At 62.4% G+C, this 49453-nt stretch carries 35 protein-coding genes and 1 pseudogene; 16 read left to right on the plus strand and 20 right to left on the minus strand.

The window, feature by feature from the left end; translation table 11 throughout:
* Positions 1 to 93 precede the first annotated feature (93 nt).
* Positions 94 to 537, minus strand: a complete 444-nt coding sequence (gene aroQ, locus AC1RMY_RS25660) for a type II 3-dehydroquinate dehydratase (protein WP_492869441.1) — start codon at positions 535 to 537, stop codon at positions 94 to 96.
* Between the two features lie 219 nt (positions 538 to 756).
* On the opposite strand from aroQ, the gene AC1RMY_RS25665 reads away from it, so the two are divergent.
* The 5 genes from AC1RMY_RS25665 (at position 757) to AC1RMY_RS25685 (ending at position 6789) form a co-directional block, all read left to right on the plus strand.
* Complete coding sequence (locus tag AC1RMY_RS25665; protein ID WP_492869502.1) at positions 757 to 1434, plus strand: GntR family transcriptional regulator; 678 nt, start codon at positions 757 to 759, stop codon at positions 1432 to 1434.
* Between the two features lie 562 nt (positions 1435 to 1996).
* Complete coding sequence (locus AC1RMY_RS25670; protein ID WP_492869443.1) at positions 1997 to 2986, plus strand: LysR substrate-binding domain-containing protein; 990 nt, start codon at positions 1997 to 1999, stop codon at positions 2984 to 2986.
* A 655-nt stretch (positions 2987 to 3641) separates the two neighbouring features.
* Positions 3642 to 4859, plus strand: a complete 1218-nt coding sequence (locus AC1RMY_RS25675; RefSeq protein WP_492869445.1) for a 3-keto-5-aminohexanoate cleavage protein — start codon at positions 3642 to 3644, stop codon at positions 4857 to 4859.
* Positions 4860 to 4960: 101 nt separating this feature from the next.
* A complete protein-coding gene (locus tag AC1RMY_RS25680) occupies positions 4961 to 5881 on the plus strand; it encodes an AEC family transporter (protein ID WP_492869447.1) in 921 nt (306 codons plus the stop codon).
* A gap of 50 nt (positions 5882 to 5931) precedes the next feature.
* Positions 5932 to 6789, plus strand: a complete 858-nt coding sequence (locus AC1RMY_RS25685; protein ID WP_492869449.1) for an NAD(P)-dependent oxidoreductase — start codon at positions 5932 to 5934, stop codon at positions 6787 to 6789.
* A gap of 386 nt (positions 6790 to 7175) precedes the next feature.
* Here the strand turns inward: AC1RMY_RS25685 and AC1RMY_RS25690 are convergent, their stop codons facing one another.
* Both AC1RMY_RS25690 and AC1RMY_RS25695 read right to left on the minus strand, forming a co-directional pair.
* Entirely contained in the window at positions 7176 to 9236 is a 2061-nt protein-coding gene (locus AC1RMY_RS25690) for a methyl-accepting chemotaxis protein (protein ID WP_492869451.1), read from the minus strand.
* A 653-nt stretch (positions 9237 to 9889) separates the two neighbouring features.
* Positions 9890 to 10786, minus strand: a complete 897-nt coding sequence (locus tag AC1RMY_RS25695; protein ID WP_492869453.1) for a LysR substrate-binding domain-containing protein — start codon at positions 10784 to 10786, stop codon at positions 9890 to 9892.
* 313 nt (positions 10787 to 11099) lie between these two features.
* On the opposite strand from AC1RMY_RS25695, the gene AC1RMY_RS25700 reads away from it, so the two are divergent.
* The 8 genes from AC1RMY_RS25700 to AC1RMY_RS25735 all read left to right on the plus strand — a co-directional run bounded on the left by AC1RMY_RS25700 (position 11100) and on the right by AC1RMY_RS25735 (position 20942).
* Entirely contained in the window at positions 11100 to 12290 is a 1191-nt protein-coding gene (locus AC1RMY_RS25700) for a DUF3734 domain-containing protein (RefSeq protein WP_492869504.1), read from the plus strand.
* Positions 12291 to 12322: 32 nt separating this feature from the next.
* Positions 12323 to 13120 (plus strand): acetoacetate decarboxylase, encoded by a 798-nt coding sequence (locus AC1RMY_RS25705; protein WP_492869455.1) that lies wholly within the window; start codon positions 12323 to 12325, stop codon positions 13118 to 13120.
* Positions 13110 to 13928 carry a 3-hydroxybutyrate dehydrogenase gene (locus AC1RMY_RS25710; protein ID WP_492869506.1) on the plus strand — a complete coding sequence of 273 codons (819 nt, stop codon included), beginning with the start codon at positions 13110 to 13112 and terminating at the stop codon, positions 13926 to 13928. Before AC1RMY_RS25705 ends, AC1RMY_RS25710 begins: the two co-directional genes overlap by 11 nt.
* A 349-nt stretch (positions 13929 to 14277) precedes the next feature.
* The gene (locus AC1RMY_RS25715; RefSeq protein WP_492869457.1) at positions 14278 to 15330 is read left to right on the plus strand and encodes an efflux RND transporter periplasmic adaptor subunit; all 1053 of its coding nucleotides are present in this window, start codon (positions 14278 to 14280) and stop codon (positions 15328 to 15330) included.
* Positions 15327 to 16406, plus strand: a complete 1080-nt coding sequence (locus tag AC1RMY_RS25720; RefSeq protein WP_492869458.1) for an efflux RND transporter periplasmic adaptor subunit — start codon at positions 15327 to 15329, stop codon at positions 16404 to 16406. The genes AC1RMY_RS25715 and AC1RMY_RS25720 overlap by 4 nt, the downstream gene beginning before the upstream one ends.
* Positions 16403 to 19492 carry an efflux RND transporter permease subunit gene (locus AC1RMY_RS25725; RefSeq protein WP_492869460.1) on the plus strand — a complete coding sequence of 1030 codons (3090 nt, stop codon included), beginning with the start codon at positions 16403 to 16405 and terminating at the stop codon, positions 19490 to 19492. The genes AC1RMY_RS25720 and AC1RMY_RS25725 overlap by 4 nt, the downstream gene beginning before the upstream one ends.
* 141 nt (positions 19493 to 19633) lie before the next feature.
* Positions 19634 to 20314 carry a TetR/AcrR family transcriptional regulator gene (locus tag AC1RMY_RS25730; protein WP_492869462.1) on the plus strand — a complete coding sequence of 227 codons (681 nt, stop codon included), beginning with the start codon at positions 19634 to 19636 and terminating at the stop codon, positions 20312 to 20314.
* A gap of 181 nt (positions 20315 to 20495) precedes the next feature.
* Positions 20496 to 20942: a hypothetical protein gene (locus AC1RMY_RS25735; protein ID WP_492869464.1), complete on the plus strand. Its 447-nt coding sequence runs from the start codon at positions 20496 to 20498 to the stop codon at positions 20940 to 20942.
* 437 nt (positions 20943 to 21379) lie between these two features.
* Here AC1RMY_RS25735 and AC1RMY_RS25740 read toward each other — a convergent pair whose 3' ends face one another.
* The 17 genes and pseudogenes from AC1RMY_RS25740 to AC1RMY_RS25820 all read right to left on the minus strand — a co-directional run bounded on the left by AC1RMY_RS25740 (position 21380) and on the right by AC1RMY_RS25820 (position 46175).
* The gene (locus AC1RMY_RS25740) at positions 21380 to 22552 is read right to left on the minus strand and encodes an alpha/beta hydrolase (protein WP_492869466.1); all 1173 of its coding nucleotides are present in this window, start codon (positions 22550 to 22552) and stop codon (positions 21380 to 21382) included.
* 579 nt (positions 22553 to 23131) lie between these two features.
* On the minus strand, positions 23132 to 23869 hold the full coding sequence (locus AC1RMY_RS25745) for an ABC transporter ATP-binding protein (protein ID WP_492869467.1): 738 nt from the start codon (positions 23867 to 23869) through the stop codon (positions 23132 to 23134).
* Entirely contained in the window at positions 23866 to 24912 is a 1047-nt protein-coding gene (locus tag AC1RMY_RS25750) for a FecCD family ABC transporter permease (protein ID WP_492869469.1), read from the minus strand. Before AC1RMY_RS25750 ends, AC1RMY_RS25745 begins: the two co-directional genes overlap by 4 nt.
* Positions 24909 to 25988: an ABC transporter substrate-binding protein gene (locus AC1RMY_RS25755; RefSeq protein ID WP_492869471.1), complete on the minus strand. Its 1080-nt coding sequence runs from the start codon at positions 25986 to 25988 to the stop codon at positions 24909 to 24911. Before AC1RMY_RS25755 ends, AC1RMY_RS25750 begins: the two co-directional genes overlap by 4 nt.
* The gene (locus AC1RMY_RS25760; RefSeq protein ID WP_492869473.1) at positions 25988 to 28117 is read right to left on the minus strand and encodes a TonB-dependent siderophore receptor; all 2130 of its coding nucleotides are present in this window, start codon (positions 28115 to 28117) and stop codon (positions 25988 to 25990) included. Before AC1RMY_RS25760 ends, AC1RMY_RS25755 begins: the two co-directional genes overlap by 1 nt.
* Positions 28118 to 28345: 228 nt before the next feature.
* Positions 28346 to 28567: a hypothetical protein gene (locus AC1RMY_RS25765; RefSeq protein ID WP_492869475.1), complete on the minus strand. Its 222-nt coding sequence runs from the start codon at positions 28565 to 28567 to the stop codon at positions 28346 to 28348.
* Positions 28568 to 28806: 239 nt separating this feature from the next.
* Entirely contained in the window at positions 28807 to 30546 is a 1740-nt protein-coding gene (locus AC1RMY_RS25770; protein WP_492869477.1) for an ABC transporter substrate-binding protein, read from the minus strand.
* A gap of 90 nt (positions 30547 to 30636) precedes the next feature.
* A complete protein-coding gene (locus AC1RMY_RS25775; protein WP_492869479.1) occupies positions 30637 to 30933 on the minus strand; it encodes a DUF2160 domain-containing protein in 297 nt (98 codons plus the stop codon).
* The gene (locus AC1RMY_RS25780; protein ID WP_492869481.1) at positions 30933 to 31808 is read right to left on the minus strand and encodes a carbohydrate ABC transporter permease; all 876 of its coding nucleotides are present in this window, start codon (positions 31806 to 31808) and stop codon (positions 30933 to 30935) included. The genes AC1RMY_RS25775 and AC1RMY_RS25780 overlap by 1 nt, the downstream gene beginning before the upstream one ends.
* A gap of 8 nt (positions 31809 to 31816) precedes the next feature.
* Positions 31817 to 32719: a carbohydrate ABC transporter permease gene (locus AC1RMY_RS25785; RefSeq protein WP_492869483.1), complete on the minus strand. Its 903-nt coding sequence runs from the start codon at positions 32717 to 32719 to the stop codon at positions 31817 to 31819.
* The gene (locus AC1RMY_RS25790; protein WP_492869484.1) at positions 32719 to 33798 is read right to left on the minus strand and encodes an ABC transporter ATP-binding protein; all 1080 of its coding nucleotides are present in this window, start codon (positions 33796 to 33798) and stop codon (positions 32719 to 32721) included. Before AC1RMY_RS25790 ends, AC1RMY_RS25785 begins: the two co-directional genes overlap by 1 nt.
* Before the next feature lie 11 nt (positions 33799 to 33809).
* A complete protein-coding gene (locus AC1RMY_RS25795; RefSeq protein WP_492869486.1) occupies positions 33810 to 34910 on the minus strand; it encodes an ABC transporter ATP-binding protein in 1101 nt (366 codons plus the stop codon).
* A gap of 499 nt (positions 34911 to 35409) precedes the next feature.
* Positions 35410 to 35636, minus strand: a pseudogene (locus AC1RMY_RS25800) (3'-5' exonuclease); the annotation flags it as partial.
* Between the two features lie 302 nt (positions 35637 to 35938).
* Positions 35939 to 37255, minus strand: a complete 1317-nt coding sequence (locus AC1RMY_RS25805) for an HlyD family type I secretion periplasmic adaptor subunit (protein WP_492869488.1) — start codon at positions 37253 to 37255, stop codon at positions 35939 to 35941.
* On the minus strand, positions 37252 to 38991 hold the full coding sequence (locus tag AC1RMY_RS25810) for a type I secretion system permease/ATPase (protein ID WP_492869490.1): 1740 nt from the start codon (positions 38989 to 38991) through the stop codon (positions 37252 to 37254). The genes AC1RMY_RS25805 and AC1RMY_RS25810 overlap by 4 nt, the downstream gene beginning before the upstream one ends.
* 87 nt (positions 38992 to 39078) lie before the next feature.
* Positions 39079 to 45411, minus strand: a complete 6333-nt coding sequence (locus AC1RMY_RS25815; RefSeq protein WP_492869492.1) for a calcium-binding protein — start codon at positions 45409 to 45411, stop codon at positions 39079 to 39081.
* A 2-nt stretch (positions 45412 to 45413) separates the two neighbouring features.
* Positions 45414 to 46175, minus strand: coding sequence for a hypothetical protein (locus AC1RMY_RS25820; protein ID WP_492869494.1), 762 nt, complete (start codon positions 46173 to 46175; stop codon positions 45414 to 45416).
* A gap of 600 nt (positions 46176 to 46775) precedes the next feature.
* Between AC1RMY_RS25820 and AC1RMY_RS25825 the strand changes: the two genes are divergently transcribed.
* From AC1RMY_RS25825 to AC1RMY_RS25835, 3 genes are all read left to right on the plus strand, one after another.
* Positions 46776 to 47753 (plus strand): IS630 family transposase, encoded by a 978-nt coding sequence (locus tag AC1RMY_RS25825; protein ID WP_492869496.1) that lies wholly within the window; start codon positions 46776 to 46778, stop codon positions 47751 to 47753.
* Positions 47754 to 47960: 207 nt separating this feature from the next.
* Entirely contained in the window at positions 47961 to 48725 is a 765-nt protein-coding gene (locus AC1RMY_RS25830) for a hypothetical protein (protein ID WP_492869498.1), read from the plus strand.
* 282 nt (positions 48726 to 49007) lie between these two features.
* The gene (locus AC1RMY_RS25835; protein ID WP_492869500.1) at positions 49008 to 49238 is read left to right on the plus strand and encodes a helix-turn-helix transcriptional regulator; all 231 of its coding nucleotides are present in this window, start codon (positions 49008 to 49010) and stop codon (positions 49236 to 49238) included.
* The last annotated feature ends 215 nt before the right edge of the window (positions 49239 to 49453 follow it).

The raw sequence follows: 49453 nt of genomic DNA on the forward strand, positions 1-49453 counted from the left end.
ATGGCCGCGCCCGATGCGCGCAAGCGGCGCCGCCAGAGCGCCCTCGACACCGTCCTTCGCATGCTCTGCCGCTGACCGCATGTCGTTGCGGGCTCAACCGGGCCCGACCATGCCGGCCATGGCCTGGATCGCGAGTTCGTAGCCGGCCGCGCCGAAGCCGATCAGGATGCCCGTGGCGGTCCGGGAGATCAGCGAGTTGTGGTAGATGCTCTCGCGGGCATGCACGTTGGAGATGTGCAGCTCGATCTTGGGTCCATCGAACATCTTCAGCGAGTCGAGCAGCGCGACCGAGGTGAAGGTGTAGCCGGCCGGGTTGATGATGATCCCGCAAGCCTCGCTCCGGGCGTGATGCACGCTTTCGATCAGCTCGCCTTCGAAGTTCGTCTGACGGAAATCGACCTTAAAGCCCAGCTCTGTCGCCTTGGCCTCGCAACGTTCCTGAATCTGGGCAAGCGTTATGGTGCCATAGATCGCAGGCTCCCGCTGGCCCAGCAGATTCAAATTCGGTCCGTTCAGGACAAAGATGCGCTTGCTCATGCCGGCGTTCCCTCAAATGCGCGCTCTCTGCCCGGCCGCCTCGCATCATCGGGACCGGTTCGGTGGAGCGCTGACGCGAGCGTATCGCCGAAGAAGTCAAAATCAACTGATATTTTAGAAATCATACGATCATATTAAATTCGTTCGACGCGCATCCTCGCGCTGGAATTGTGAATGACGTTCTCCTACGATCGCGCCATGGCAGAAGCGGCAACGAGCATGGCAGGCGACGATTCCGCGCCTGTTTCGACGGGCGAACAGGCCTATGAGCGCATTCGTACGGACATCGTTTTCGGGCAGTTGCGACCAGGGCAACGCCTCAAACTCGAGCAGCTTCGGCTGGCTTATGCCGTCGGCATCGGCACATTGCGCGAAATCTTGAGCCGGTTGGCGCCGGAAGGGCTGGTGATTGCCGAGGGGCAGCGCGGCTTTCAGGTCGCGCCGTGCTCGGCCGACGACCTGAGGGAGATCGCGGCGCTACGCCTGCTGATGGAAAACCACGCGCTGGCTCAATCTTTCCAGGCCGGGGACATGGAGTGGGAAGGGCGCGTGGTTGCGGCCCATTACAAGCTGGCCCGGATGGAGGCTGGTCTGCTGGCGGGTGACACGTCGCAAACGCAGCAGTGGAAGCGTTACGATTGGGAGTTTCATCAGGCCTTGGTCTCGGCCTGTGGTTCCAAGGCGCTGCTGGAATTGCATTCGCGGCTCTATGACCGCTATCTCCGCTACCAGATGGTTTTCGGGATTTTTCGCGGCGCGATTGCAGCCGACGAGCACAAATTGTTGCTGGCCTGCGCGCTGAAGCGTGATGTTGCCGAGGCACAAAGCGTCCTGGGCCGGCACATTCAGGGTTGCGTCGACTTCGCGTTGGAGAACCAGTTGCTGCGCGCGCCGTGATCAATCCGGACTGGAGTTCCGCGGGCCTCCAACTGCGGCGGTGCAGTATCCGCTACGCCGAGCGCTGGCCGAGGCCGGCAGCGACATCCATCGACGTCCGTGGCGACCATCCGAAGCCGGGGCGTTCGCGACGCCGATCCGGGTCGACCGTTCAACAATCGTCGGCTGCTGAAACCCATACGCAACATCCCGCCGGCCGAAGGCGAGGAACGGACGACGCTCCGCCCGACCAGCGGCGAATGGCAGCGTGACTTAAGCCCGATGGCCTCCGGACAAGCCGTGGACGGTCCAGTGTCCACGAAACCGGCTGCACGCCAAAACACCCTGCGCAAAGCAGTGAAGCCCTCACGAGCATCCAAAATGGCCCGCATCTTGGTCAAGAGACCGATCACAATTTCCGCAAACTGAATAAATAATATTCAAAGCGCCACGCACGAATCTAGATTTGAACAATCAAACTCTGCAAAGTATCCAAAAAAATTAGATAGACTACTCACGCTGCCGGATAAATATATATATATTCGCGAAGTTGGCGGCAAACGCGAAATGATGGATCGGTTTCATGCTCGACGTTCGTTGGCTCCAGGACCTGATCGTCATCGCGGAAACACGCAATTTCACCCGCGCATCGCAGATTCGCCATGTCACCCAATCAGGCCTCAGCCGGCGCATTCAGTCGCTTGAGCACTGGGTCGGAAGCCCGGTCATCGACCGCAGCAAATCCCCGCTGGACCTCACCGAAGCCGGCCGCACCCTGCTCGAAGCGGCGCAGGGCGTTCTTGCCCAACTGAACAGCGCTCGCCGTACCGTTCAGGAGAATCGCGACGCGAAATTGCGATCGATCAGCTTTGCCGCGCCGCATATCCTGTCGGTGACGTTTTTTCCCGAATGGCTGCAGCACGTGCAATCGATGCTGGGGCCGACGCGCCTGTCCATCACGTCGGATAATTTGCCGGGCTGCTGCGCCGCCCTGGATGATGGGCGCGTCGATCTGGTGATCTGTCTGATGGATGCCGAGGGAGGCATCCTGGCAGGCGCCAACCGCCGCCTCGCCATCGACGGCAAGGCATCGATCGTCGTGGGCCGCGAACGCCTGATACCGCTCAGCGCACCAGGCCCGGGCGGAAAGCCGCTGCACGATCTCCGATCGCCTGCGCATGCATCCGTCTCCTATCTCGAATACAGTCGGGAGTGTTCGCTTGGCTGGGCCGTCGACCGGAAATTGGCGGGGCGTGCGGGGCTGCCGCGCCTGACCAACCTCTATGAGAATTCGCTGGCCGACGGCCTGCGAAGCATGGCGCTCTCCGGTCTCGGCGTCGCCTGGCTGCCGCTGACGGTGACCCATAACGACATCCTGCGCGGGCGGCTCGTCAGGGCCGGTGGCGAGGATCTGATCATCGATCTCGATGTCAGGCTCTACCGGCCGGCCCGCGAACTCGATCGCAAGGCAGAAGAGTTGTGGACAAGGCTGAGTGCCGGCCCGAGCGGCGAGCGCGACCTTCCCGACCTATCGACCACATTGCGCTCTCTCCGTGAAGGAGCCGGGGACTGAGCGAAGCCTTCGCCTGTCCAAGGCATGACCGTCAGAGTCGCCGCTTCCGCACAGGGCCGCACCGTGAAACAGCGCAGTCCGGGACGCCCGGCAATCGATGCGCAACGCCCATAGGCTGCTCGCGCCCTGAAAAGCGGGCGGGCCGTCCGCCGTCCTCCGATGCCGCTCGGCACAATCGACGAAGAGACGCTGCGGCGCGGTCTTCGTTGCGGCCTGACGGGGGCGCCGTCGCCTCCCCGAGCGACCGAGGTTCTCGCCATCTTTCTGGAATTACAAGTGAAAGCCGCCCCTTGGCGCTCTCATCGCCGATCCGATGCCGTGATGCGCAATCCGCATGACGAAATCCCGGATCGGAATTGGACGGCCCATTTTGCGCCGCAATAATTAACATCTTCGCAGCCGCAGCAAAGGGGCCGGGGATGGTGAATCGGCGGGGCTTCCTGCGCTCTGATGGAACGGTCAACCGCCTGCCCTTTGTCGGCTTGGACTCGCCCTAGGACGCCGCCGGCGTCGCGAGCCGCCTGAACAGCGCTGCTGGACAGATTGACATTCGTTGAAGGTAACAGCGGGTGCGCAGTAGATCTGCGCAGCGATTCATTGTGTCAAAATAACAAGAAAAGGTATTCGCAAACTGAACATCAACTGGAGATGGGGCATGACAAAGAGCATAATACTCGGGTGCTGCTCGACGGGGGCAAAATATACGCCACTTAATCATAAAAAAACAGGAAATGCGATCATAGACCGTATCTGCAATGGCGATGATATCGCGATTACAACAGAGGACATTGCTCGCGAAGTCGAGCAGCTCACTGCGATCGGCTGCCGTTATTATCACTACCACGGCCGAGATCCGCTGACGCGTGAACAGACGACGGACAACGAGATTTATCGCGAAATCAGCCGGCTCGTCCAAAGCCAGTCGCCCCAAATGCTGATCAGCTTCGGCGCCAGCCGGAACGGGCGGCAGGTCATGAATCGCATCGGCACCTATGGCGAATGGGAACGGGTCAGCCATGCCGCCCTTCCGCTCGAATGCGGCGGCGCGCATTTCATCACGCTCCAGGCCGCCATCGAATTGCAGATCATCTGCGACCTGGAAAACAAGCTCGGCGTAGCGCTGACGCGGGATTTCATCGACAGCGACGCCTTCCTTGAGGCGGTTGACGGATACCACCCGTCTTCTCTGCTGGAAGATGTGAAGATGGAGACGAATTCGACGGCGAACGGCAACAATTACGGCCGCTCTTCGCCCGCGATTCAGCTGGATGTCTACGGCCAGTCGATCGCCGCCCGCAGGAAGCTGCATCTGCTCGACGAGGTCGAATGGGTTCAGCTGATCCGCAGCTATGCGATGACCCGGATGGCCATTCGCCACAGCGATCTCTGCCTGGCCGGCTCCGATCAGCTCAACATCACGCTCTTGTTCGGCTTTTCCCCCAAATTGCCGTTTCCCGAAAGTTACGCGGAGTTCCGCTCCGTCGTCTCGATGGCGAAGTCCCTCGAACGCGACAGCCCCAACGGCCCCCGCCGGCGACGCGTCTCGATTACGGTCGGCGCGGCGGTGCTTCCACAGCATGCGGCCCGCGAGGTCCGCCCGCTCGATGTCGGGCCCGATGCGGGCATCCCGGTCGACGCCATGCGGCGTCTCGTCGCCTATGCCGCGCAGGAAGACAGCGAGGTCGATGTGGTCCGCGTGGGGATGGAAGACACGCCATACCTTCCCGACGACAGCGGAAACGTCCGCCCGACCAACAATGTCGAACTGTGCCAGGTAGCGTCGGATGTCCTCGGTCGAAACGGCGCCCTGCTGCTGGCGGATCCATCCTCCATGACCGAACGGCACCTTCCCTTCCTGCAAACCGCAGCCTGATTTGCGCCGGATGCTTCTCCTGTCCGCCCCTTCGATTGCCGAGACCGGCTCTCGGCATCGTCGGCGGCCAGGCGAAGTCTTCTTGAGGAATTGAGGCCTTCGTGTCGTCGACGCTGTCCATTCTCGCTCCCATTTTCGGTCTCCTTGCGGTCGGCTTTGCCGCCGCAAGGGCAGACCTGCTGAGTCCGGAGGGGGTCAAGGGCATCGTCAAACTCGTATCCTGCATCGAAATCCCCGCCCTGCTGTTTCGCGCCCTGGCAACCAATGGCGGCGGCGCGGGCGAGCGCCTCGACATTGCCGTCGTCTATTTCGTCGCTTGCGCCGTCCTGCTGGCTGCCGGATTCCTCCTGGCCCGCCTTGCGCTCCGATTGGATGTGGCGGAGTGTGGTGTCTTCGGCATGGGGGCCGTCTACTCGAACTCATCCCTGCTCGGCATACCGATCGCCCAAGCCCTGCTGGGGCATCAGGGCATCGTGCTTTTGACGAAGATCATCGCATTTCATTCGCTGATCCTCATTCCGGCCTCGACCTTGCTCGTCGCATTTGGTGTCGGCGCGAATCGCGATCGGGCCTGGCGCATATTCGCCACCGCCCTGGGGAATCCGATGGTGCTTGGCCTGATCGCCGGTGTGCTCTGGATGCAGACGGGCCTCGCCTTGCCAGCGATCCTGGACCGGATGACCGGCACCCTGTCCGATGCGGCGTCGCCGACCGCCCTGATCGCCCTGGGCGCGACGGCCGCACGCGTCACGCTACCGCGGACATTCGGCGCGCCTCTGCTGTCGGCAGGCCTCAAGCTCGTCATCCATCCCCTTCTCGTCTGGCTGGTCGCCCATTCTCTGGATCTGCCGCGCGAGGCCACTCTGATCGCCACGGTCACCGCAGCCCTGCCCCCGGGCGTCAATGTCTATCTGATGGCGACGCATTTCGACCGCTACGCCGACGACACGGCCCGGGCCTTCGCGCTGGCGACGGCCTTGTCGGCCTTCAGCATCACCTTCGTCATTCAAGTGCTCAACTAGCCCGCTGCAGCCGGGCGCATGACAGCCGGAAACGGAAGCAGGAACGACAGATGAAACCGACAATTGCGATCATTGCGGCAGGTGCAATGGGAAGCGCCATCGCCCAACGGCTATCCCGGCACGGCGTCACCGTCCTGACCTCGCTCGCGGGACGCAGCCCTGCAAGCCGGGCGCGCGCGGAAGCTGCGGGCATGCGGCATGCCGAAGACGAAGAGATCGTCGGACAGGCGAGGCTCATCCTGTCGATCGTTCCGCCGGCGGAGGCCAAGGCCCTGGCGGAGCGCTTCGCGAGGTTGCTCGGCGAAACGGATCACCGCCCCGTTTTCGTCGATTGCAATGCGGTCGGCGTCACCACCGTCACGGATATCGGCCAGACGATCGAAGCTGCCGGGGGCCAATGCGTCGATGGCGCCATCATCGGCTTTCCCCCCAAGGGGGACGACCCGGGCCCGACCTTCTATTTCTCCGGCGCCGCCGCCGGAGAACTGGCGGAACTGGGGGATTACGGCCTTCACGTCCAGATCATCGACGGGCCTGTGGGCGCGGCGTCGGCGCTGAAACTTTCCTATGCCGGTATCACCAAGGGACTGGTCGCGATCGCGGCCGCCATGGTGCTGGCAGCGGAACGCGCCGGCGCCGGGCCGGCGTTGAAGGCGGAGCTCGCCGCCAGCCAGCCCCAACTCCTGGCGCGCTTCACCAAGACCCTGCCGGACATGTATCCAAAGGCCTATCGCTGGGTGGAGGAGATGCACGCCATCTCCGACTTCATCGGCGCGACCTATCCGGAAGCCAAGTTCTTCGAGGGCGCGGCCGGGCTTTACGCGCGTCTTGCCGCTGATGTCGCGGGCGCCAAGACGGAGTGCGGACAGATCGACGCGTTCTTCGGATCGAGCTCCCCGGCCTCTTAGATCATCGGCCCGAAAATCGCATTCCACTTTTCGGGCCGATGCTCTAGCCGCAGGAAGAACGCCCGAGCGAAAGGCCCATTCCGATCCTGCATTGAACGGGACGGCGTCGCCGAGCCGCATGCCGCCAAGCCGCTTGCCGCCGAGCCGCTTGCCGCCGAGCCGCTTGCCGCCGAGCCGACACAGAACAGCCCGAGCCAAGCGGCTCGGGCTGTTCTGGCAGCGGAAGCCCCGCGGCCATCCAAACCCCGCCTCGTCCTGTCAGCGTTCAGGCGAGCAACGAAGCGCTCTGTCCATGCGCTGTCATGCGGGAAACGGTCAAAACGCCGCGGACGCGGCAGACGAGACTACCACGACACCTGCGGGAGGCCTTCCAGTTCTGGTCGCACTCAAAACTCCGCCCAACCGCCCGCGCCATTGGCCGCCTTCCGCGGCGCATGCAGAGACGGCGCAGGCGCTGCGGGGCTAGCGCCGCGATCCGCGAAAGCTGCGGCCGCTAGCGTCTGGAGGAGTCTCGGCTCGTGAACGGACGCAGCCGCGAGTTGATGCTGTACGCCGGCGCCAGCCCGGGTTCGGAACGTGGCCACGAGGCTGTTGAGCTTCTGAATCTGGCCGTTGAGGGCCGTTGCGGAGGCGGCGCTTTCTTCGGAAAGCGCGGCGTTCTGCTGGGTCATCTCGTCCATATGCGCGACGGCCTGGCTCATTTCGTCGATGCCATTGGCCTGCTCGGAGGCGGCTGTCGCAACCTCGGAGATGGTGCTCGAGACCCGCTGGGAGGCGATCATGATCTTCTCGAGCACCTCGCCGGCCGAGCGCACCAGCTTGACGCCCTGCGTGACTTCGTTTCCGGACGCATGGATCAGCGTGGAAATGTCCTTCGCGGCGTCCGAGGAGCGCTGCGCCAGGGTGCGCACCTCGGAGGCCACCACCGCGAAACCCTTGCCGGCGTCGCCGGCGCGGGCCGCCTCGACCGCGGCGTTCAGCGCGAGCAGGTTGGTCTGGAAAGCAATCTCGTCGATCACCGAGATGATCGCCGAGATCTTGCCCGAGGCCTGATCGATCCGCTCCATGGCTTCGATCGCGTTCTTGACAATGCTGCCTCCGGTTTCGGCAACCTCCTTGGCTTCGTCAGCCAGCATGACCGACTGACGCGAGGATTGCGCGCTGGCCTTCACCGAGGCTGCGAGCTCTTCGGTCGTCGCGGCCGTTTCCTCCAGCGAGGAGGCCTGGTTCTCGGTACGCTGCGACAGATCATTGGCGCCGGCATTGATCTCCTGTGCCGAGTGCGCGACCTCCTTGGCGGTCGTCTGGATCGTGGTGACCGTCTCGGCGAGCCTGGCGATCGTCTCGTTGATGGCGTTCTTCAGCTCGCCCAAGCGGCCCGCATAGTCATTGGCGACGCTCAGTGTCAGATCGCCTTCGGCAAGGGCGCTGAGCACTGACGAGAATTCTGTCGTGGCGTTGTCGATACCGGCGTTGATCTCGTTGATGCCGGCCACCAGCTTCTGCATCTCGGGATCGCTTGCCTGCGCCTTGATGCGGACCGAGAAATCTCCCAGCAATGTCGCCTGGACGACGCTCCCGACCTCCTCGACGACCGCCGTCATGGCGTCGGCCCGGCGCTGTTTCTCGGCCAGGTTGGAGCGCTCCTCCGCCTCCAGCGCCTGCACGCGCAAGGCGTTGTCCTTGAACACCTGCACGGCCGCCGCCATGGCTCCGATCTCGTCGCGGTTGGCGGTGTGGGGCACCTGCGCCGCGAGATTGCCGCTCGCGAGCGCACCCATCGCCGTCGTGATATTGTTCAGCGGTCGCGATACGCGACGATTGACGAGCACGCAGGAGCCAATGCCGATCAGCAGAGCAATACCGCCGAGGATAAACGCGAGAACTCGTGCTTGCAGCAGTGTATTTTCGACTTCAACTGCGCTATTCTTGGCGCTGTTGTTATGATGCTCTACGCTTTGATCGAGCGTTTTGATCATGTCGTTATAGACTGTTACAGCTGAAGAAAAGAACTGCGTAACGATCTCGTTGCTATTTTTGCTATCGGCCTGAGCAACAAGTTTCGATTGTGAATCGTTATATGTATTCCATAGCTCAAGAAATTTCTTGAATAGATCGTTATTCCCATCTGAGATCGGCAATTCCCTGTATTTCGCCAAGGTTGCGTTGATCAAAGCCAGCTGGTCCGCTGCGAGCTTGTCGACGTTCTTGCGTTGCTCCGGGTTCGTCGTCAAAATCTGACGGATGCCGATCAGCCGATAACGCGACATCGCGAATTTGATGTCGGCGATGACTTTCATGGACGGCATCTCGACCTCAGCGAGCTTGCGTTCCGCGGCGGCTATCGAACTCAGATTGAGCAGACCGGTGGAGCCCTGAACGGCGATGCAGGCGACAAGCACCAGAAAAATGCCGAGAAGAAGTGTCTTAAGATTCAGTTTCGACATGGAACTGTCCTTGATTGGCGAGGTCGAAGCAGTGAAATGCGATGGAAACAGGTGTCCGCAGGGTCCGGCCATTGACGTCCGTACCCAAAGCCCGAGCGGCCGTCGTCCTATGATGTCGGCGGCCTCCCGCCCGACCTCGCCTGCAGGGGCCTGATCTCAGAAGCGCCGACAGCCAGGCTGGTGCTTGCTTGGTCGGGGGCTGCGATCTGAACGGTCGCGCTCGGTGCCTGGGACATCCTCGGCGACAGGGCCCGCTGGCCGGAGAAACAGGGCAGCAAGAGGCAAACACCCCCAATCACAATATCCTTGAGAAAGATCGTCATGCGGTCTTCCAACTGTGCAAGCTGATACGGAGATCGAATGTTCGCCGCTGAACCGAAGCGGGAAATGCCTGGGTCGCTGCAATGCACAATTGTCTTCTGCGGCGCATTGAAATGTGGTTAACGCAAGCGAATTTCGTTTAATTTTTCGGACGTCACGGCGCCGCGCCCTTCGCCCATGGCGAGCGGCTTCGAAGCCGGGCATGGCGAGGCCGTCCGACGTCACGCGGATCTCGATGCGATCTGTCGAGAACCGATGATGGCGACGCGGTGGTGGTAGGGCTCACGCAGGCCGTCGGCTCGCACCTGCCGCGGTAGGGTCCTCTTCGGGCCTCATCGCTGATCGACACGCACCATCTGCAGGAAATTGACGACGGCGGGGTCGTCCGCGTCGCGGCGGTAAACGACCTCGGTACCGATCTGGATCGTATTGCCCGAGATGGGCCGGTAGACCACGTGTTCGCCGACGCTGATCGAACTGACCGACGATGGCACGATGGCCACGCCCAGTCCGGCGCCGACCAGGCTGATGAGAGAAAATCCGCTGCGCGCCTCATGTGCGACGCGCGGTGCAAAGCCGAGCGTCAGCTGGACCAATGAGCGATCCTGCTCGACGTCCGACCCGACATAGAGGATGAAGGGTTCGTCGGCGAGCGCCTCGCGCGGAATCCGGCTGCGCCGCGCCAGGGGATGGTCAACCGGGAGCGCGACCCGCAGCGGCCATTCCATCAGGCGGATCGCATCGAGTTCCCCGGGCAGCTTCCAGGCAGCGCTTCCGATAAAGCTGGCGAGGAAGCCGATCTGGATTCGGCCCTCCAGCAACTGGGCGATCTGGGTGCTCGGATGCAGCTCGTGCAGGCCGAGCTCGACGTCTGGAATCCGCCGCCGGTACTCCCGCAGGGTTTTTGACAGCACCCCAGAATAGGAAACGTCGGCGGAGTAGCCGATTTCAATGCGGCCGATCTCGCCGCGCCCCGCCCGGCGGGCCACGATGGCGGCATGCTGCGCCTGTTCGAGCGTGCGGCGGGCCTCCTTGAGGAACAGCCGGCCAGCCTCCGTCAGGGTCACCACCCGGTTCGTCCGGTTGAGGAGTTGGACCCCCAACGTCTCCTCCAGCGCCTTGATCTGAATGCTGAGGGCCGGCTGCGCGATGTGGAGGCGCTCGGCGGCCCGACCAAAGTGCAATTCTTCGGCCGTTGCGACGAAGTACCGGAGATGGCGCAGGTCCATTGATCTAATCCTCAGATCATATCCTTGAAGTCACCCTTCTCCCCTCCGCAATGGCAGACGATCGCGACCAATGCGGTTGGGCGCCGGGCGTTATCAGATATCGAGATTGATATCATTCTTCAATCGTATCTTCTGCAATAATATATTGGAGCAGGATTTATCGCTCATCTATCAGCGCTTCCGAGATGGCGGGTCGGATGGACGATCAATCGATTGATGGCGTCGACCACGTTCAACCGGACTGCGAAACGCGCGCCTGTTTTCGCAATGTCTGCCGCATTTTCACGTGGAGACGATGATGGAAGATGAAACAATGACCCGCACGCCAGCCGATTTGCATCGGCCGATCGTAGCGTCGCGGCGAAACACTTCTCGGCCTCCTTTCGATTGCATCGCTCTACTCCTTCAGGGCGGCGGGGCGCTCGGATCCTACCAGGCGGGCGTCTACGAGGCGCTGTCGGGGGCCGGGCTCCATCCCGACTGGGTCGCGGGCATTTCGATCGGCGCCATCAACGCCGCGATCATCGCGGGCAATGCGCCCGACGAACGCGTCACGCAACTCAGGGCCTTCTGGGAGGGGATCAGTGCCAATCCGCTCCTCGATTGGACGCTGTCCCATGACGCGTTCATCCCGAGGGGCGATGTGGCGCGCGGCCTTTTCAATCAGCTCAGCGCAAACCTGGCGCTCTTTGGCGGTGCGGCCGGATTCTTCGGGCCTCGGCTACACATTCCCTGGCTGCAGCCGGCCGGCACGGCGGCGGCAACCAGTTACTATGACACGAAATTCCTCAAATCGACGCTGGAGCAGACCGTCGATTTCGAGCGCATCAACTCCGGCGAGATGCGTTTCAGCGTCGGCGCGGTCAATGTGCGCACTGGCAACTTCGTCTATTTCGACAACACGACCCATGTCATCCGGCCTGAGCACGTGATGGCGAGCGGCGCCCTGCCGCCCGGCTTCGCGCCCGTCGAGATCGATGGCGAGTTCTACTGGGACGGCGGTCTCATCTCAAACACCCCGCTGCAATGGGTCGTCGAGAGCGTTCCGCGCCAAGACATGCTCGCCTTCCAGGTAGACTTGTGGAATGCGCAAGGTGATCTCCCGCGCAACCTAGCCGAGGTCGCTACACGGCAAAAGGAGATTCAATACTCCAGCCGGACCCGCGACAACACCAACCAGTTCAAACGCCAGCAGCACCTGCGTTCGGCGCTGGGAAGCCTTCTGTCGAAGTTGCCTCGTGATCTTCGCGAGACCGACGAAGTCAAGCTTCTGAGCGGAGAGGCCGATCAGAAGGTCTATAATCTCGTGCACCTGATCTATCGCGCGCAGGGCTATGAGGGGCACTCCAAGGATTACGAGTTCTCACGCCTCACCATGAGGGACCACTGGCGCGCCGGCCATCAGGACGCGACCAGAACATTGCGCCATCCCGAAGTGCTGGAGCGGCCGACGACGCCCGACGGCGTGTCGACCTTCGATCTCGCCCAGCACGGGCGCGAGTAATCGCTTCTCCTCGCACAGGAAAGAACAAGACCATGAGAGAGTACGAGGTGCGCGAGCGCGCCTTCTCGATGCCGTTGACGAGTCCGGCCTTCGCGCCCGGCCCCTACCGTTTCGTGAACCGCGAATATCTCATCATCACCTACCGAACCGACCCGGCCCGGCTCAGAGCCCTTGTTCCGGAACCGCTTGAAATCGACGAGCGCCGGCCGCTGGTCAAATACGAGTTCATCCGCATGCCGGATTCGACCGGCTTCGGCGACTATACGGAATCGGGCCAGGTCATCCCCGTCACTTTCCGGGGACGCGCGGGCGCCTATTCGCATTGCATGTTCCTGAACGACGGGCCGCCCGTCGCCGGCGGACGCGAGCTCTGGGGCTTTCCGAAGAAGCTCGCGAGCCCCTCGTTGCGAACCGAGGTCGACACGCTGGTCGGCACGCTCGACTACGGCCCCATCCGTATCGCCACCGGCAGCATGGGCTACAAGCACAGACCAGCGGATCGCGCCGCCGTCCTTGCTTCGCTGCAGGAGCCGAATTTTCTCCTCAAGATCATTCCTCATGTCGATGGCACGCCGCGGATCTGCGAACTCGTCGAGTATCGCCTTGAGGATGTCGGCCTGAAAGGCGCCTGGACAGGCCCGGCTGCGCTCGACCTCACCTCACATGCGCTGGCGCCGCTCGCGGAACTGCCGGTGCTGGAGGTCGTCTCAGCCGTTCACCTCGTCGCGGACCTGACGCTGGGCCTCGGCAAGGTCGTGCATGACTATCTCGCAACGCCGCAGCGTCAGACCGTGAAAGGAAAGGCCTATGAATACGCCCATGCAAAATGACGCTCTAAACCGTCACCTTCGCCGTCACCTCCCTCTCGAAAACAAGGTGGCCGTGATCACCGGGGCCGCGAGCGGCATCGGAAAGGAGATCGCGATCAGCTTCGCCCGCGAGGGCGCCAGGGTGGTTATCGCCGATCTTGACCGCGACGCGGCCGAGGCTACGGCCCGCGACATCGATCCTCGTGCAAGACGCGCCCTTGGGGTCGCCATGGATGTCAGCAGCGAGGAGCAGGTCGAGGCAGGCATGTCGCGCGTGATCGAGCATTTCGGACGCGTCGACGTGCTGCTCAGCAATGCCGGCATTCAGATCGTCGCGCCCCTCGTCGACTTCGAATTTGCCAAGTGGAAAAAGCTGATGAGCGTCCATCTGGACGGAGCCTTTCTGACGACGCGCGCCGCCCTACGGCAGATGTACCGACAGAGCAGCGGCAGCATCATCTACATCGGCTCGGTGCACTCCAAGGAGGCCTCTCCGCTGAAGGCGCCCTACGTCACCGCGAAGCACGGCCTCATCGGCCTCGCCAAGGTCGTGGCCAGGGAGGGGGGCGCGCATGGCGTCCGTTCCAATGTGATCTGCCCCGGCTTCGTGCGCACGCCGCTGGTCGAGAAGCAGATCCCGGAGCAGGCGCGCGCACTCGGCATCTCCGAGGAGGAGGTCGTCCGGACGCTCATGCTGAAGGAGACGGTCGACGGCGAGTTCACGACGGTCGCTGACGTGGCCGAGACCGCCGTGTTCCTCGCCGCCTTCCCGTCGAACGCCCTCACCGGCCAGTCGATCGTCGTCAGCCACGGCTGGTCCATGCAGTAGTCGTTCGCTGCCGGATCCAAGCGGCCGGGTCCGAGAGGTCCCGGCTGCTTTGCCATGTCTGCCCCAGGAAGAACCGGCGGAGCCGTGTCGGCGGAGACCATCCGCATTGCTGGGACCGCTTCAGCAATGCGCGCGAGTGCCGGCGGCAACGCCGGACGAAGCCGGTCGTCTGGCGACCGACGCTGTCTTGATGATTGATATTTTCTAGCAATCATAACGCTAATAACAATATATTGGACCGCATCGAACTCCACGACTATTCCACCCCATCAGCTTAGGCTCGCGACAGGAAAAGGGGCGTGCGATGGGATACAGTCGTCGATGGCGGAAATCGGTCTGCTGCACGGCAATGCTTGCCGTGTCGGGCCTCACCGCCTGCCAGGAACAGACCGGCGGCCCGGAGAACCCGCCGACCGCCGTGCAGGTCGAAGCGGCGGCGCTGGCCGACTACGCGCCGGCCATTCGGCTGACCGGTGAGATCCGGGCGCGGGTCGAGAGCGACCTGTCCTTTCGAGTCGCCGGCCGCATCGCCGAGCGCCTGGTCAATGTCGGCGACCGCGTGGCGGCCGACCAGGTCCTGGCCAGGCTCGATCCGCAGCAGCAGCGCGCGACGGTCACTGCCGCTGAGGCCGCCGTCGCATCCGCCGAGGCTGTGCTGCGCCAGGCAACCTCCAGCTATGAGCGCCAGAAGGCGTTGCTCGCCCGAGGCTTCACGACCCAGCGCGAACACGATCAGGCCCAGGAAGGCTACCGCACGGCCGACGCCGCCCTCGTTGACGCAAGAGCTCTGCTCGGCACGACCCGCGACCGGCTGTCCGACACGGTGCTGCGAGCGGGGGTTGCCGGCGTGATCACGGCGCGCCATGCCGAGACCGGGCAGGTCGTGCAGGCGGCGCAGACCGTGTTCTCGATCGCGCAGGACGGGCCGCGCGATGCGGTGTTCAATCTCAACGAGTCGATCTTCAGTCGCGAACTCGCTGATCCCGCCATCGCGCTGACGCTGGTGTCCGACCCGGCCGTGAAGGCAGCGGGTACCGTGCGCGAGGTCTCGCCGACCGTGGACAAGGCCACGGGAACGGTCAGGGCCAAGGTCGGCCTGGCGCAGTCGCCGGCGGCGATGACGCTCGGTGCCTCCGTCATCGGCGAGGGCCGGCTCGAGCCCCGCAAGTTCGTGGTGGTGCCTTGGAGCGCGCTGTCCAGCAGAAGCGGTCAACCGGCCGTCTGGGCTGTCGATCCCCGGACGAAGGCTGTGTCGCTGAAGCCGATCACCATCGAAGGTTACGAGAGCGGGAAGGTTTTCGTGCGGGAGGGGCTCCAGCCCGGCGAGATGGTCGCGGCCGGCGGGGCGCAGTTCCTGCGGCCCAACCAGGTTGTGGCGGTCGCCAAGGGAGCAGCCCAATGAAACCCATCCTGATATCCCTGACCGTCCTGGGGGCAGGCGCTCTGTTCGCGAGCTGCAAGGAAGGGGAGCACGCCAAGACGCCGTCCCCCCGGCCCGTTCTCTCCGTGGTCGCGACCTCCCAGTCGGCGCGTAGCCTGGGCTTCGCCGGAACCATCGAGCCTCGCTACACCTCCGACATCGGCTTCCAGGTGCTTGGGCGCATCGTCAGCCGCGACGTCGATGTCGGCGACGTCGTCAAGAAGGGTGATCGCCTGGCCAGGCTCGACCCCGTCACCTATGAGCTGGCCGTGCGGTCGGCCCAGGCTGACCTGGCCAGCGCCACCGCCCGTCTCGAAAACGCCGCCGCGACAGAAGCTCGGCAGCGCAAGCTGCTCCTGCAGGACATCTCAAATCAGGCACAGTTCGACGCCGCTACGCAGGTGCACGAGTCTGCAATGGCCGGCGTCACCCGCGCCAAGGCGGAGCTCGAAAAGGCCGAGGAGCAGCTCAGCTACACGGAGTTGCGGGCTGACTTCGACGGCGTCGTCACCATTGTTGCGGCGGAACTCGGACAGGTGGTCCAGCCGGGCCAGAGCGTCGTCTCCGTGGCCCGCCCCGAGATCCGCGAGGCGGTGATCGACCTGCCCGAGAGCATCGGGCGGGACCTCAAGCCGCAAACCCGCTTTGACATCGCCCTGCAAGTCGACCCGTCGGTTCAAGCTGCCGGATCGGTGCGAGAGATCGCCCCGCAAGCAGATCCCGCCACCCGCACGCGGCGGGTCCGGATCACGCTCGACACCCCGGCGAACAGCTTTCGCTTGGGCACGACGATCACCGCAACGATGACGACGCAGGTCCCCCCGGACATCGAGCTCCCGGCCACCGCCCTGTTGGAGCGGAACGGCAAGACCATGGTCTGGGTCGTCGATCCGGCCACCTGGACGGTGTCGACCCGGGATGTGACGATTGCCGCGGGAGAGCGATCCTTTGTTCGGGTCCTCGACGGACTCGCCGCCGGCTCGCGCGTCGTCGTCGCCGGCGTGAACAGCCTGACCCCTGGCCAATCAGTCAAACTCCCAGACGGGGTATTCCAATGACCAACCGCTTCAACCTATCCGATTGGGCGCTCGAACATCGTTCGCTCGTCTGGTACTTCATGATCGTCTCGGCCATCGCAGGCATCCTCGCCTATGTCAGTCTGGGGCGTGAGGAAGATCCGTCGTTCACCATCAAGACGATGGTGATCGCCGCCCAATGGCCTGGCGCTACGGTCGAGGACACCGCCCGTCAGGTCAGCGACCGCATCGAGAAGAAGCTCGAAGAGCTCGACTCGCTCGACTACACCCGCAGCCAGACCACGGCTGGCCAGAGCGTCATCTATGTCAACCTGAAGGACACGGTCAAAAGCCGCGATGTGCCGGGCGTCTGGGTGAAAGTCCGCAATCTGGTCAACGACATCAAGCGGGAGCTGCCGCAGGGTGTCGTGGGTCCCGTCTTCAACGACGATTTCGGCGACGTCTTCGGCAATGTCTACGCGTTCACGGCGGACGGCCTGACGCAGCGGCAGCTGCGCGACTATGTCGAGGACGTGCGGGCCAAGGTTCTCACGGTCCCTAATGTCGGCAAGGTCAACCTGATCGGCGCCCAGGACGAGGTGATCTTCCTCGAGTTCTCGACGCGCGAAATGGCGGCCCTCGGTGTCAGCCAGCAGGAGGTCGTCCAGACGCTCCGGGCCCAGAACGCGATCGCGCCATCTGGTGTCATCGAGGCCGGCCCTGAGCGCATCAGTGTCCGGGTGACCGGGCAGTTCACGTCGGAGGAGAGCCTGCGCGGCCTCAATCTGCGCGTGAACGACCGCTTCTTCCGCCTCAGCGACATTGCCACCATCAGCCGTGGCCATGTCGACCCGCCGCAGGCGCTGTTCCGGTTCAAGGGCGAGCCGGCGATCGGGCTTGCCATCGGCATGAAGACCGGCGCCAACCTGCTTGCGTTCGGCGAGGCGTTGCACGAGCAGATGCGCAAGATCACCGGCGAGTTGCCGATCGGCGTCGGCGTGCATCTCGTGGCCGATCAGCCCGTCGTGGTCGAGGAGGCGGTCGGCGGCTTCACCAAGGCGCTGTTCGAGGCCGTGGCGATCGTGCTGGTGGTCAGTTTCATCAGCCTCGGCATGCGGGCCGGCCTGGTGGTCGCGCTCTCCATCCCGCTCGTGCTCGCCATGACCTTCGTGGTGATGCAGTACACCGGAATCTCGCTCCAGCGCATCTCGCTCGGCGCCCTGATCATCGCGCTTGGCCTGCTGGTCGACGACGCCATGATCGCCGTCGAGATGATGGTGGCGCGCCTCGAGGCCGGCGACACGCTGAAGAAGGCTGCGACCGCCGTCTACACCTCCACCGCGTTCCCGATGCTCACCGGCACGCTCGTCACCGTCGCGAGCTTCATCCCGGTCGGCCTCAACAGCAGCAATGCGGGCGAGTACACCTTCACGCTGTTCGTGGTGATCGCAGCCTCGCTGTTGCTGTCCTGGATCGTCGCTGTGCTGTTCGCGCCCCTGCTCGGCGTGACGCTGCTGCCGAAGACGATGAAGAAGCATCACGACAAGCCGAGCCGCCTCATGACGGCGTTCTCGCACCTCCTCGTCGGTGTCATGCGCTGGCGCTGGCTGACCATTGGCGTGACGGTGGCGATGTTCGGCGTCTCGCTCTACGGCATGAAGTTCGTCGAGCAGCAGTTCTTCCCGTCCTCGGACCGCAACGAGGTTCTCGTCGACTTCACCCTGCCGCAGAACGCCTCGATCACCGAGACGAAGGCGCAGATGGACCGCTTCGAGGCCAAGCTCGCGGGCGATCCCGATGTCGATCACTGGTCGTCCTATGTCGGCCAGGGCGCCGTGCGCTTCATCCTGTCCTTCGACCCGCAGCCGTCGAATCCCAATTACGGCCAGATGGTCATCGTGACCAAGAGCATCGCGGCCCGCGAGCGCCTCAGGGGCAAGATCAAGACCTGGAGCCGGGAGGAGTTTGCCGGCGTCGATGTCTACACCGACCTGCTGGCGCTGGGGCCGCCGGCCGGGCGCCCGGTCCAGTACCGGCTCAGCGGGCCCGACATCCAAAAGGTCAGGGAATTGGCCCAGCAACTCGCTGCCATCGTCGGCGAGCATCCCCGGGTCAGAGATCTCGGGTTCAACTGGAACGAGCCCGCGCGGGTGGTGAAGGTCGACGTGCTCCAGGACAAGGCCCGCCAGCTCGGTGTGACCTCGCAGGATATCGCCGGCGCGCTCAACGGCGTGGTGGGCGGCACGAGCATCACCCAGGTGCGCGACGCGATCTATCTCGTCGATGTGCTGAGCCGGGCCGGCGCCGCCGAGCGGGGAGCGATCGAGACGCTGCAGAACCTGCAATTGCCGGGCAAGAACGGCCAGTCCGTGCCGTTGGCGGCGGTCGCGACCTTCCGCTACGAGCTCGAACAGCCGGTGATCTGGCGCCGCAGCCGCCAGCCGACCATCACGGTCCGGGGCAGCATCGTCGATGCCACCCAGCCGGCGACGATCGCCCAGCAGCTCGAACCCAAGGTGCAGGAGTTCGTTCGGGCGCTTCCGGCCGGGTACGGGGTCGTCGTGGCGGGCCCCGTGGAGGAGAGCGCCAAATCCCAGGGGCCGATCGCGGCCGTGGTTCCGCTCATGCTGTTCCTGATGGCGACCATCCTGATGATCCAGATGCAAAGCTTCTCGCGGCTGTTCCTGGTGGTCGCCGCGGCCCCGCTCGGGCTGATCGGCGTCGTGGCGGCCATGCTCCCGGGCGGGGCTCCCATGGGCTTCGTGGCCATCCTGGGCGTGTTGGCGCTTGTCGGCATCCTCATCCGCAACTCGGTGATCCTGGTCGTGCAGATCGAGGACCTCCGGCGCGAGGGCTGGGGCGCGTGGGAGGCCGTGGTCGAGGCCACGATGCACCGGACGCGGCCGATCCTGCTGACGGCGGCCGCGGCGAGTCTGGCGCTGATCCCGATCGCGTTCGAAGTCTTCTGGGGACCCATGGCCTTCGCCATGATGGGCGGCATCATCGTCGGCACGCTGCTGACCCTGCTGTTCCTGCCGGCGCTCTATGTGGCCTGGTTCCGCATCGAGGCGCCCTCGCAGCCTGCGCCGGAACCGCTGCTCGCCGAGCCGATGCATGAACCGGCGTAGAGCGCGGCCGCAGCGATTGCTTGGCGCGCAGGCTCGGAACCTTGGCTGCATCCGATCCTGTCATGCCGAGCATCGCCCCGGCCGCGGTGCCCCCCTGCGGCCGGGGCCCATTCCTTGGCCTCCGAAAAGGACAAAATGCCCATGCCTAACGACAACGAGCGCCGCCATGATCTCAGGAATTCGCTCACGAGACGGCACATTGTGGAGGCCGCGCGCCAGGTGTTTCTCCTGAATGGCTTCAGGGGCACCAGCATCGAACAGATTGCGGCGGAAGCCACCGTCTCGAAGCGGTCGCTCCACCACCATTTCGGCAGCAAGGAAGCCCTGTTCAGATCGCTGGTAACGGAGGAAGCACAGAGGATCGCGGCGGCCTTGCCATCGCTCGATTGGGACGAGCCAGACCCCTGTTCGGCCATGCGACAAATCGGGGGCGCCGTGCTCGAAACCCTGAACCATCCGACCACCGTCACCACCCTCCGTCTGATCATCGGTGCACTCGGCAGCTTTCCACGATTGGGCGAGGAGTTCCTGCGGGCCAGCCTCGGCCCGACCATGGAACAGATGGCGAGCTATCTCGATCTCCATGCGGCGTCCGGCACCGTCCGGATCGACAACAGCCGTGCCGCGGCAGAGGAGTTTGCGCGGCAGTGCCTTGCGCATGTCATCGAACGCCTTCTGGTGCCCGGACAGGCGTTCCTGACGGACGCGGATTGCACGGCCGTGGTCGGGGATATTCTCCGCAACTGCAGCGTCCGCTGGCAGCACGACCTCACCCGACAGGGCATGGCCGGTCCGATCCGCCCCGACGAGCGGCAAGCGTGATGATCACCTCGCTGCTGCACGCCATGACCATCCTGATCGCAGGCTGCACGGCCTGCCTCACCTTCGCACGCAAGCCGGACGCGCCATTTCGGACGAGTGGCTTGCCGACGCGCCCTTATTCTGGACAACCATCATGGACTTCAACCCGCAGTGGATCACCCTGGTCGTGGCCTGCACGGCGATGATCGCCTCGATCGCCGGTCCCTTCGTCAACACGCGGATCGCCACGTTCCGGTTCAAGGCCGACGTGCTGTCGGTCAACCGCCAGAAATGGATCGAGACGATGCGCGACCTGGTGGCGAGCCTGAACTCGCAGTTCCTGACCGTGGCAGCGATCCGCCAGACCGTGGAGGAACCGACCAGCATCGTCATCGCCCGGGATCCCGAGCTGTTCAGGCGCGTGGAGAGCCTGCTGCGGACGGTGTCCAAGATCGAACTCATGCTCAACCCGCTGGAACAGGACCATCAGCAGCTCAATGCCCTGATGAGGGAGGGGGTCGACCGGCTTCGCGCCCCGCCGCCGGAACTGGATATCGAGGACCGCATCGAGGTCATCAGCCGCGACATCACCCAGGCCACGCAAGCGATCCTCAAGCGGGAATGGCTCCGGGTCAAACGCGGCGAATGAAGGCCGGTGACGGCGATAAGCGAATGTCGCCGTCCCTAACGGTGCCGTATTGGCGCTCGGATCATGGAATCGGCGCAGCGTTGACCAGCGACACGATCCAATCTCGTCTGCTCAAGACATTCTATTGAGACTTGCCGGCCACGCAGGGCGCGATCGCCCTCTCGCCTTCGGCCGCTTCGAGCCAGCGTTTTAAACCATGAAGCTCGGCTTCGTCCTTCCGATGCCTTCTCGACAAGCTCACGTCGCTGGAACTGCGTAAGGCGGCGCCGGATCTCCGCTTCACGGGGCAGGTTAAATCGGACGGCGCTCAGGTAGCGCTTTGCCAGCAGTACCTGCGGCCTTTCGCTTCGGCGGCGACGCGAGGGTCGTGGCCGCGCCGGCGCAGGTGGAAGGGTGGTACTGGGCTTTGATCAGGTCCAGTTCCGAAGGATAAGCCGTCATCGGAAATTGACGAGGCTCGCGGCGCCTTTGACCGATTGGGCCGCCCCTGCCGCGACGATCCCGATCTGGTCGCCGGTGCCGATCTTGCCGTCTGCGATCACCTGCCCGGCCACGAGCCGCTCGCCGAGCAGCCGCACGACCTCGGGGCGCTCCGCGAACTTGCCGTGGTTGAGAGGATCGCCGCTCTTGAGCGCCGTCAGATCCAGGACTGTCACGCCGGCCTTTTCAAGCTCGGACCTGTACGGCTCGGCGGCCGGATTGATCTGGCCGAGCCGGTCGACAGCGCCGCCGATGAGGCGCGAGATATCGAGGGCCTTGTCGTCCTGCGATACGAACAATGTGAGCTGTGGACGCTGCGACCCGAGTTCCAGCCACTGCTTGCGGAAAACCTGAACATCGATATCCGGCGACGCCAGAATGACGTTCCTGATCGACGGCGCGACACGACCGTCGCGCATCGCCATTTGGCGCAGTGCCTCGACAACGAGCCAGCTTCCCATCGAGTGGGCCATGATCGTGACTTCGCCGACGAGGGGGTCCCGCGCGGCTTGCCGCAGAACCTCCTCGAGCTGCGTCCGGGAATAGTTCGTGCTTTCCCTGTCATAGGCGTAATCGAGGACATTGCCCCGAGAAGGCCAGGTGAACAGGATCGGTGCGACGTCGGTGCGGGAATCGTGCACGATCTGGGCGAAACGATAGACCGCATCCTCGTAGCGATTGTTGAACCCGTGCACGAAGATCAGGACGCGGCGGCTGCGCGGCAGATGCTGCTTCACCCATCCGCGGATCTCGCCGGGACTGGACAAGGCCTTGACCCTCGTTGTCGCGAAGTCAGTCGCGGGATTCGGAGGCAATTGCTTCGGCCACTGGACCTGTCCGACCTGACGGTTTTCCGGAGGGGGAATCGAAACCGTGAGCTCGGTGGACTGCAACGTCTCCCCGCGCTCTCCTGAAAACAGGACCGCCCGATCTGGGCTTGGCGCCCGCGTGGTCGCGACGAGAAGATTGACCCGCGACGTATGTGGAACCGTTACCTCGACCGGCGTCAGGACGCCTTTGGGCAGGCCCGCACACCCCATCAAACCCACGCAGAGTGGAAGAACGGCGATGAGAAGTAGCGGTTGGGGCAGGATGTGACGTCGTCTCAACCCGCTGGAAACCTTGGTCATGGCTCTTCACTTGCCTGCTTCGAGCGATCCGACAACGCAACCGTTGCGAACCGCAGGGCGCTCAGGATGCGCAGGTCCTGACGGACATTCGGACGGCAAAAGAACGCTCGTCGAAAAGGCCTCTCAGGTCCAATATATTGTTTTGTATCTAGTGATATTGGAGCCATATCAATAGACACAGTCGACGCTGCGCTCAGGGCGTAGCGCCCGGTACCGGCTTTTCCTCCAGGCATGTTCGGCGGAAGCGGCCCAGCTGACCGTGGGCGTCCACGATATCGAGACCCGGCAGCGAGTTTGCGCGCGACTGAGCTGCACCGGCAACGTCTTTGTGCAGGACCAAGGCAAGCGCGCCAGAGCCGCGTGATGATGTCGGTTCTGGCGCATAGGGCATCAGCCGATGCCAGACAAAGCCACCGTCCGAGGCAGATTCCCAGTTTGAGGTTGGCACGGCCCTCGAAACGCGACCGGATTTCCACACCCGTTGCGAGATAGGTCGAGCCTTCCGGACTCAACGGGATGTATTTGAACGGTTCCGTCCAACGAGCCGTCCGCCTGGCTGACCAGAGTTCACAACAGCCTCTAGAGCAGCGAGATGATCGTCTCCACGGCACCATGCCCCTCGATTAGGACGCTTCGGCGTCGAATCGGTGTGCCGTAGAGCGCCGTGAGGTTGTCCTCGCTCATCACCGTTTCGGCCGGTCCCTGGCGCTGGTCCTCCGGCCCCATCAGCAGCAGGGCCTCGTCGGCGATCTCCAGTGCGTGTGTCGGCAGATGCGTGCTGAACAGGATCGCGTGCTGCCCGGCATTGCGCAGCTGCCGCAGCACCGCGACGAGGCGGCTCTGATTGGCGAGGTCCAGCGCCGATGCCGGCTCGTCGAGCACGAGGGCAGGCGAGCCGGTGGCCAGCGCGCGCGCCAGCAGCACGAGCTGGCGCTCGCCGCCCGAGAGCCTGTCGAGCCGCTGCTCGGCGAAGGCCCCGGCGCCGATCCGCTCCAGCGCCTCCTGGGCGATATCGTAGTCGGCACGGCGTGGCGTCCCGAACAGGCCGAGATCGCGGGCGCGGCCCATCACGACGATGTCGAGGGCGCGATAGGGCAGCGGCGCGATGACCTGCGGCACATAGGCGACCAGAGGCGGCGCGGAGCGGTGGCCTTCATGCAGTGCCTCGAGCCCCGTCACCGCCTTGATCAGGGTGGTCTTGCCGCGGCCGTTGGGCCCGAGCACGGCGAGGCAGCGCCCGGCGGCGAGCGAGAGGTCGAGCCCGCGGAAGATCCAGCGCTTCCCGCGCCTGATGCCGGCTCCGCGCAGCGCGATCAAGCCGACAACTCCTGCCGTTGGCGATGGCGCAGCAGCAGCGCGAAGACCGGGGCGCCGACGATGGCGGTCAGGACGCCGAGCGGAATCTCCGCCGTGCTCATCGTGCGCGCGATCGTGTCGACGAGCAGCAGATAGGAACCGCCGAGCAGGGCCGAGGCCGGGATCAGCAGGCGATGGTCCTCGCCCGACACCATCCGCGCCGCATGCGGCACGACGAGCCCGACCCAGCCGATGACGCCGGCGAACGCCACGACCGTTGCCTCCATCAGAGCGACGGTGAGAAAGACGAGCCAGCGATCGCGCTCGACCGGCAGGCCGAGCGCGCGCGCATCATCCTCGCCCAACGACAGCACGTTGATGCGGAAGCGCAGCGCGATCAGCAGGGCGAGCCCCGCCGCCAGCGTCGGAGCCGCGGCGGCGACGTGCCGCCAGGTCGATGCGGCGAAGCTGCCCATCAGCCAGAACACGATCGCCGGCAGGGAGGAATCCGGTTCCGCGACGAACTGCACGAGGCTGACGAGCGCGCTGAACAGGGCGGCGACGATCACGCCGGTCAGCACCACCGTGACCGTGCCCGAACGGCCGTCGACGCGGGCGATGACGCCGACCATCAGCAGGGCGGCGCAGCCGGCCAGGAAAGCTGAGCCGATCAGGACCGCGCCCGAGAGGCCGAGCAGGATCGCGACCGCGCCACCGAAGGAGGCACCGGATGAAACGCCGAGGATATGGGGGGAGACGAGCGGATTGCGCAGCACGCCTTGCAGCGCCGCTCCGGCTGCCGCGAGCGCGGCCCCGCACATTGCGGCCAGCAGCACGCGCGGCAGGCGCACCAGCAGGACGATGCGCTCCTGAAGCTCGCTCCAGGATGGCTCGACCGGCAGGATCCGCGACGCAACAATGCCGAGAGCGGTGCCAGGCGGGATGGCGAGCCGGCCGGCACAGAGCGAGGCCAGCATGGCAAGCGCGAGCAGCCCCGCAAGCGCCGCAAGGACGAGTGCTGCCTCGCGATGGCGCGGCCGTGATAAGGCGACCGCCGAGGTCATGGCCGGGCGAGGCGCTCATAGCTGCGGGACGCGCCATTCACGCCGATCCGCAAGACCTGGTCGAGATCGGCTTCGCTGGCCTCGAAGCCGTAGAGGTCGCGCAGTCCGCTGCGCAGCTCGGCACGCAGGTCGATGCGGGGATCGGCATCGTGGATGAGCGTTGCCAGCCAGAGCCAGAGAAACGGGTTCTCCTGGGTTGCCGGCTCCCAGCGATAGGCGCCGGTCGGGATCTTGTAGACCCGCTTGTCCTTCGCTGCCTTGGTCCCGGAGAGGATAGGGTCGTTGAAGATCGTTTGCGGCGTCAGGTCGGGCACGGCGCTGTTGAGCACGATGACGTCGGGATCCCAGATCATCATCTGTTCGGCCGAGGCTGTCTTGGAGCCGGTCAGCCCTTCGGCGGCGCTGCGTCCGCCGGCGAGCGCGATCGCGTGGCCCACGATGCTGTCCTCGCCGGTGGCAACGAAGCGGCCGGCCGATCGCGAGAGGAACAGCACGCGCGGCGCGCGCGTCTTGGCGGCCGTCTGGCGCAGCGGCGCGAGGCGCTCCGCCACCGCGCTGCGCCAGTCGAGGATCGCCTTGGCGCGCTCGTCCCTTGCGATCGCCGCGCCCAGCATGGCGATGTTGCGGCGGCTGACTTCTTCGTCGCCATAGATGATCAGCGCGGTGGTGAGGCCGGCATTGAGCAGGGGCCCGATGATATCGGCGCCGCGCTCGCCGCGCTGCAGGACGAGATCTGGCTTTGCCGCAGCTATCGCCTCGACATTCGGCATGAAGGCGGCGCCGCCCGAGAGCATGAATCCCGTGTCGACATGCTCGACGCCGGGAAAGATGCGCGCGAGCAGGCTCTCTCTCGCGATCGTGCGGACGATCGGATGCATGCCGATGAGCCGGCCTGGCGAGCGGTCGAGCGCCATCAGCGTCGGCGCGGCCGGGATCGGCAGCGAGACGATGCGCGCCGCTGGCGCCGGCAGCGCGACCTGGCGGCCGGCGAGATCCGCGAAGGTAACGGCATCGGCAGCCGCCGGTTGCGCCGCCGCCAGGACGGCCAGAAGCGCGCCTGAGAAAACGCCGCGCATCAAAAGCCCAGCCGCGCTGTGACGAGCGCCTGGAAGGGTTCACCGACGGCGACGTTGAGATTGTTGACCGCCGACGGATAGTAGACCTTGTCGAACAGGTTCTTGACGTTGAGCTGCAGGCTCAGCGGATTGCCGTCGAGCTTCGTATCATAGGCGACAAAGAGATCGGCGACCGCATATTCCGGCAGGTAGAACGAATTGGCGGCATCGCCGGGGCGTTCGCCGACATAGCGGACGCCGCCGCCGGCGCGCAGCTTACCGGGTCCGAACTGGCCGAAATCATAGCTCACGAACAGAGCTCCGCTGTTGCGCGCGACATTGGGCAGGCTCGATCCGGGCGCCAGCGTCGGATCGTCGGAGACCTTGAGGTCCGTATAGGCGTAGTTGGCGATGACGCTGAGCTGCGAGGTAAGGTTGCCGGCGACCTCGATCTCGGCGCCGCGCGAGCGCACCCGCCCGGCGGTGCGGGCTATGGTCGTGCCGCCGACCGTCTCGGTATAGAGCACGTTGCGCTTGTCGATGTCGAAGACCGCCGCCGTCGCGGTCAGGCCGAAGGGCAGCTCGGCCTTGGCGCCGACCTCGTAGGATTTGCCCTCCTCCGGCGGCAGCGCGCCGATCGCCTGCGCGATCTGGGAGTTCGGCTTGAATGACTCGGTATAGCTCGCATAGATCGAAATCGCCGGCGTGAGCTTGTAGAGAATGCCCGCGCGCGGGATGACCTTGTTGCCGCTGATGTCGGTGTTGGCCGAGAAGGGGCGTCCGCGCCCGGCGAACTGGTCGAAGGCCTGGAGGCGGGCGCCGCCGACGAAGCTCAGGCGGTCGGTGAGCCAGAGCGTGTCCTGCACATAGACGGAGGCCGTCTCGAGCCGCTCGGTCTGGTCGCTGTCCGTGGCGATGACATTGTAGCTGCGCGGCAGCAGGCCGTGCACCGGCCGGTAGATGTTGAAGCTGGTCGAGGTCGGGCCGCGGATCAGATCGGTTCGGATCACCTTGCTGTAGTCATAGGACGCGCCGATCAGGAACTCGTTGGTCAAGCCGAATAGGTTGTGCCGGCCAGTCAGGTCGACGCGCAGCGCGTGGACGTCGAGGTTGGAATCCTGGGTCGCGTCGGCGCGCCGGGTCAGCGCGCCGGTCGTGCGGTTATAGGCGGTGACACGCGCCTGATTGTCGCCATACCAATTGTGGCTGTAGGCGTAATGGGCCTTCAGCGACCAATCGGCATTGAAGCGGTGGTCGATCTCGATTCCGGCGATCTGGTTCTCGCCCTCGGTGACGTTGTAACGCTCGTCGAAGCGCCGCTTCGCGGGAACGCGAACGGCGCGTCCGGTCGCCGGGTCGAAGATCGTGCCGCGATCGAACGGGACCTTGTACTGCGAATAGAGCGCATAGGCGCGGATCGTCGTGTCGGGGCCGAAATAGCTCAGCGACGGCGCGATCATGCGCGTCCGGTTGATGCCGTATTCACGCCAGTAATCGGCGGTCTGCAGATCGCCGATCAGGCGATAGGCGAAGCCGCTCTGACCGATCGGACCGGTGACGTCGATCGTCGTGCCGCCGCCGTTCTTGCCGCCGCCATAGCTGCTGGCGCGCGTCTCGATCGAGCCCTTCTGGGTGAACTCCGGCTTCTTGGTGACGACATTGACCAAGCCGCCCGGATCGAGGATGCCGAAGAGCAGCGTCGCTGGGCCTTTCAGCACCTCGACACGCTCGGCTGTGGCGTCGAAGGCCCGGGGCAGGGCGACGCGCAGGCCGTCGCGCATGATCGAGCCGTCCCGGTTGTCGCCGAAACCGCGCTTGACGAAGGCGTCCTGCGTGCCGCCGAGCGTGTTGGTCTGGATGACGCCGGCGACATTGCTGAGCGCATCGTCCAGGCTGCGCGCCGCCTGGTCGCGCAACACCTGCTGTGGCACCACACTGACCGATTGCGGGATGTCGATCAGCGGCTTGTCGGCTCCGCCCGCGATCGACGAGCGCAGGGGCTGGTAACCGCGGGTCGCACCGTCGCCCTGTACGCTGATCTCGTCGAGCACGATGGCGTCCGGCGTTGCCGGAGCTTGCGCTGCTGCGGTCAGCGGCCAAGCCCAGGCAAGCGAGACCATAGCGCAAAGCGGGTGGCGAAGGATGGGCATCGAAATTCTCGTGGAATTGGAAACGGCGATCAGCCGGCGGCGGAATCGAGTTAACGAAATTTCTGATGCAGCGCAATATTGGTTGGGTTTATTTTAATTATAGTTACTCTAATGTGCAATAATTATGCGTGCCGAGTTAAAGTAATAATGCATATATAAATAGATTTATTATACTTAAGGTCATCTGGTCTCAATACCTGCTTTCGATACGGCAGATTCATCCAGATTTCAGATCGCGAGGACAGCTGGCGCTTTGCCGAACAGTTGCAGGGCAATGGCCTCCCGATCAACGCCGCGCGTAAGCTGGGAGCCCGTATCGCGACATTCACGGCCGCGCTCGTCCGCGTCAGCTGATCCGGGATCGTCGCCATTGCTGCTGTAGATGGTGCGAGAGACGCGGACGTCTCGGCAGAGCAGCGGCAGATTGTGACCGAGCGATTTGAAGGGCATCGCCAACCCCGCCCCATTCAGCTGGGCGAGGGGGGAGGCTTGGCCGGGGAGCCAGGAAGTCGGGCTCATCTGGGGTTCGCCTCAGCCGTTGAGCCGGCGATGCCGCGCTGACGGCTGTGTCGGCAACGACTCATTGGGCTGCGCGTGTCGACGTCGGACCGATGCACGGGATGACATCGGGCTGCCGAATGGAACGCGGGCGGCTCGCATTGTCCGCCCGCATCCCTGGAGCTTCTGTTTCAATTCTTCTTGGGCGGTGTCGCAGGCCAGGACTTGATCAGCGTATCGTAGTCTATCGTCTCGCCTTTGGGCTTCTCGTTGGCGAGCTTGGGCTGCGGCGCGATGTTGCCATCCGCCTTCGATTTTGCGAACCAGGCTTCCGCGGTCTGCTTCGGGTTCAGCTTCGGGCCGCAATCGCCCTGCACGCCGGAGCGTTCGAGCCGTTCGAGCACCGAATCCTGCGCCGCCGCGAGCGAATCCATGGCTGCTTGTGCGGTCTTGGCGCCCGAGGAGGCGTCGCCGATATTCTGCCACCAGAGCTGAGCGAGGCGCGGGTAGTCAGGAACGTTGCTGCCGGTGGGCGTCCACTGCACGCGCGCCGGCGAACGGTAGAACTCGATCAGGCCGCCGAGCTTCGGTGCCCGCTCGGTGAAGCTCTTGTCCCAGATGTCGCTCTCGCGGATGAAGGTCAGGCCGACATGGCTCTTCTTCAGGCTGACCGACTTGGAGACGATGAACTGCATGTAAAGCCAGGCTGCCTTGCGCTTCTCCAGCGGGGTCGAGTTGAGCAGGGTCAGCGAGCCTGCATCCTGGTAGCCGAGCTTCATGCCGTCCTTCCAGTAGGAGCCCTTGGGTGATGGTGCCATGCGCCATTTCGGGGTGCCGTCGGCATTCACGACCGGCAGGCCGGGCTTGACCATGTCGGCGGTGAAGGCGGTGTACCAGAACATCTGCTGGGCGATGGCGCCCTGTGCCGGCACCGGCCCGGACTCGGAGAAAGTCATGCCACGCGCCTGTGGCGGCGCGTATTTGTTGAGCCAATCGACATATTTCTGCACCGCGTAGACCGAGGCGGGGCCATTGGTGTCGCCACCGCGCTCGACCGAGGAGCCGACCGGCCGGCAGCCCTCCATGCGGATGCCCCATTCATCGACGGGCTTGCCGTTCGGGATACCCTTGTCGCCATTGCCGGCCATCGAGAGCCAGGCATCGGTGAAACGCCAGCCGAGCGAGGGATCCTTCTTGCCGTAGTCCATATGACCATAGACCCGGACGCCATCGATCTCCTTGATGTCGTTTGAGAAGAATTCGGCGATATCCTCATAGGCCGACCAGTTGACCGGCACGCCAAGCTCGTAGCCGTACTTGGCCTTGAATTTCTCCTTGAGGTCCGGGCGCGTGAACCAGTCGTAGCGGAACCAGTAAAGGTTCGCGAATTGCTGGTCGGGCAGCTGGTAGAGCTTGCCGTCCGGTGCGGTGCCGAAGGATTTGCCAATGAAGTCGTCGACGTCGAGCGTCGGGTTGGTGACATCCTTGCCTGGTCCCGCCATCCAGTCGGTCAGGTTCACCGTCTGCTTGTAGCGAAAATGCGTGCCGATCAGGTCGGAATCGTTGATCCAGCCATCATAGACATTGCGGCCCGATTGCATCTGCGTCTGCAGCTTCTCGACCACGTCGCCTTCCTGGATCAGGTCGTGCTTGAGCTTGATGCCGGTGATCTCGCTGAAGGCCCTGGCCAGCGTGCGGGCTTCGTATTCATGCGTGGTGATGGTCTCGGAGACGATATTGACCTCCATGCCGGCAAATGGTTTCGCGGCATTGATGAACCACTCCATTTCCTTGAGTTGCGCATCCTTGGCCAGCGTCGAAGGCTGGAATTCATTGTCGATCCAGCGTCGCGCCGCGTCGATGTCGGCGAGGGCGGGCACGGCGCTTAGCAATGAGCTGAGCGCGGTAGCGGCTAGCATCTGCTTTCTCATCGTTTCCTCCACTGGATGATTGTTCTTGCGAGCCTTGTCGGCTTCTTGTTGCGAAGGCGGTGGTCGTCCGAGAGCAGCCTCCGTGGGTGGTTAGACGAAGCGGAAAACCGCCGCGGCATAGAGAAGCGAAAGGCCGGACGCCCACCAAAGATCAGCCGCCGTGAGGCCGAGCCAGGCAAGGTGGATGAAGGCCGAGCCGAGCAGGCTCAGGAAGAGCCGGTCGCCGCGCGTCGTCGGGATACCGAGCACGCCGACGCGTTCGAGTTCGGGCCGCCAGACCGCCAGCGCCGTCATCAGGGCGAGCAGGCCGAAGAGTCCGGCGAAGAACAGTCCAGTTTGCGGTGTCCAGGCCATCCATGCCAGATCGATCGAGGCAAAGTCGGGCATCAAACCCTCCCCAGGGCAAAGCCCTTGGCGATGTAGTTGCGGACGAACCAGATCACGAGCGCTCCGGGGATCAGCGTCAGCACCCCGGCCGCGGCGAGCAATCCCCAGTCCATGCCTGCGGCCGAGACCGTGCGCGTCATCGTGGCGGCGATCGGCTTGGCGTTGACCGTGGTCAGGGTGCGCGCAAGCAAGAGCTCGACCCAGGAAAACATGAAGCAGAAGAAGGCGGTGACGCCGATGCCGTTGGCGATGATCGGGGTGAAGATCTTCACGAAGAAGCGCGGGAAGGAATAGCCGTCGAGATAGGCGGTCTCGTCGATCTCGCGCGGCACGCCGGACATGAAGCCTTCGAGGATCCAGACCGCGAGCGGCACATTGAACAGGCAATGGGCCAACGCAACCGCAAGTGGCGTATCGAACAGGCCGATCGCCGAATAGAGGTTGAAGAAGGGCAGGGCGAAGATCGCCGGAGGCGCCATCCGGTTCGAGAGCAGCCAGAAGAACAGGTGCTTGTCGCCGAGGAAGCGGTAGCGCGAGAAGGCATAGGCTGCCGGCAGCGCCAGCGTGATCGAGATCACCGTGTTCATGACCACATAGGTCAGCGAGTTGATGTAGCCGGAGTACCAGGACGGATCGGTGAAGATCGTCCGGTAGTTCTCGAACGTGATCTCGCGCGGCCAGAGCGTCATGCCGGAATTGATCTCGGCATTGGTCTTCAGGCTCATCACGATGAGCCAATAGATCGGCAGGGTCAGGAAGATCAGGTAAAGGCCGAGCGTCAGCGCGCCGCCATTGAAGCGGAAAGCCGAACGCGCCTTTGGCGTCGCCTTGGCGGCGGCGAGCGCGGCGGTCGAACCGAGGCTGTCCGTTGTCATCGCCGCCCTCACGCATCCGCCGGCGGGCGCCGACGCTCGACATCGAGATTGGTCATCACCGTGTAGAAGACCCAGCACACGGCGAGGATGATCAGGTTGTAGACGATCGACATCGCCGCGGCCTTGCCGAGATCGAACTGGCCGAGCGCGAGCTTCACCAATTCGATCGAGAGGAAGGTCGTCGAATTGCCCGGTCCGCCGCCGGTGACGACGAAGGGCTCGGTGTAGATCATGAACGAGTCCATGAAGCGCAGCAGCACGGCGATGATCAGCACGCGCCGCATCTTCGGGAGCTGGATGTAGCGGAACACCGCCCAGCGGCTGGCGCCATCGATACGCGCGGCCTGGTAGTAGGCGTCCGGGATCGATTTCAAGCCGGCATAGCAGAGCAGCGCCACCAGCGAGGTCCAGTGCCAGACATCCATCACGATGATGGTGATCCAGGCGGCAAGCGGATCGGCGACATAGTTGTAGTCGATGCCGAGCCGGTTGACCGTGTAGCCGAGCAGCCCGATATCGCCGCGCGCGAAGACCTGCCAGATCGTGCCGACCACGTTCCATGGCACGAGCAGTGGCATCGCCATCAGCACCAGCGTCGCGGCCACCTTCCAGCCCTCGCGCGGCATGGCGAGAGCGACCGCAATGCCCAGCGGCACCTCGATCGCGAGGATGATCGCGGAGAACAGGAGGTTGCGCCAAAAGGAATCGCGCACGCGACCGCCAAGATCGCTCGACGGGTCGAGCAACTCCTTGAACCAGCCGGTGCCGTTCCAGAAGAACTGGTTGTTGCCGAACGTGTCCTGCACCGAATAGTTCACCACCGTCATCAGCGGGATCACCGCCGAGAAGGCGACGATGGCAAGCACCGGCAGGACAAGGAACCAGGCGCGATTGTCATAGGGCTTGTCCATCACGCTTTTCCCTCCAGCCGTTCGCCATCGGCATAGACATGGATATGATCGGGCTGAAGGATGAGCCCCGCGGTCTCGCCGATGTCGCCGAGCCCGTCGGGCACACCGGCGGCAACCGCATGTTCTCGCAGGCGCAGGCGCGCCAGCCGGGAGCGGCCGAGATCGTCGATACGCTCGACCGTGACAGGCACCCCCTCGCCGGGGCGAGCGAGCGTCGCGAATTCGGGCCTGATCCCGATCTCGATCCGCTTGCCTGATGGAACGTCGTAGCTCTGTGGCAACTCGATCATCGCTCCTGCGACATGAGCGCGGTTGCCCGCGACAGAGGCGGGAATCACGTTCATGCCCGGTGAGCCGATAAAATAGCCGACGAAGGTATGGGCCGGCTTCTCGAACAATTCGTCCGGCCGCCCGGCCTGCACGACCCTGCCATCATGCATCACAACCACGGTGTCGGCGAAGGTCAGCGCCTCGGTCTGGTCATGCGTCACATAGATCATGGTGACGTCGAGCGCTCTGTGAAGCGCCTTGAGCTTGGAACGCAGCTCCCACTTCAGTTGCGGGTCGATGACGGTCAAGGGCTCGTCGAAGAGGATGGCTGCAACATCGGGGCGCACGAGGCCGCGGCCGAGCGAGATCTTCTGCTTGGCGTCGGCCGTTAGACCTCTCGCCTTGCGGTTGAGCTCGCCGGTCAGTTCCAGAAGCGTTGCGATCTCGCGCACGCGGCCATCGACGGCTCCGGCGTCCATGCCGCGATTGCGCAGTGGGAAGGCGAGATTCTCGTAGACGGTCATCGTGTCGTAGACGACCGGGAATTGAAACACTTGGGCGATGTTGCGTTCTTCCGTTGGCAGATGCGCGACATCCCGGCCATCGAACAGCACGCGGCCATGCGATGGGACGAGAAGACCCGAGATGATGTTGAGCAACGTCGTCTTGCCGCAGCCCGAGGGGCCCAGCAAGGCGTAGGCGCCGCCCTGACGCCATGTCAGCGTCATCGGCTTCAGAGCGAAGTCGGCGGGCGCCGAAGCGCCCCGCTTGTAGGAATGGGCGAGATCGGAAAGCTCGATGCGCGCCATCTCGTGTCTCCTCAAGCGGCCGAGAGGAAGGCCGGGGCGTAAGCGAGCCCCCCATCGGGGTCGAAGACGAAGACCGTGGCCGGCTCGACATGGACAGTGATCGACGCGCCCGGCTCCAGCTCGTGCACGCCGGGGGCGAGCGCCACCCAGCGCAAACCATTGCACTCGACATGGACGAAGCTTTCCGAGCCGGTGATCTCGGCCACCGTCACCATGCCTTCGAAGCGCAGGCTCGATCCGGTTCCAGCTTGCAGCGCCAGATGATGTGCGCGGAAGCCGAGTTGATAATCGCCATCCGCCAGACCGGTGAGCGCTCCGGTCGCGGCGGCGCTGTCGCCGCCGGGCAGGAGGATGTCAGCGCCTCTCTTGGTGACGGGCAGGATGTTGAGCGGCGGGTCGGAGAAGATGCGCGCCGTGATCAGGTCCCGCGGCCGGCGATAGACCTCTGCGCTCGTCCCGTACTGCGTCACCCGGCCCTGCCAGAGCGTGGCGGTATGGTCGCCCAGCAGCAGCGCTTCCTGCGGTTCGGTCGTGGCGTAGACGACTGTCGCGTTCGACATGCGGACGATCTTCGGCAGCTCCTCGCGCAGTTCCTCGCGCAGCTTGTAGTCGAGGTTGGCCAGCGGCTCGTCGAGCAGGACAAGATCGGCGCCCTTGATCAGCGCGCGAGCCATGGCGGTGCGCTGCTGCTGCCCGCCGGAGAGGTTGAGAGGCGTCCGCTCGAGGAAGGGGTCGAGCTGCATCAGGCGAGCCATTGCTCGCACCTTGCTCTCGATCTCCGCCTTGGGCAGCCCTTTGACCCTGAGCGGCGAGGCGATGTTCTCGAAAACGCTGAGGTTCGGGTAGTTGATGAATTGCTGGTAGACCATCGCGACCGAGCGCTCGCGCACGGCCAGGCCGGTCACATCCCGCTCTCGGCCGCCCTCATCGACCAGGATGCGCCCCGATGTCGGTCTGTCGAGGCCGGCCATCAGCCGCATCAGCGAGGTCTTTCCCGCCAGCGTCGCGCCGAGCAGCACGGTCATCGTTCCCGGTGGAAGCCGCAGCGTCGTCTCGTGAATATGCGTCTGCGCTCCGACGTCGCGACGCACCTTGTCGAGAACAAGACCCACTCCAGCCTCCTTCAAGCCCTCCGGGTTACCGGAGTGTGAACGATCTCATGCATCAGTGCGTCGAGCATTTCCCGCTGTTCGTCCGACCGGCGCGGACCCGCGTTCGTCCAGCGCTCTTGGTTCGCCCGTTGCCCCGTTTGCCGGGAGATGGCTGGCTCGCATGCGCAGGGTCGGTGCCGAACACCGGCCCGGATTCGACCTTCTCTCGACACCAGCCTGCATGTCACGAGCCCTCGTGTCACGGGTGCGCAGTAGTCGGGTGGCGGTTGCGCGCAAGCCAAGAATAGCGCCAATCAGTCTTGTCCACGAGGGCTTCGAGATCGGTTGCCGCAAAAACATCTTTCGCAATGGGCGCCAGGCCATCACGATCGATGAAAGCCAGCCGGGCGGGACTCGACGATAACGACCGCCAGCGCCGCATCCCTCGCATCTGGGCACGGATATCGATCCGCGGGCCGTTGCTCGCGGCCCGCTCCGGCGATTGGTCAGGCCGTGCGGTCGAACTGGCCGAGGAGCGTTGGGGACGAAACGCGTTCGCGACGCGCAGACGCGCCGGTCACCGGTCGAGGACTGTCCGTGGGTGAAGGAGCGCTGCGGCACGACGAGTTGCAGATCGTCCTTGGCGCGCGTCATCGCGACATAGTGCAGCTGGCGCTCCTCCTCGACCGCCTCGTTGGCGCCGACGTCCAGATCCGGGGGGATGCAGCCATCGACGACATGCATCACGATACAAGAGGAGCCAAGCCAATGCCGAAAATGCCGTCCGAAATGAAAAGTTTCAGAACTTGGTCCGGTCTACGGTGGATAGTGGCCAACCGGGTTCGTCGGGGCTGCCTGACAATGGCAAGACCCGAGGCAAATCGGCGCGAAACCACCCCATCGACTTACCCGACCGAATCTGCGGGCAGTAAAAATAGGGGCTAAGTTATTGATTGTTATGGCGCGCCATTCAGGATAAAACTGCGAACACTTATGTGATTGATATAGCGATATAATCTCAAGCCAACTCTCGGAGCCGTTTACGACGATCATCTTTCTTTAAAGGCCTTTCCGATCTGATCCCTTAGCGGCTTGACGATGAACTCAAGGGGGGACCGGTCTTCCGTCGTCATGAACACATCGGCCTGCATGCCTGCGACGACGCGTAGCGGCGTGACACGGGCCAACTCGGCTGGAGCCACTGCAACCCGGATCGTGTAGAAGACCGCGCCGGTCTGCTGATCGCGACTGGTATCGGCCGAGATGCGCTCCACGGTTCCGACGAGCTCGGGAGTGGTGCGCTGGTTGAAGGCGTGGAGTTTGACCTGGGCTCTTTGACCAAGCGCGACCTGGTCGATGTCGGGCGGATTGATCCTGGTCTCCAGTTGCAGGCCGTCTTCCACCGGGACGATGAGCATGGCCGGCTCGGCCGGCGTGATGACGCCCCCGACGGTGTGCACTGCGAGCTGGTGGACGAAGCCTGCCATCGGCGCGCGAATATCGATGCGCTTGAGCTGATCCTCGGCCGCGATGCGTCGCTCGACCAACTCTCCGCTCTTGCTCTGGATTTCGCGGAGCTCCTTCATCACCTCTTCGCGCAAAGCGTCGTCGACCTGGATGGCCTGAAGCTCGGTCTCGGCGATCTTGCCTTCGGCCTGCGCGATGGCGGCGACCAACTGGCCCTTTTGACCTTCGAGGCCGGCAGCCTCCCGCTCCAAGGCCACTTTCCGTGAAAGCGAAACGAGGTCTTTCCCGTGCAGATATCGAACGCTGACGAGTTCCTGCTCGATCAGCGTCGCCTGATGATCGCGCGCGCCCTGTTGAGATCGCAGGCCGCCGATCTCGTCGCGGAGCTGGCCAACCCGCTTGGCAAGCTGCGCCTTCTGACCGTCGCGGGCCGTGCGGCGGGCGACGAAGAGGTGTTGTTCGGCCAGGACGAGTTCTGCAATGGCCGGGTCGCCGAGCCGGTGGGCGAGTTCGGGGGCAACGCTCACGACAGCCTTCGTGTCACGCTCGGCCTCGAGCCGAGCCTTCCGGGCGGCGAACTCGTCGAGCTGCTTGGTGACAACCTGGAGATTGGCCCGGGTGAGGGTATCGTCCAGCCGGATCAGGATCTCGTCCTGCGCGACCCGCTGCCCTTCGCGCACCTTCAATTCGCCGACGATGCCGCCGGTCGCGTGCTGAACCTTCTTGACGTTGCCTTCAATGACGAACTGGCCGGAGGCGACAACTGCGCCCGACAGGGTTGTCGTGACCGCCCAGACGCCGATCGTCCCGGAAAACAGCAGCACACTGGCGCCGCCGATAAGCGCCAACCGGCGCAGAGCGCTTCGAAACTCGTGCTGATCGTCCTGGTCGCTCTTCATGGCATCATCGCCTGGCGCTGGATGGTCGGCAAGCCGCCCTGCTTCATCACTTTCTGCAGAACCTCCGCTTTCGGTCCGAAGGCCTGGACGCGTCCCTCGGCCATCATCGCAACCTGGTCGACGCCGGCAATCGCGGTCTGCCGATGGGTGATGACGACGACGATGCCGCCGCGCTCGCGCACGCTTCGGATCGCCCGCGTGAGAGCCTCATCACCATCATGGTCAAGATTGGAGTTCGGCTCGTCGAGCACGACCAGAAACGGATCGCCGTAGAGTGCCCTGGCCAATCCGATCCGTTGGCGTTGGCCGCCCGATAGAGCAGAGCCGCCCTCGCCGATCGGGGTGTCATAGCCCTGTTCAAGCTTGACGATCAGATCATGCGCGCCAGCGGCCATCGCTGCGGCAACGATGGCCTCATCGGTTGCCGCATCGTCGAAGCGGGCAATGTTTGCCGCGACCGTGCCTTCGAAGAGCTCGATGTCCTGAGGCAGATAGCCGACATGTCGGCCGAGGTCGCCGGGCGCCCATTGATCGAGGGCGGCCCCATCCAGTCTGACATCGCCTTTCAACGGGCACCAGACGCCGACCAGAGCCCGCGCCAGCGTCGATTTGCCCGATGCGCTGGGACCGATGACACCCAAGCCCTGTCCGGCTTCCAAGCGCAGGGAGATGCCCTGCAGAATGGGAGACTGCCGACCGGGCGCCGCTACCAGCAGATTGTTGACACTGATCTCGCGCTGGGGCGCTGGCAGAACCGTGCGCTCGCGAACGGCGAACGCAGGTGAATCGAGGACCTGTTTCAGTCGCGCAAAACCCTGGCGGGCGGCGGTGAAGCCCTTCCAGTTCGCAACCGCCGTCTCGATCGGGGCCAACGCCCGCGAGGTCATGATCGAGGCTGCGATCATGGCGCCGCCGGATAATTCGCCGAGAATGACGAGATAGGCGCCGAGCCCCAAAACGGCCGATTGAAGGATCATCCGGAAGACCTTGGCGAAGGCGCCGATGCCGCTGGTGGAATCGGACGCGATGAGCCAGTCACGCACATAGCGCAGATTGGCTTTCCGCCATTTGGCCTGAAACGCCGGCGCCATTCCCATCGCGCTCAAGGCCTCGGCGTTGCGACGGCTGGCATCCGCGATCGCCTGACGCGCCCCGCCGCTGGCCATCTGGGCCGTGTTCGCATCAATGCTGCGGCGCTCGGTCAGGAAGGTCAGGAACAGGATGATGACGCCGCCGCTGACGGCAAGCCATCCTAACCAGGGATGCAGCAGGAAGCAGCCGGCGAAGAACAGTGGCATCCAAGGCATGTCGAAGAGCGCGGTCGGTCCCAACGACGACAGGAAGCCGCGAATGGCATCCAGGTCGCGGATCGGCTGCTGAGCCTGATCGGCACGCATACCCAGCAAGGGCAGCTTCTGCGCGGCGGCAAAGGCCGTCGGCGAGACCTGCTCGTCGAACCGTGCGCCGATGCGCGCGAGCATCCGGACCCGGACGGCATCGAGAACGCCCTGAAGGCAGTAGGCTGCCAGCAAGAGCAGCGATATTCCGATCAAAGTTGGCACGCTGCGCGAACTCAGCACCCGATCGTAAACCTGAAGCATGTAGAACGAGCCGGCCAGCATCAGGACGTTGATGACGCCCGAAAACACGCCGACAGTCAGGAAGGCACTCCAGCAGTTGGCCAGCGCCGTCGAGACGACGGAGGCACTCTTGGCAGGCGTAGCAGCACGCTTCACAACGATTCCTCAGCGCATCAAGCGCATTCGCAAGGCCGCTGGCGCGGACAGGGTCCGCGCCAGCATGGGATCGAGACGGGCTATCGCTTACACGAACCTGAAATCGTCGGCGTGGAGGTTGCTCATCGTGACGTTCTTCAACGTGATGGTGTTGTTGGCATCGTAGCTGATCAACGTATCGGCGCCGACCTGGCTGGCCGCCGCCAGCACCGCCGTGAGGCCTGCAAAGACCGCGTCATCGAACTCGATCACGTCATCCGTTGCGGAGCCCGCAACGAAGTCGGTGATTGTGTCCATGCCGAATCCAGAAGCGAAGACGAATGCATCATTTCCAGAACCTCCGGTAATCCCGTCATTGCCAGATCCGCCCGACAGTTCATCGTTACCCTCATCGCCCTGCAAATTATCCTCGCCCTCACCGCCGATGATAAGGTCATTGCCGCCCCCGCCGGAAACGAACTCATTGGAGCTGTTTCCTACATACCGATCACTGAGTCCCGAGAGGGCGAAGCGTTCTATATTGACGAACGAATCTCCGAATGCAGCACCAGCGCTGTTAGAGGCCGTAACGCGATCTACCGTGATTGCCGATGTCGCATCACTGTAACTGACGACATCCCAACCAAGACCGCCGTCGAGTTGATCACTCCCATCGCCACCGAAGAGCGTATCATCGCCCTCACCCGCCAGGATCGTATCATTGCCTGCTCCTGCAAATACGTACTCACCATCTGCAGAACCTACAAACATGTCGCTATGATCTGTCAAATCGAAGCGTTCGATTGATATAAACGTATCCCCAAGAGCCTCTCCCGTATTATTTGAAGAGGTAATGCGATCCAGGACAATACCAGCCGTCGCGGTGCCGTAGGATGCCGAGTCAAAGCCGCTCCCGCCATTGAGAACATCGGCCCCAATGCCGCCAGTTAGGTAGTCGTTGTCCTCGCCTCCAGCGAGAGTATCGTTTCCACCAGCGCCAACAAGATCATCCGCGCCTGCACCGCCGTCTACAACGTCGGAGTTATCGTCACCGGTATACCGATCGTTGAAATTGGTGAGTTCGAAACGTTCAATCGAAGCGAACGCATCGTAAGCGGCGTCTCCCGCATTGTTGATCGGCGTCGCTCGATCCACAATCACGCCACCTAGAGCGTTGATATAGCGCGCTGTATCCGTGCCAGCGCCCCCGTCTAGATAGTCACCTCCCGCCCCCCCATCCAAAATGTCGTCACCATCGTCTCCGACCAGTCCGTCGTCCCCGCCAGCGCCCGACAATACATCATTGCCACTGCCTCCGGAGACGCTGTCCGAGCCGCTGTCCCCCACGTATTGATCAGAATGCCCGCTGAGCACGAAGCGCTCGATACCGGCAAAGATATCACCTTCGGCCTCGCCCCCGTTTGATGACGGCGCGGTGCGATTGATCGCAATGGCGGCAATTGCCCCATCATAGCTCGCAACGTCCCAACCTGCCCCGCCATTGAGCGCATCGGCGCCCTCTCCGCCTGTAAGCCAATCATCGCCATCGCCCGTCACGATGTCGTCGTCTCCGGCTCCTCCAGAGACGAAGTCCGACGTCGAAACGCCAACGTACCGATCATTGAAGTCAGTTAGCACAAACCGTTCAATACTCGAATAGACATCGCCAATAGCGTCGCCTGCGTTATTTTCCGATGCGACGCGATCAACCACAATTGAGCTTAACGAGGTCGCGAAATAAGCCACATCCCAGCCCGCTCCGCCATCGAGTACGTCAGCCCCCGCCCCACCTACGAGCCAGTCGTCACCCTCGCCCGCCGCCAGTGTATCCGAGCCCTCTTCGCCATACAGACTATCGTTCCCATTATCGCCATTGAGGATATCGTTGCCTTCGCCGCCATAGAAAGTATCGCTGCCGCTGTTACCGATGAAGTGGTCGATACCATTGGTGCCTGAGAGATAGCCTCCCTCCGGGGAGGCATAAATAATGTTAGGTTCGGGATCTCCTCCGATAAACTCAAAGTCATCAGCGTGCAGATCCCCGATCTGCACACCGACCAAAGTCAGCGTGTTTCCGCCAGCGTCCGTGACGACTGCGTTCTCTCCGACCTGGCTCGCCGCGGCGATCACCGCAGCGAAGTTGGCAAAGACGGCCCTGTCAACGCGAATGATGTCGTCCGTGCCAGCACCAGCAGCAAAATCCAGGACGGAATCGGCGCCGCTATTCAGACCCAACACAAACGTGTCGTGGCCCGCGTCACCGACGAGCGTGTCGTTGCCCTCTTCCCCGTAGAGCGTATCGTCGCCGGCGCCGCCGAAGAGTTTGTCGTTGCCGAACCCGGCTGAAAGCTCATCGTTGCCGGCAAAGCCGTAGAGTACGTCGTTTCCACCGGCGCCATTGATGGTATCGTCAGTGCCGAACCCAGCGATGACATCGTCACCGGCGGTCCCGGCCGGAATGGTCTTGGGAACAGCGGCAAAGATATCCGCGCGATCCCACACGGTTGCATCCGCGAACGTGATCTGACCAAGGCCTGTCACTTCCGACGCATCAGTATGGTGGTTCGTGACGCGGATGGTCTGCCCGCTGGCCACGACCGTGATGAGCAGATCGAGACCCGAGAAGGCAAACTGCAAGTCGGTCGCATTGAGATCGGTCAGTTGCAGCGCGACCGGCGATTGGCTCTCGATAACGTCGTTGCCGTCGCCCGCTGCGTAGACAACGACATCACCACTGCCAACCAGACGAATGCGGTCGTTCCCTGTGCCGCCAGTGATGGTGTCGTTGAATCCGGTCGCGTTGATCAGGTCGTCGCCGGAGCTGGTTTGATTTGCGACAACGATTGCCGCTACTGCCGCAGCTGAGATCGACGTCCCGTTCGCAAATTGGAACAGTTCGATTCCTTCGCCGGGCCGAAGCTGATTAGAGATCGCAACACTTCCACCCCCGTTCGCCAGAACCACCCTGGCGTTATCCGCTCCCTGCGCTTCGAAAGCCACGTTCGAGAGGTCGATGCCGGGTCCAAACACTAGGACATCCTGCTCCGTCAGGTAGGCGTCGTCGAAGAAAATGTCCGGATCATCTGAAACAAAGTCGTGCCCATCACCGATCGCGAACTGGTAGATGTCGCCGCCATTTCCGCCGGACAACGTGTCGTCACCGAGATTACCTGTCAGCGTGTCGTTACCGCCACCTGCGTCGAGAACATTGTCGGCTGCGCTACCGATCAAAGTGTCGCTGCCCCCGCTATAGGCCGCCGACACATTTTCGATGCCAGTTAGCGTGTCGGATCCAATGTCGGCACCCGTTGCGGTCCCGCTCTGTAGATTGACCACGATCGGTGAGGCGATATCGAAATAGTCGAGCGTGTCGCCGGCACCATCGCCACCATTGATGATGTCGTCGCCATCGGATGTTTCGGCGACGAAGGTATCGTTGCCGGCGCCGCCGTTCAACGTATCGGATCCAGCTCCACCGGTGATCCGATCATCACCTGTTTCACCGTTGATGATGTCAGCCCCGCCGAAGCCGTTCATGAAGTTATCTGCGTAATCGCCGGTCAGCGTTTCGGCTGCCTCCGTCCCAAGAACGCTATCCGTCGGAACATAGAAGCCTGCCGCCAGTTCGATCGCCGCGCGATCCAGGAGGCTGCCATCTGCAAACTCGATCTGCGACAGGCCGACCGGCACACCCATACCGTAGAGAACATCCAGGAACTGCCCCGCGACACGAATTTTGTCGCCGGTTGCATTGACGGTAATGATCAGATCGGCTCTCCGGTCGGACATCACCGCATCGCTTGCGAACGAGAACGTCACATCCGCCAGGTTGAGGTCGGTCAGCACCAGCGTGTTGATGTCGGACTCGGACGCAAACTCGTCGATAATGTCGCCGCCATCGCCAGAGGCGTAGTAGTAGGTGTCGGATCCAGCGCCACCCGTCAGTTCATCATCGCCTGTGCCACCGGCCAAAGCGTCATCGCCAGCACCGCCATCCAGGAAATCGACACCACCTTCGCCCTCGAGCGTGTCGCTACCGCTCAAGCCATACAGGGTATCGTCATCGTCCGAGCCGATAAGATGATCGTCTCCAGGCTGAGAGCTCGTGGCAACGAGCCGCAGCATCTGCCGTTGTTGCCCACCTTCCGACTCCGTGCCGATCTGAGTCGTATCTGGGACAGGGATTGCGACACGTTCGTACGTGTCCAGTTCGGACGCGAGCGTGTTCTTCGGTACGTTATCGAGTCCAAGCATCCCAGCTCGAAAATTCTCAATGATTACTGTAACGTCAGGCGCACCCTTTGAACCGACATCGCGGAATGTCAACTCAAGACTTCCGCCGCTGAATTTGGCAATGTAGTCAGGCCAAAATGCTTCATTATCTTGCCCGGGAACTCTTATTGACCAATGCTGCTGGACGCTCTGATAAAGAAAATCCGGGCCACCATAGACGCCGGTTTCGATTACAATCGCCCAATCACTATAGTTTGCATTATAGATTTCATTCCCATTCTGGTCATTTAACCCGTGCAGCGGACTCTCCTGCTTTCGGCTCAATACATCGCTCGCGCGAATGACTAGCTTATCATAGATTTCCGCGTCCTTGATCGTGACCGTGCCCATCCCCCTTTCAATCACGAAAATGTCGTAACCCTCACCACCCGTATAAACGGAATTTCCCCGAGCTCCGACCAATACATCTTCACCAGACCCGCCATTCAGCTCATCATCACCCGCGCCGCCAAAGAGTTTATCCTCACCGACTCCGCCATAAAGCAAGTCGTTCCCTTTTCCGCCATACAATTCATCCTTATCAAGGTCCCCTAAAAGCGCGTCATTGCCATCATTTCCGTACAATTTGTCATCACCAACTCCGCCGACAAGGATATCATTATTATCTCGACCCTTTATTTCATCCTTTCCGTTAGAGCCAAATATGAAGTCCTCCTTCGAAGAGCCCATTATCTTGTCATCGCCGTCTCCGGAACCAAAAAATGTGTGCTTATCGGGATTCTCGCTCGAAGGTAAATCCGGGACATTTCCCTCATACTTATCGTTTTTCGTAGAGAAAACGAGTGTATCGATCATTTTCCAAGTATCATTGCCCCAAAGCTTCTGTCCAATGCCCTTAGCTTCGGAGATTGAGCTGCTTCCAGCGTTCACGATCAAATTTTCGAAGAGCCCGTCGCGACCTATAATTTGGCCACTGAAATTATGAGTTCCAGCTGCCTTCCAGAATTCATTTGAAAGATCGACCGTGAGACGATTCTCGGAACTATCGACTGAAATTACCCCGGACTTTTTTGCAGCTGTTTCGTCGTCTTTCAGCGCCATGAAGCCGGCGAACTGGACAGAAATTTCCGTTAGGTATTCGAGGGATAGATCTAAAGTCGATCCCAGATTGCTACCGAACTGATTCTTGAGGGTTCCTAGTTCCTCAACATCATCGAAAAGTGCTCGAATTCCGGTATCGCCGAAGGGGCGCTCCCCCTCGTCGATGGCCGAGTAGGCGATCATCGTTTTCATTTTGTCGGCCGCCGCGTAGCGGCCATCCGTGCCAGCGGGCGGAATTCCCGCAGCTAGGGCGATCTCTTCGTTAGTGAGCGCTCGCCAAAAATCGGTTGAAACCAATTTCCAATGGCGCGGGCCAAGGGTCATTTCGTTGCCGAATTTCGCGATGATGAGCGCCGCCTGGGAGTGAGTTTCGAAGTTCGCAACTCCCATTTGGTTTGCGCCAGGATCAATTCCGATTGTGAGGGTTTGCTGGCTGGAGCGGAGTGGGGTTAGGAAGTCGCCAGTCATATATTCAGCAGTCAGCCTCGACCTATCAATAGGCGCTGGGTTCGCGTTCCCATAGTAAAAATCGCGCGCTGCCAGATCGTCAACATAGTTCGGGATAATCTGTGCTTGACCATTTGCGTCCGTGTAGGTGAAATCATACATTCGGGTCGCATTGTACAAATTATTTGCAGCGAGTTCAAACGGCATATTGTCAAATAGTGTGCCTTTGAGACCGTAGACAGATCCAACAAATCCAGCGAGGCCTCCTCCGAGGGAGTGGCCGGTTACCGCGATCTCCTTGCCAGCAGAACGCGCCTTGACATCGTTATAGAATTCGACCGCATTGCGCGATTGCGCAGTGTCGTACGAACCAAACGCGATCCCGAATCCCGGCAAGTCCCCCCAATTTCCTGGTATACTATCAGTTCCTCGATATGAAATAACGACGCTATCACCCCAAGTATATGAAGAAGCGTAGAATGAATTTGATTGAGCGTTTGACGGCAGTCCCTGCGAGCTAATCGTAGCCACTCCGAGATTGTTGCCTACCAACCCGGCGCTTGATCCCGGAGAACTTAATCCTGAATTGTATCCCCTGTTATAGACATCCATCGCAAGGATGGCGTGAAACAGCTTGATGTTGCCGGTCGAGATCGACATCGCTAGAATCCTTGTTGATAGAAGTGGCTGCGACCCAGACCTATTCCGGGCCCCCCGGTGCCGATCTGCGCCGCCAATGCTCGGTCAAAAAATTCGATAGATTCCTTCGAATATAGCCATGCTATCTGGGAGGTAATGTTGTTCGCGTAGAGGGGCTCGCTCACAAAATGCCAACTTTGCGGCCAAAATGGACCCAAAACATAGGCCGGCCCCGAAATAACACGTATAATTTCGATAGTTGCTTGCTCAAGGCTCCACCCGTCGCCGAATAGATTCTTGAAATTATTAACGATTTTATGTGGGCGCTTATAGAATACGACTCTAGCGGAACTGGGGTCGTTTACATCATCGAAAGTTACAATTTCCGGCAGTATATCGAATGGAACAACTGCCTTTGCTCCGATAGGAAGACGCGCGACTTTCTGATCGATCGTCTCGCCAAGCCGAACTTCTTCTGCTCCTAGTGATATATTGAACGCGACCCGCGGAAGTTCCGTTGAGGGCGTCAAGATTATAATAGGTTTGCTAAGTGCGGTTTTGAGGAAAATGGCGTCGCCCCAAATCTTTGGCCCTCCACTAGTGACGATCGGCTTTCCTCCCGGAGCGGCCGTTACTATTACTGTTGACCCTCGCATAGGTCCGTGGGGCGTGGAGAAGGTAAAGGTGATCCGATAAGCAGATTTAAGAATAGGACCCGCCCAAAGACGCACCACGGCGAAGCCAATGAGCATAGAGCAAAATATTATGATAGCGAATTTCTTCATGTCTCTACATGTTCTATATTTTAACAGCGGAAAGCGTATGGAATCTCACGCTTTCTCCTGCATTGGCACATGAAGTCGTCTTAATTTGAACATAACGCCTCACGCCCTGCAGATGAGTCTGAAAAGCCTTACTTGGACGCTGCCGGATTTTCGGATAATCAGTCGGCCTTAAGCGCGACCAGACGGTCTCGCAGATCTCGTTATCGGAGAAAGTGACCTCGATCTCGCCATTGTCTGCCCGCCTCGCTCAACCTATGAGGGAGGATAGGCCGAAGGTCGGGAGGCGTGCAACGGAATTTTTCCGTGCAGCGAGATTATTTGTATATGCAAAATGATTGATCTATTTGTGTTATTTAAATTAGAATAATACTCGTGAGCTGGCTCGGAAAGTCAGAACATCAGATATGAGTGGATTTCGGCCCGTTCGCGGCATGGTTGCCGTGAACGGGAGCGAATATAGAGCCGGCTCGGAAAAACTGGACAGGTCAGATAAGAGCACCGAAACTGTTCAAACAAACTGAGCCAGCTCTAGTGGATTGATTGGGACAAAAGAGTCCGGGTTGGGATTCCGCGCGGCGCGGCGTCGTGCGAGTCTGCGGGATGCGTACTGGCGTTGTCGTCCATCTGAGCCCGACAGATCGTAAGCGACTGCGGTCGATCGTTGACGACCGCAACAGCCTGCAGAAGCATGTTTGGCGCGCGCGGATCGTGCTGGCCACGGCCGATGGCATGGGCACAGTGGAGATCATGCGGACGGCGGGGGTCAGCAAGACCGCTGTCTGGCGCTGGCAGGCGCGGTTCATGGACGGACGCGTCGAGGGCTTGCTGCGCGACAAGACCCGACCGCCCGGTACGCCCCGCCTGCCGCTGGCTGTGGCCGAACGGGTCGTGGCCCTGACGCTCTGCGATCCTCCTGGCGAGGCGACGCACTGGACCGGGCGGCTGATGGCCAAGGTGGCGGGCGTTGGCCTGACCTCGGTTCAGCGCATTTGGAAGGCTCATGGCCTGGCGCCCCACCGCATCCGTGCCTTCAAGCTTTCCAACGATCCGAAGTTCGCCGCCAAGGTCCGCGACATCATCGGTCTCTATGTCGATCCTCCCGCCCATGCCGTGGTGCTCAGCGTCGATGAGAAGTCGCAGATCCAGGCCCTGGATCGCACCCAGCCGGGCCTGCCCCTGAAGAAGGGGCGCGCCGGGACCATGACCCACGACTACAAGCGCCACGGCACGACCACCTTGTTCGCGGCCTTCAACATCCTGGAGGGTAATGTCATCGGCCGCTGCATGCAGCGCCACCGGCATCAGGAGTTCATCCGGTTCCTCAACGCCGTCGAGCGCGAGGTCCCGGCTGGCAAGACGGTTCACGCCATCCTCGACAATTACGCCACCCACAAGCACCCCAAGGTGATCGAATGGCTGGGCCGACATCCCCGCTGGACGTTCCACTTCACGCCCACCTCCGCCAGCCGGCTCAACGCCGTCGAGGGTTACATGGCAGAGAAGCGCGCCGGCATGACGCGGTGGGATAAATTCATACGAGCGTTGCTCGCCAAAAAACGTATGAAGGCGGCAGCATGAGCCGCCGGCCTTCAAAATCTATCTCCTGCCGTATCAAGGTCGCCGCACCGCTCACCACACGCAGAGCTCTTCGCCTTTTGTGGCCTACCTGAAGGCGAAGGGGCGTCAGAAACCCGTCTCGTTCGCGCTCTCGAACTAGCCAACGACATCTATAGCGCGCTCGACCGAAAGGGGCATCGTGTTCTGATCGCGCCGCCTGATCAGGAGATGAATCGCATCCATATTGAAGAGCGCGAGGCTCCCAGGAAGGACAGAAAATACGGACGTTACCAGTTTGGGAGCATCTGGTCGCCACGTCGACCGACGATCACCTATATGGGCCCCATTCCGATCGGCCTTGCCCTGACCGAGATGACCGAGCGAGCCACGCTTCGCTATTTGGGCGGAAAATATGTCCGCGAAGATAGCAAGCTCGTTCAGTCAGCCAAACCATGGCAACTCACCCACTCCTGGACCACCGAGCAGGATCTTCCTTGCGGGCGCTTTCGCTTCATTGCCTATTCTCCTCTGGCAGGCGTCGAGTGGACCGCGAGTTGGCAAGAGACGCAGACGAGTTCGATGAGCTCGATGGTCTCGGCGATTGTCCAAAAACTAGAAAGCGTCGAGGGCGAACTTCGGACCCTGATGAAAGCCGCCGAGGAAGCGGCTGCCCGGCGGCGGCGGGAGTTGGAGGAAGCGCAAGAACGCTATCGCCGCGAAGAGGATCAGAGGCACATCGCGCAAGCGTTGGCGGAGAGCAAGAAGCAACTCGCGGACATCATGGAAAAATGGGCGGCGGCTACGGCCGTCGAGCGCTTCTTTTTGGAGGCGCAGAGCCGTATCGATGAGGCGGAGGGCGAACGTCGCGCCCACCTCAATGAGCGTCTCGCGCTGGCCAGGTCGATGGTTGGCGCACTGGATCCACTGGCCTTCCTGGCAGAGTGGCTGGCGCCGGAGGAGCGCTACAAGTCCAAATACGACCAAAGCGAATAGCCGGCCCGCTGCCTTCAACGGCATGAGGCACCAGTCGGCGGGAAAGAAGACCCGCCCATGTACCACCCGCTGTATCCATTTTCCCGAACTCCGCTGCCTTCCGCTTCCGTGCGCCACGATCACGTTGCATCTATGTCCGAGCATTGGCGTGAGCGACCGTTCGGCGACCATCCCGGGAGTGATCCAGATCGCACGGGAGTATCGAACGGCAAGGGCTCACGCTCATACTTCTTGTGCAATCGGCGTCACTGGCCCGGCCAGCATGCGCCAAAGGAGGTGGCGATGACCGAAGGCAAATTTCTAACTCCTGAAGAGGTGTCTGAGCGCTACCGAGGTGGCATCTCGGTAGGCACGCTTCGAAATTGGCGAGCCATGAGGATCGGGCCTACCTTCGTGAAAATCGGGAAGGCCGTCCTTTATCCAATTAGCGAACTTGACACTTGGGACGAGCAGAACACAGTGACGTGCCGGGCTCCAAGCTGGGTCACTCAGCAGGTAGGTGATGGCGCGTGATTATCACGTGGGGGCACTCCAAACATGCCCCTATTACCGGCCCTTAAACTCGATCACTTTCACATTTTCTGTTTATTATCAACACTCTATTGAAGTGGATCGATTGGTGCACAATGATCCCGTTCGATACCCGTCGGGTGTCCGGCGTCAGCGCTCTTGAGACCATTTAGGGGTTTTCGGGAAGGGAGGATTTCTGGATCATCGCAGCCATTATG

It is taken from the genome of Allobosea sp. GW822-FHT03F07 (genome assembly GCF_058801345.1).

What these genes read in the sequence shown, in the direction of transcription:
- aroQ (WP_492869441.1), bottom strand. Translation starts at nt 537, where the DNA reads ATGAGCAAGCGCATCTTTGTCCTGAACGGACCGAATTTGAATCTGCTG.
- AC1RMY_RS25665 (WP_492869502.1), top strand. Translation starts at nt 757, where the DNA reads ATGGCAGGCGACGATTCCGCGCCTGTTTCGACGGGCGAACAGGCCTAT.
- AC1RMY_RS25670 (WP_492869443.1), top strand. Translation starts at nt 1,997, where the DNA reads ATGCTCGACGTTCGTTGGCTCCAGGACCTGATCGTCATCGCGGAAACA.
- AC1RMY_RS25675 (WP_492869445.1), top strand. Translation starts at nt 3,642, where the DNA reads ATGACAAAGAGCATAATACTCGGGTGCTGCTCGACGGGGGCAAAATAT.
- AC1RMY_RS25685 (WP_492869449.1), top strand. Translation starts at nt 5,932, where the DNA reads ATGAAACCGACAATTGCGATCATTGCGGCAGGTGCAATGGGAAGCGCC.
- AC1RMY_RS25690 (WP_492869451.1), bottom strand. Translation starts at nt 9,236, where the DNA reads ATGTCGAAACTGAATCTTAAGACACTTCTTCTCGGCATTTTTCTGGTG.
- AC1RMY_RS25695 (WP_492869453.1), bottom strand. Translation starts at nt 10,786, where the DNA reads ATGGACCTGCGCCATCTCCGGTACTTCGTCGCAACGGCCGAAGAATTG.
- AC1RMY_RS25700 (WP_492869504.1), top strand. Translation starts at nt 11,100, where the DNA reads ATGACCCGCACGCCAGCCGATTTGCATCGGCCGATCGTAGCGTCGCGG.
- AC1RMY_RS25705 (WP_492869455.1), top strand. Translation starts at nt 12,323, where the DNA reads ATGAGAGAGTACGAGGTGCGCGAGCGCGCCTTCTCGATGCCGTTGACG.
- AC1RMY_RS25710 (WP_492869506.1), top strand. Translation starts at nt 13,110, where the DNA reads ATGCAAAATGACGCTCTAAACCGTCACCTTCGCCGTCACCTCCCTCTC.
- AC1RMY_RS25715 (WP_492869457.1), top strand. Translation starts at nt 14,278, where the DNA reads ATGCTTGCCGTGTCGGGCCTCACCGCCTGCCAGGAACAGACCGGCGGC.
- AC1RMY_RS25720 (WP_492869458.1), top strand. Translation starts at nt 15,327, where the DNA reads ATGAAACCCATCCTGATATCCCTGACCGTCCTGGGGGCAGGCGCTCTG.
- AC1RMY_RS25725 (WP_492869460.1), top strand. Translation starts at nt 16,403, where the DNA reads ATGACCAACCGCTTCAACCTATCCGATTGGGCGCTCGAACATCGTTCG.
- AC1RMY_RS25730 (WP_492869462.1), top strand. Translation starts at nt 19,634, where the DNA reads ATGCCTAACGACAACGAGCGCCGCCATGATCTCAGGAATTCGCTCACG.
- AC1RMY_RS25735 (WP_492869464.1), top strand. Translation starts at nt 20,496, where the DNA reads ATGATCGCCTCGATCGCCGGTCCCTTCGTCAACACGCGGATCGCCACG.
- AC1RMY_RS25740 (WP_492869466.1), bottom strand. Translation starts at nt 22,552, where the DNA reads ATGACCAAGGTTTCCAGCGGGTTGAGACGACGTCACATCCTGCCCCAA.
- AC1RMY_RS25750 (WP_492869469.1), bottom strand. Translation starts at nt 24,912, where the DNA reads ATGACCTCGGCGGTCGCCTTATCACGGCCGCGCCATCGCGAGGCAGCA.
- AC1RMY_RS25755 (WP_492869471.1), bottom strand. Translation starts at nt 25,988, where the DNA reads ATGCGCGGCGTTTTCTCAGGCGCGCTTCTGGCCGTCCTGGCGGCGGCG.
- AC1RMY_RS25760 (WP_492869473.1), bottom strand. Translation starts at nt 28,117, where the DNA reads ATGCCCATCCTTCGCCACCCGCTTTGCGCTATGGTCTCGCTTGCCTGG.
- AC1RMY_RS25765 (WP_492869475.1), bottom strand. Translation starts at nt 28,567, where the DNA reads ATGCCCTTCAAATCGCTCGGTCACAATCTGCCGCTGCTCTGCCGAGAC.
- AC1RMY_RS25770 (WP_492869477.1), bottom strand. Translation starts at nt 30,546, where the DNA reads ATGAGAAAGCAGATGCTAGCCGCTACCGCGCTCAGCTCATTGCTAAGC.
- AC1RMY_RS25775 (WP_492869479.1), bottom strand. Translation starts at nt 30,933, where the DNA reads ATGCCCGACTTTGCCTCGATCGATCTGGCATGGATGGCCTGGACACCG.
- AC1RMY_RS25780 (WP_492869481.1), bottom strand. Translation starts at nt 31,808, where the DNA reads ATGACAACGGACAGCCTCGGTTCGACCGCCGCGCTCGCCGCCGCCAAG.
- AC1RMY_RS25785 (WP_492869483.1), bottom strand. Translation starts at nt 32,719, where the DNA reads ATGGACAAGCCCTATGACAATCGCGCCTGGTTCCTTGTCCTGCCGGTG.
- AC1RMY_RS25790 (WP_492869484.1), bottom strand. Translation starts at nt 33,798, where the DNA reads ATGGCGCGCATCGAGCTTTCCGATCTCGCCCATTCCTACAAGCGGGGC.
- AC1RMY_RS25805 (WP_492869488.1), bottom strand. Translation starts at nt 37,255, where the DNA reads ATGAAGAGCGACCAGGACGATCAGCACGAGTTTCGAAGCGCTCTGCGC.
- AC1RMY_RS25815 (WP_492869492.1), bottom strand. Translation starts at nt 45,411, where the DNA reads ATGTCGATCTCGACCGGCAACATCAAGCTGTTTCACGCCATCCTTGCG.
- AC1RMY_RS25820 (WP_492869494.1), bottom strand. Translation starts at nt 46,175, where the DNA reads ATGAAGAAATTCGCTATCATAATATTTTGCTCTATGCTCATTGGCTTC.
- AC1RMY_RS25825 (WP_492869496.1), top strand. Translation starts at nt 46,776, where the DNA reads ATGCGTACTGGCGTTGTCGTCCATCTGAGCCCGACAGATCGTAAGCGA.
- AC1RMY_RS25830 (WP_492869498.1), top strand. Translation starts at nt 47,961, where the DNA reads ATGAATCGCATCCATATTGAAGAGCGCGAGGCTCCCAGGAAGGACAGA.
- AC1RMY_RS25835 (WP_492869500.1), top strand. Translation starts at nt 49,008, where the DNA reads ATGACCGAAGGCAAATTTCTAACTCCTGAAGAGGTGTCTGAGCGCTAC.